Genomic DNA, 57,671 nt, shown 5'->3' on the forward strand with positions numbered 1-57,671 from the left:
AACTCAGAAGTGAAACGTTGTAGCGCCGATGGTAGTGTGGGGCCTCCCCATGTGAGAGTAGGGAACTGCCAGGCATTAAATAAGACGAAAAAGCCAACCCAATGGGTTGGCTTTTTTGCATTTGTAGGTTTAGCTACTCTGAATAAAAAATTATTTTAATTGCTGATAAAGTAATGAACCTGCCACTGCCCCTGCAACATCGTAAGCAAAATCATGCCAACTCCAGCCAGTCCCTCTTGGACGACTATCATAAAGCTCTTTTGCGGCACCTAAACTAATCGAAAATGAGAGCCCTATTAATAATCCTTCCCTATGACCATAATTTTGATGATCTGCATACGCATTTGCACCTGCAGATGTTGCCATTGAAAATAAGAAATGCTGAGCCTTATCTTTGCCTTTCCAATTATCATTGGCAAAATGAAATGACTGGCAACCATTTAAAGTTATTATTGATAATAAAATAATCAGAGAACGACATTTGAGCTTTAGTCTCATAAAAAATAAAAGCCTTTTCACTGATAAGAGTGTTTTTAATATAGAAGATTATTAAAGATAAGGGATAATTTGGGAAGATAATTTTATTAAACAAAAAAGCCTTGCTGTAATTTAGCAAGGCTTATCAAATGAAGTGTTAATTAAAGTATGCGGCTGATTAATCTATCAACACGAATGCGTCGTAAGCGTTTAATTAATTTTTTCACTTTTAGAGGATAAAGCTTAATGCTTTCTAGATCTTGGTAATGTTTCACGACAATAGTATGTTGGCGAATACATTCTAACTCTTTGTGTCGTTGTTCATGTAATTCATGTTTAGGATCATGAATTAATATGGCATTTTCTAAATCTAATCCCCATGCACGTGGATTAAGATTATTACCCGTAATTAATTGCCAGTTATCATCTACCCACATACCTTTTAAGTGATATGTATTATCGCTATCTTTCCAAAGTCTTACTGTTAATTGATTGCTATCAATAAACCGCTGGAAACGTTGGGTAAATTTACGCAAGTTCATTTCATAGAGATAAGGCAAAGCACCAATAATTTTAAATGGCTCTTCTGGTGGAATATAGAAGTCATTTGCTGTTTTATCACCAATAATAATTTCGACTTGCTTGCCATTTCTTAATAAATGACTGATTTGGCGTACAAGGATCGCAGGTAAATTAAAATAAGGTGTACAAATAACAAGTTTTTCTTCAGTAGAAGCCATAAGGTGAGAAATTGTCTTATTTAAGATATTTTTCTTACCTAAACCCATTAAAGGTGTTACTGCCAGCTCGTTGTTAGAAGCATTGGCTTTAATATCATAGCCATCACGAGTGCGTAAATTGAAACGAAATTGACGAATACAATTTTTAATTTCGGCACAACGAACTCTATCTTTGATATCCAGTCGTTGAATCGCTTCTGATTGCAAAAGATCAGACACGATAAATTGCTTCATTGTGGAAGCTAATTCGCTATTTTGGATAATGTGATATCTGTCATAACGATATTTATCGAGTTTATGCAAGTAAACATTATTAATACTTGCGCCACTATAGATAACCGTATCATCAAAGATAAAGCCTTTAAGGTGTAATACACCTAATGCTTCACGAGTGTTTACGGGAATGCCGTAAATAGGGATCTCGATATCAGGGTGTTGCTGTGCAACATGGTAGTACCAATCTGCATTTGTTGCATCAGCAGAGACACCAATACGCCCACGTTGAGCACGGTGCCAATCAACAATAACGGTAATGGATAATTCAGGACGTTGTTGTTTTGCGGTGTAAAGCGCATCAAGGATCTCTTCACCAGCCTCATCGTGCTCTAGGTAAAGAGCTGTAATAAAGATCTCTTTCTTTGCTTGAGCAATGTATTTCAATAAGGTGCTGCGAAACGCGGACGTCTGATAAAGCGTTTCAACATCAGCAACTGACTGAGCTAATTTAGGCAGTTGTGCAAGGTGTTGTTGATGCTTAGCAAGTTTTAGTTTAGACAACATCACAGTGCTTAATTCTCTTGTTTATGATGGCAGATGGAGCCATCGTCCATGTAGATTTTCTTTAACCGATATTCTGATCATAACATTAGTTATATGGGATGTACGCATAAAATCATCTTATATAGCTAATTTATCAAAGGATGCGCGAACAATCACATAAAGAAACTTTCTCTAATGATTATAGCATTGGGCTATCGTTTGAAGATCCAAGCTGTAAATCAAGATTGACTATTCCTTCATCAAATTGTACTTCAACAGAAAATCCCAGTTTTTTCGCTAAACTTATCATGTTGCGATTTTCAGGCATTGTTATCGCGGTTAAACGTTTAATACCATGTTCTCTAGTATAGTTGATAAGTTTAGTCATAAGTTGATGACCTAAAGTGTTTCCTTTTAAATCAGAACGCACAAGAATAGCAAATTCTGCATGCTGATTATCGGGATCTGCCATTGCACGAGCAACACCAATGATTTCAGGCTGATCTTCTGGATTTCTGATCGCGACAAAAGCCATTTCTCGATCGTAGTCAATTTGAGTCATATTCGCGAGATCGTCATGTGTAAATTCACTGATTTCACTAAAATAGCGATAATAAAGATCTTCTTTTGTCACTTGATTTATAAATGTTTTTAGTAATGGTTCATCTTCCGGCAAAATAGGGCGGATAAAGCAAGGATTGTTATCTCTTAGGAAGAATGTTTCTTCTAACTCATTGGGATAAGGGCGAATAGAGAGTCTTTGATGAGGATCGCCTTGTAGTGGCGCTAACTCCATCGCAACATCGAGCAATGTAAAATCATTACCTGAAGCCAGTAGAGGGTGAATATCTAATCTGACAATTTGTGGGCAATCTAAAAGTAAGTGAGAAACCTGCACCAAAAAATGACTTAGGCTTAATATATTTAGAGGCTGTAAAGCGCTTCTAGGCTGTATCTTTCCGCTTTTTATTGCATTAATAACCAGATAGCGGGCAAGTGCCATATTAAGAGGTGGCAAAGCCACTGCGGCTTTAGTTTCTATTTGCCACTCAACCCCCCCTTCACCTAAGACAATTAAGGGGCCAAAAATAGGATCTTGTTCTATTGCGACTCGTAGTTCTTGAGAGCCAGCGCGATTTGCCATACTTTGTACTAATAAACCCTGAATTTGTGCTTGAGGATATAGCTCTGTAACGCGCTCTATAATAGCATGTGCTGCTGATGATACTTCTGTGCTGTCTCGAAGATAAAGCATAACACCTTGTACTTCGGACTTATGAGGGATATCAGGAGAACGTAATTTCAGTGCAACAGGGTAACCAATCTTTTCAGCAATATTGACAGCTTCTTGTGCATTATGAGCAATCCAAGTAGGAAGTGTATTAAAACCGTAAGCTTCCATAATTGGCTGAACTTGGTGTGTGTCTAATCGATATTGCTTATTCTTTAATGCCTCTTCAATGCAACGATGTGCTTGCTGTGTATTCATTTTGATATCTAGAGGCAATGCTGGTGTTTCTTTTAGCTGCTTTTGATTCCGACGATATTCCACCATATGCATAAATGCAGTGACGGCACCTTCAGGTGTTCGATAGGTTGGAATTCCAGCTTCACTAAATAATTTACGCGATTGTTGGGATGAATATTCTCCGCCCCAGTTAGTGAAAACGGTAAGCCATTTACGTCTAGGGTGTTTATTGATGGCTTCTATGACTCGTTGTGCTGTTTCAATGCTAGGGGCTATGGCACTAGGTGTGTGAATAAGGAGTAATGCATCATGATCATGGCTATCTAACAAACAATTCAATGCTAAAATATAACGATCAACGGTTGTATCATCACCTAAGTTTAGTGGATTACGAATGGTATTTTCTTCTTGAATAATATTTTGTAGCTTTTGTTTTGTTTCATCCGTAAGTTGTGCAAGCTTTCCTGAATGTAAAAATAGCTCATCAACGGCCATTGCAGCAGGTGCAGAGCCATTACTCATAATCATCAATCTTTCGCCTTTTAAAGGCGTCATATAGCTAAGTGTTTCAACGGCAGAAAACATCTCATGGGTATCTTGTACTCGCAATAATCCTGCACGTTGAAAAGCCGCATCATAAGCCACATCATAACTTGGTGTATCACCTAATAACAGTTGAGCTTTTTGGGTTCGACCACTCTTTATCACCAGAATAGGCTTATTGCGTGAAGCACTACGAGATGCCGACATAAAACGTCGCGCATCTTTTATATGTTCGAGATGCAATAAAATTGCACTGGTTTTACTGTCTCTTGCTAGAAAATCCAGTAAATCATCAACTTGGATATCTTGGTTGTCACCTAATGCAATAAAATAAGAAAATCCAATATTGCGATAATAAGCCCAATCTAAAATCGTGTTGGCGACAGCAGCTGATTGCGAAATAAAAGCGAGCTTTCCTTTTTTAACTGGAAGAGGCGAAAAGCTGGCATTTAAACCTTGCCATGGTGCTAAAAGCCCCAAACTATTTGGGCCAAGTAAACGGATATGATATTGCTGGCAAAGTAATTTTATTGGCTGAAATTGTTCCGGTTGTGCAGAAAGTACAATTACAGCTTTGCAACCAGACTCACCTAATTGTTTCAGTAACTCAAGGTTGCGACGATGATGTGTACAAATAATCGCGAGATCAGGTACTTGAGGTAATTTATCAATAGAAGGATAAGTGAAAACACCAGAGACAGAGCTGCGAGCAGGATTAATCGGAAACACAGGGCCATTAAATCCACCACTGAGCAAATTTTTCATCATGGTGGTTCCTGCTCGACCTAATTTTTCAGAGGCACCAATCACCGCAATAGATTTAGGACGTAATAGTGCTTCAAGACCTCGTTGGCTCATATCCACTCCAGAGTTTCATTATCAACTGCTATTCAATGTAGCTGATTTGATCTTCTTTTGCCTGACTCCGGTCTGGTTTTCCAAGTAAATATTGTTGACGAAAGTAACTAAAATGAGAAAAAAGCTGTTGTGAGGCTTGCATATCGCCGACATTCTCTAAAATAGAAGCAGCAACTTCTGCTGTACAATGTTGATCTTCTCTTGCTGCTTGGCGAAGTACATACTCGCATTTAATTGCCTCATTTAAAGAAAAAAGAGGCAATGAATCGAGATAAGGGCTTTTGCGAAACATTTTGCGGGCTTCACTCCAAGTACCATCAAGGAGGATAAATAAAGGCGGTTTGCTATTGGCTGGGAGTTGGTTGTATACAACACGTTCACTTGATGCATAGCTTTCAGGGAAGACAACATAAGCTTGCCTATCAGGTGTATTGATTAGATCAAGCAAAGCCTGTTCTGGCTCAGTTCGGGACCATAAAAATGCCTGTGTGTCTGGTAATACATCGGCAATTAATTTCCCCGTATTACTTGGCTTCATCACTTCAGTATCGTACATCAATAAACAAAATTGGCTTTTTGCTGGTTGATTGATAATCGTGTCGCAAAGACACTGTTTTTCAGGTAATAAGCAAAAAGTGCAACGTTTTGTACGAAAACCTCGCGCTTTAAAAGGGCGGGTTGAAATCGAAAGTCGGTATTGACGAAGTCGAGAGACTGCATTGTCATGCATAACAGATTAACCAATACTTATAAAAAAGAATCGAATATTATCATGTTCAAAACAAACAAACTATTCAGTGTATTTTTATCATATAAATCATAATGATATATTAGTTATCTATGAGATGAAGTTAATTATCAATTGATCCTGATTAGTTTATCGATTCCTTGCGTGATTCTCTCGGTGACAGTTGCTAAACTATCATGTAATCTGCGCCCCTATTGCAGTTGGAGAGACAAATGAACGATTCTTATGAAGGTAAAAACGGCAAAGTAAAAGTAATGTATGTCCGTAGTGAGGACAACGCCGATAATAAACCTAAAAAACCATCCCGCCGTCCTGAAAATGGTCGTGGTGATAGCCGTGATAACAAACGCGGTGACAACCGTGACGACAAAAATCGTGATAATAGACGTGGCGATAACCGCGACGATAAAAATCGCGATAACAGACGTGGTGATAATAAATTTTCTCGTCGTGATGACCGCGGTGCAGGTAAGCCTTCAGGGCGTGGCGCATCACGTAATGAATCAAAACCTTCTCGCGACAGTGAAGGCGGAAGTTTTTCTCCGTGGAAAACGGTTTCTCGCCCTGCTGGTGAAGAGGCAATTAAAGAGCACGATGGCATTACTGGTAAGAGCCAAATCGATCCTGAACAGTTGCGTCGCCAGCGTTTAGAAGAGACACGCATTTATGGTGAAAATGCCTGCCAAGCAATGTTTAAAAATCGTCCTGATGCGATTGTTCGTGCTTGGTTTTTACAAGATGTGACACCACGTTTTCGTGATGCATTGAAATGGATGGCAGCAAACCGTAAAGCCTATCACGTTGTTGAAGAAGAAGAGATGGTGAAAGCCGCTCGTACTGATCACCATGGTGGCGTGTGCTTCTTAATTAAAAAACGTGTTGGTCATGATGCAGAAACCTATCTGAAAGATGCACCTGAACATGATTGCGTATTAGCACTTGAAGATGTGGGTAATCCACATAACGTAGGTGCAATTATGCGTAGCTGTGCGCACTTTGGTGTGAAAGGGGTTATCTCTCCTGATTCTGCTGTATTAGAGTCTGGTGCTGCTGTTCGTACCGCAGAAGGTGGTGCAGAATATATCCAAGGTATTGATGCTGATAACTTTGCTCAAACGTTAGATAAATTTAAAAAAGCGGGTTATACGCTGGTGGCAACATCAAGTCACAAAGGCAGTGTGCCATTATCAAAAGCACAATTACCGGCGAAAATGGTTCTTATCTTAGGTCAAGAGAAAGATGGCTTAAGTGAAAGCACTTTAAATCAAGGTGATATGAGCATTTACATCGGCGGTACTGGCCACGTTGAAAGCTTAAACGTCTCTGTAGCTTCTGGTGTGTTATTAGCAGAATGGTGGCGTCAGCACCAAGGCTAATTGCTTTAAAGTTTTTTAAAGAATAGTACAAAAACCCCGCTTAATCATTATGGTTTAAGCGGGGTTTTTATTTATACGGTCTATGTTAATTATATTATTTTCCCGGTGAGAATGGCGGTTTAGCAAACCAAACCACGATCATCATGATAAGGAAAATACCAGCCGCTAACCAAAAAATCTCATTGGCTGAAATAATTAATCCCTGTTCTGTAATCGTCTTGGCTAAATATGCAGATGCTTGTTCATTTGAAAGACCAAGATCATTCATTTGTTGATACGCCATTTGCGAATCAGGATCGAGTGGGTTAATTTTTTCTACAAAGGTTTCATGGTGAAGTGATTCTCTTTGTGTCCAAATCGTTGTGGTTAACGATGCGCCAATTGCCCCTGCCAATGTTCTTAAGAAGTTTGAAAGACTTGATGCTGATGCCATTTTTTCTGGAGGTAGTCCAGATAATGTCATTGTCGTTAATGGCATAAAGAAACACGCAACAGCTAAACCTTGCCAGAATTGAGGCCATGCCACAGTGGCAAAATCCATTCCAGGCTCGAAGGTATAAGCTCGCCAATAAAAACACACAGAAAACATAATAAAGCTAAAGCTGATGATATAGCGTAAATCCACTTTACCACCAAATTTACCTATAATTGGTGTGATTATTAAAGGTAATAACCCTACCGATGCTGATGCTAATCCCGCCCATGTTGCTGTATAACCAAAGACCTCTTGTAAAAGCAGTGGCAGTAAAACAATGGTGCCAAAATAGATCATATAGGCGAGGCTAAGCGTGACACAGCCAATGGTAAAGTTTCGACTCTTAAAGAGGGAAAGATCTATCACTGGATGATCGTCTGTTAACTCCCAAACAATTAAGAAGCTAAGCGCAACCACAGCCACAATAGTGAGGACTATAATTTCTGTCGAATTAAACCAATCAAGCTCTTTACCCTGATCGAGCATGATTTGTAATGCACCAATACCCACGACAAGTAAAACAAGGCCAATGGTATCTATTGGTTTAATTTCAGTTTTTGTTTCGCGTCCAGCTAAGGTGTTTGATATACACATAATAATCAACACACCAAATGGAACGTTAATAAAAAATATCCATCCCCAATGGTAGTTATCGCTGATATAGCCACCTAAAATCGGTCCTAAAATGGGAGCCACAACAATGGTCACTGACCATAGAGCAAGCGCCATATTTCGTTTGGCTGGTGGATAGTTATTCAATAATAAACTTTGTGATAAAGGAATGAGTGGCCCTGCAACTAAACCTTGAAGTACACGAAAGAAAATAAGCATTTCAAGACTTTGTGAAATACCACAAAGCCAAGATGTTAACGCAAAAAGTGCCGTTGACCACATAAAGAGTCGAACTTCACCAATACGTTTTGCTAACCAACCAGTGATAGGGATAGAAATAGCATTTGCTACCCCAAAAGAAGTAATAACCCAAGTCCCCTGAGAGTTAGAGGCACCTAAGTTTCCTGCAATAGTTGGAATGGCTACGTTAGCGATTGTAGAATCGAGAACTTGCATAAAGGTGGCCAACGCAAGGGCGATGGTCATTAAGGCAAGTTTTCCTCCTTGTAATGGCTCTTTGCTCACCTTTACACCTCGCCTTTATTGTCCTGCATTTTGTTCAATGATTTCATTGATCAGTTTATTAATCTCTGACATATCAATTGTTAAAGCATCAGTATGATAAGCAGGTGCTTGGCGTTCGCTGTGTGATAATACTTTTCCATCAAGGTTAATCGTATCGACAGTTACTTCAGAAGAAAGACCAATACGCAGAGGCTTCTCTGCTAATTCTTTTTCATCTAATGAAATACGCACAGGTAAGCGTTGAACGACTTTTATCCAGTTACCACTAGCATTTTGTGCAGGCAGTAATGAGAATGCACTACCCGTTCCCATATCTAAACCTAATACAGTGCCGTGATAAATGACTTTTTTACCGTAAAAGTCAGTTGTTATCTTTGCAGGTTGACCAATTCGCATATTCGCGAGTTGGGTTTCTTTAAAGTTGGCATCAATCCACATACCCGTTACAGGAACAACAGCCATTAAAGGTTTACCAGGTGAGACTTGTGCACCAACTTGAACGCTACGACGTGAAACATAGCCATCTGTTGGGCTTAAAATTTTAGTACGTTCTAAGGCAAGCCATGCATTACGAACATCGGTAGATGCTTGTAAAACAGAAGGTTGTTTTGCAATTGGAGTATTTAAGATAATTGCTTGATTAGCATTATATTGCTCTCTTGCAACTTCTAAAGCCGCTCTTGCGGTAGAAACAGCTTCTCTGGCGTGTTGAAGTTCTTCTTTACCAATGACGTTGCGTTCACCTAAAACTTCACGGCGGCGAAGATCATTTTGTAATTTAGTGAGCTCTGTTTCACGTAAAACGATGTTTGCTTTTAATTGACGACCATTAATAATTTGCTGATGCATTTGACGAACACTATTAGCTAATGCCGTTTTTGCTTTTTCTAATGCCAGTTTTTCATCACTTGAATCTAATAAAACTAAGGGTTCACCCGCTTTTACAAAATCGGTGTTATCCACATAAACAGTGGTAACAGAACCAGAAATCTGTGGCATCACCATGATTTGATTGCCAGTCACATAAGCATTATCTGTTGTTTCATGATGTCTTAACACCATAAACCAATAAGCGGTGTAAGCCACACCAGCAACAATAAATAGGATGGTTAGCAACAGTAGAACATTTCGGCGAGTTCGTTTTTTATTGCGAATGGGAGCCTGAGGGGGGGTAGTTTCCTCATTAACACTCATTTAGAAGATCTCCATAAAACCAGAAAAACATCATTAGATATGTTTCCAGTATTAAAACTGGAAACATAATTATAAAGTCAATCTTAGAATAATTATTAGCGTGAAGGTAAATTATAAATGCTAATGGGTAAGTATGTTTGCCGATTTATGGCTTAAATAGGATTAGATCAATAAAACTATTTATTATGCTACTTATTCACAACCTTTTTCAGCCAAAGTATCTAATTGTAATAATAACTTACGCATTAGCGTTTCAAGCTGTCTTTGTTCAGATTGATCTAATACAGACCAGATTTGTTTTAAGCACTGATGTTGCGGTGGTAATAAGCTATTTAAAAACTCTTCACCTGCATCAGTTAAATGGAGATGTAAACAACGGCGGTCATTATGGCTTTCACGACGTTCAATCCAGCCTTGCTTTTCAAGCTCATCAGCAATGCGTGTTGCATTCGTTCTTGAAGAGCCTAAAGCTGCACTTAATTCTGATGGTTGAATACTACGATTTTCTGTCGTATCTAAAATCATTAGTGCCATAAATAATGTCTCGTTAATACCCTGAGACTTTAACATATTATTACGACTTTCAAGAAGTTTGCTTTGAACATGCATAGAAAGGCGAGTTAACAAAATTTCTTGATAAGGAATATCTTTGTTAAGCGATTTCTGTTGTGTAGCGCGAGTGTTTAGTAATTCTTCTGTTGGCGTAAATGAGCTTTCCATTTTTAGACACCTTGTTAGTTTCGAAAATTAGGATAATGCTGTTATCAACATGTTAAATGGTATATTAAACACACAATTTAGCAATTTTTATTATTTATAGTCACTATGTTTTTTTGATTATGTTACCTGATTCATAAATTTTCTGAATGATAACACAAAAAAAAGAATAGGTACTTATCTCTTTACAATAAGTTAATAAAATCAATTTATCACTTATCTGACAATGAATAGTAGTCTATTTGCGAAAAAAGGGATCATTTTTTACGATAAAACACGTAATAAATTTATTATCACCATCAATGCTTACCATGTGGACAATACCGAATTGAAATTATTTATATAGTGCTTTATTGGTAAGATTGATATAATTTTCTTAATAAAGAATGGGATGATGATATACATCAATAGTAATCACGCTGTTAAAACATTCACATTTTATTCTGATTAGAGTGGGATTGAAGAAATAATATAACCCATCCTTGGGTCTGAATATTATTCGGCGTGGATTATTGGATCATTTTTATAACCTAAAAACCAAACAATAAGACCGATAACGCCGATGACTAATCCAGCGATGGAAACACCGGTCCATCCATATTGATGATAAGCATAGCCTGATAGTAAAGATCCTAATGCACCACCAATAAAATAGCTTGTCATATAAGCGGCAGTTAGGCGGTTTCTAGCATCAGGTAAAATACGGTATATAGTGCTCTGATTGGTGACATGAACACCCTGAACAGCTAAGTCTAGCAGGACAACGCCAATAATAAAGCTGATGAGCCCAATCCAGTGATAATAAGGTGCAATAATGATAAAACCCCAAGAGAGAAAGAGGATGACTAATCCTACGGTGGTGGTTTTTTTACCTTTTCCTTTATCCACTAATACGCCAGCTTTTCCTGCCATTAATGCACCTGCGGCACCCACAAGACCAAATAAACCAATCACGGCATCTGAGTAATTAAAAGGATCAGAAGCCAATAAAAAGGCCATTGAAGTCCACAATAAACCAAAATGAGCAAAAATAAGTGCGCCAACTAATGAACGAGTTCTTAATACAGGGGTTGTTGCAAATAATTTGAAAATGGAACCTAGCAACTGGAAATAATTTAAGTTTGTTTCACTTTTATAAGTGGGCAAGCAACGCCATAAAGTGATAGCTAAAATCGCTAGAAAAATACTTGCTACCCAGAAAATACCCTGCCAATTAGTAAATGACGCCATTAACCCAGATGCAGTTCTCGCCAGTAAGATCCCAAGTAAAAGACCACTCATAATCGTGCCGACCGCTTTTCCTCGTTGATGAGGTGCAGCAAGGGTTGCAGCAAAAGGAACAAGAATTTGAGCCACGACTGAGAACATACCTGAGAGCGCAGTTCCTATTAACATCACCCAAATATTAGATGCCATAGCGGTAATTAATAGGCCACTTGCTGAAATTAATGTCATAGTAATAATAAGTGAGCGACGTTCAAAAATATCGCCAAGAGGCACTAATAACATTAACCCCACGGCATAACTTAATTGCGCGGTGGTAACTATAAAACCAGCCAAAGTTGCAGATATGTGGAAATAGTTTGCGATTGAATCCAGTAGGGGTTGTGCATAGTAGTTACTGGCAACAACCATACCTGTGGCAACCGCCATAAGTAAAATAAGACCTTTGCTTAGCGATGTTTGTGGCGCGGTGTTTTCCATAATACTCATAACAAATCATTTGTAAGGTAAATGATAGTAACATGAGTCATTTTTTTGAGAAAAGAATTACTGTGATAGAGATGTTCAATTAATTTGATACAAAACCTTAGATTTTATTCTTATAACATATTGTTTTATATAATGAATAAACATTAATTTTAGCTTATTAATAACTAAAAAGCGTAAAAAAGAGCATAGCCAAACACCATATCCATTGAACTGAAACACCAATCAAGGCAAAAGAAAATAGACGTTTAGTTCCTAGCCAGCGAGCTTCCATTGTCTGTTTTTTGGGACGTTTAGGAAATAACGTAGAGAGGCTTTCATCAAAGCTAACATCATCTTGATAGCGATAAAGTACCTGAAAAAAATGGCTATCAAGCCATAAACGAAAAAGGTGATATTGCGTAAATAAAAATAAAAGAGAAGCAACAAAGAAGGCCATTTTATTATGAAAATGAAGGCTAAATACAGGCCATGTGCTTATATAAGGTAATAGTGATAAAAGTAGTAAATAGCGCCAACTTTGTGTTAAAGACACAATCACTTTACCGCTGGTTTTTGTTGTCAGCATAGTTATCTCGTTATTTATTTTGTTGGAAACGCGAATACCAAATTTGTAATGCCTCTTGTGTTTCTGGATTTAAAATCACTTGAGGGCGTGTTTGATACACCTGTTTTATCGCTTCTTCCAAAGTATCTACTGTGCCACTGTAAACTAACCATGCAACTACAATAGTTGCACTGCGCGAATAGCCTAATTTGCAATGAATATAAACTGTCCCTGCTTGGCTAAGCTGTTCCACAGATAACATGGCTTTGCTGATATCATCAGGAGATAATGGTAATAAATCGATTTGAGGTTGCGCTAAATAAAGCTGATTTTGGCTAAACTTGTTTCTTGGCCACTCACAGGTTAAATCAAATACGGCGTTCGCTTTTAATTTATAAAGAGGGCGTCCACCTAATAAAATACCTTCAGTCACTAAACTGGGTGTTTGGCAACGAGTTAAATAATAGCGATAAGTACACCAAGCAAAAAAGCGATAAGGTAATAGGATTATCTGTGCAGAAAGGGGAATTTTACCTTGTGCATTTTTTTGAAAAATAGAAGCGCCTGCCCCTAAATAACCTAAAGCCACAAAAGTTAATGTGATTGCAGGCCAGAGAAAAATCCAAAAGAAACCTTGTAAGCCAAAAGATAACAGATAAAACACCATTGCTGATAACGCATAGTTTTTACTAATACGTAAACTGCGTTTACTGCCTGTAAAATGCCATTTCCAACGAGAGTTTATTGGTAATAAATAACAGATAAACACGCCGACACCAAAGCCCGTAATAATATCGATAAAGTGATGTTGCCACGTTGTCAGTACAGAAACAGCAATAAGCAATGACCATAAATTTAAAAACCATTGCCATGATTTTGGAGTATGTGCGCGAAAACGCAACCAAAGTATCCACAATAAGATTATGTGCAAAGAAGGGGCTTGATTATAAGGTAAATCGAAACCTTCTAATTGGGTAAATAACCAACCAGAAAACCCTTCTGTTGTTGGGCGAATAAAACTAAATTTTAAAGGGAATAATAAAAAACCAGCACAAGCAATAAGAGAGGCAACAATTAAACGTAGGCCATGTATAAATTGTTCTCTTAACGTTGTACAAATAATTAGTGAAATACCATAGGCAATATTCACACTCCAATAAGGAATGATTGTCCAAGGTAAAAAAGGGATCGCTTTTTCCCATGAATAAACAAAAGAAGGAACATCAGATAAAGTGGAAGTATAAGTATTAACTTGCATATAAGTTAAATAGAAAAAAGGGGCAAGAAACAACAGCCATACAATACCAGCAAGCCAGATACTTTTTCTCGATGATGTTATTTGAGTGTGTTGGGTTCCACCCATACTAAAATTCCTTTCTTTGTTTATGCTTCTATTTTTACAAAGGCTTAAAACTATCGCTATATGTTGCCATATAGCGATAGTTTGGTTATTGATGATGTATTCTGTTAGCGACGTTTTGCTATCGATACACTGAAAATACCCCAATGATCAATTTGTTGATCTAACTTTTCAAAACCTGCTTCATTGACTAAAGCATCCATTTCACCTTGACTACGGCAACGCATGATCCAAGGTTGTCCATTTTGGTGACTAGGTAATACACGAGCAATCATTTCAAGCTGAGGGTGCCAAGGTTGGCAGGTATAAATCAATAAGCCACCACTAGGGATTGCTTGAGATAATCCTTTTAAAGACTCTTTTAGCAGATGATTTTCAGGGAATAATTCATAGAGTCCACTAACAATACCTAAAGTTGGTGACGGAGAAACCGCACTCAAGCTTTCTGCATCAAAGGCGTTACCTTCTTCAAAACGCACTTTGTCTTCTAAGTGGCGTTCTTTAATCGCAATATTGCCTTGTTCAACGTTAATGGTGCTGTAATCACGCATTAAAATCGAATCGACTTTACCATAATCATTAACAGCATCAAAAAGATAGCGACCTTGTCCTGCAGCGATATCCATAATATGCACAGGCATATTATTTTGTATTAATTGGCGAATTGCATAGCGGATAGTATTTTCAATATTGATTTTGCGTTGGCGAATGCCTTGCCAACCAATACTATTTAAATATTGTCTATCAACAACCCGACCAAATAAGCCTTTCCCTTGAGGCTGATTACGATAGACATAGTCCAGTGTCGATCCAGAATCAAAACCTTTATCGTAACCTAGAGCAACACCTTCAGATGCTTTACCTAAAGTACTCATAGAACGGCTAAGTACTTTGTAATAAAGTCTTTTTGGACAATATTTAGGAAGTGGCGTCTGTAATGCGCGATAAACATCTGCACTATGACTCCAAGTATCTTCATGTTGGTAATCATGTTGATAAAGTGGTTGTGCAAATAAGGTTTCAATAAAACTGCGCATTTTATTGATAGGAATAACTCTGTCTTTCTCACCTAAAGTATCGTGGTAAAAGCCAGGTAAGACATGCTTTTCTTTGATAGATGTGTTTAAACGTTCATAGAAAAGATGTTGAGGCTTAGCGTGGACCACATGATCATTGCCTGAAATAAACAACTGTGTTGGTAAAGTAATTGCACTTGCATCTTCAACAACACGATCAGCCGTTTTATAAAGCTCTAATAAAATATTGACGGCAATAGGACGAGTGATCAGCGAGTCTTGGTTAAAAGAGTCGATGCGACTTTGATCATGGGTTAAGTATTTGGCTTTCACGTATGAATTAACATAAAAGAGCCCACGAGCTTTTTGCATCAAGGCAAGGCCTGTGCGTGCAAAAGGGACATATAATTTCACTTTAAATGCAGGGGAAGCTAACACCATACCGCGGATCTTAGGGGCATAATCGTGTACCCAACCAGTAACTAAAACGGCGCCTACACTTTGACCAACAACCAGAATATTCTCCATTGGAATATTATAGTTGGATGAAACGTAATGAACGAATTCGTCTATATCTTTTATTGAAGTTCCCATTGATGGGCTATAACCGCGAGCACCTTGATTTTTACCATGTCCACGAGCATCCCAAGCAAACATTGAAAAATCAGGAAGATCTAACTCATCCACTAGATGAGAAACACGACCTGAGTGTTCATGGCCTCGGTGAAATAAAATAATTGCTTTTGGTTCAGTGGTAATTTGAGCAGGCCAATGGCGATAATACAAAGGTGTTTTATCGCTGGTGGTAAATTCAGACTCAAACATATTCCTTTGAGTTTGATATTGCGGTTGTTGATTCATAACGATGTATCCTTATCTTTATCTGTCATCGTTGATTCTTTTAGTGCGCGATGAATTCGGTGATAACAAGTCAACAAAAGTAATAAATTAATAATAATAAAAAGATAATGCGTGTTTTCTGATAATGTCAGGGAGGGGAATAATCCGATAAAAAAAGCGATAGCACCGAAAATAAAGGCTCTATCACTTTTTCCCATCGGACCATCATAGCGACGAGACGCATGAATAGTTTGGGCAAGCACGCCTAAAAACTCAGTCATTATCATTAAAAAGAGTGCCAGCATGATCCACCAATAGGCTTGTGGAAAAATAAAAGCAAAAGGTAGATAGAGTGCAATGTCTGAAATAACATCGCTGGCTTCATTTAATATCGCCCCAAGCGCACTTTTTTGATTATGTTCTCGTGCAAGCATGCCATCTATGGCATTAAGCGCCATACGAAAAAAGAGGACAAAAGGGAGCAATAAAAATAAATGGGGATAAGGATAAAGCAACAGTAATCCACCAACAGCAATGGATAACAGTAAGGCAAAAAGTGTGACCTGATTTGCTGTGATCCCTTTTGTGAATAACTGTTCTACATAAGGGCGTAATAGAGCTTGAAATTTGGGTTTTAGGTCATAAATTGTCATGACGCATCCTTGTGTTCAAAAGTGCGTATATTACCTCATAATTATAATTTTATTATTAGCTGATTTTTATCTCATTGAATATCTTTATTTCAATACTTTAATTTATTTACGATTTAAACATAAAACTAAGGCTTAAAATTTACTTGAGTTAATAATTATTTAGCTCTCAAAATAAAGAGAAAATAAGATCCGCAAAATTGTAATTATCAGACTGTTCCGTGTCTGTTTTATTCTCTTTATTTTAAAAATGATTAATTTTTCTTTAGTAATATGTACGTAATTATAATTAGGGAATTAAGTGAGGAAAATGAAAAAAAAGAGATATTAAACACCTTATAATAACTAAAGAAATCAGTTCAATTTATTATAAATATTATTTTAGATGAAATTTAAATCTAACAAGAGTGTATTGATAGTGTAGTTATCTGTATTGAGTGATAAGTGCAAAAAAACTAGATAATGATAATTATTATCATTATCATAATTAGCGCTGTTAGTTACATCTATAATCTTCTATCAAACTCATAACCATACAAAAAGATACTACTATTATGATCCATTTCTTAGCAAAAAATGATGCTTATCGTCAGGGAATTGGGATATTTTCATTTTCGTCATCAGCGATAGCATTATTATTGACTTCACTCACTTCGTTAAATAGCTATGCAACTGAAAGTGTAAAACCAGAAATAACGACATCCACAAAGTCGGAAAATCCAGCACAACCAAAATTGCGTGAAAAGATTATTATTGAACCTATCTATGTATCAGGTGAACTCAACTCGAGTGTTGATGCGGGAAGTACCGTTCTGACATTAAAAGATATCGATAGAATTCAGCCTAATAATATTGCAGAGCTGGTGGATAAATTACCCGGAATCTCATCATCGGGTTCACCAAGACCGGGCGGCCAAACACTAAATATCTGGGGGATGGGTAATCCTGAAGATATTAAAATTAGCCTTGATGGTACGCCTAAAACTTTTGAGAAATATCGCCAAGGTTCAATTTTTATTGATCCTGAATTAATCCGTCGCATAGATGTTGATAAAGGGCCTCATAATATTACTCAAGGAAATGGCGGTTTTGGTGGTTCGGTGAGGATTGAAACCAAAGATCCCGATGACTTATTACTACCCGATCAGAATATTGGGATGTTTTTAAAATATGGCCACCATACTAACGATAGACAAAATCGTTATAGTGGTGCGGTATACGGTAAATTACTGGATGGGCAAGCAGACGGATTATTCTATTTTAACCGTCGTGAAAGTAACGATCTGCGACGCCCTGATGGGACTAAATTTGGCTATTCACAGTCAGATCAGGATTCTTTTTTAATTAAGACCAATATCTATTTAACCGAAGCACAAACATTAACGTTCTCAGCATCACGATCAGAAAGTGATGGTTGGACGCCTTGGGCTGCTAAACGTGATGAATTAGCTAAGCCTAGCCAAGCTGAAGTGGATAAATATGGTTTTGATGCGGCGATGAAACGCAAATTAGTTTATCGTGATCAAAAAGATGACACCTTTAGTATGAAATGGAATATTCAGCCGGTTGATTCCGATTTAATTAATTTAACGCTCACCTACGGTTACTCAAAAACCAAACAAAACGATAGTCGCCCAGAGACTGCGAGCTCTTATTTTAGTGGCAGTATGGGGAATCAAAGTTGGGTAGATTATCGAAATCATCAAATTGAAATTAAAAATGAAAGCACAGTTATGCAAGGTGCTTTAGAGCATAAGGTATTAGTAGGAACACGTTGGCATCGTAATAATCGTGACGTTTTAATGTTTACTCGTGATAAAGCTAAAAATCCAAATTATAACTATGGATATTATGCGCCTCCTTATATGCCAGAAGGTACGCAAACGACAACCAGTTTCTATCTTCAAGATTCGATGAGTTATAGAAATCTGACGATAACACCGGGCATTCGCTACGATATCGTTAAAAATCAAGGCAAGGGAAGCCGAGCGATTACCTACCAAGATCCAGATCCCTATTATGGTCATGATTACTCTGATGTGACTTATAGCGGGGCAACACCACATTTAGGTTTATTATGGAAGATGAATCAGAATTTCAGATTTTTTGGTGATTTAACCTATACATGGCGAGCACCATTGATTGATGAGCAGTATGAAGTTCAAGGAAGTGTTTCTAGATTAACAGGAACGAGTCGTCATCTAGACAAAGAAACAGTAAGAGCTACACGAATTGGTGCAATTGCGGATTTTGAAAGTGTTATTCAGCAAGAAGATCAACTGCAATTAAGAACGACACTATTTGATACTCGTGGTAAAGACGAAATCTTCCGCCGTCGCGGTGTCTATTGTGAAAGTCAAAAGGTGGATGGACATAATGGAAATTGTCCACCTTCGATTGGCAATTACCGTAATTTACCGGGCTACCATATCCAAGGGTTGGAAATCGAAGCCTTTTATAATAGCCCTAATGTATTTGGCCGTTTAGCATATTCAACAATGAAAGGAAAACGTGACCAATCACCGCGTGATCCGTGGTTTGGTCAAAAAACATGGATTGCTGAGATACAACCTGACGCTTTACATGCCACTCTTGGCGTAAAAGTACCAAGTATTAACGTTAATATGGGATGGACGGGTGATTTTATTGGTGCTCAGCGTCGTTCACCAATGGATGCCGATCCTAATGCTGGCTATTGGTCACTACCAAAAAGTAAAGGTTATGCAATCCATGGTCTATTTGCGAATTGGGAACCTTCTTTTATAGATAATACGGAAGTTCGTTTTACGGTCGCGAATTTATTTAACCGAGATTATTACCCTTATTTAGGTGAATCAGTTTCAGGGATAGGACGTGATTATCGATTTACTGTGGTAAAACGTTTCTAATATTACTGAAAATAAAAACAGATAAACCCCATAGATATTATGGGGTTTATTGACATTAAGAATTCAATATTCGATATATTGAATTAATAACCATGTGATGCAGAAGTTGCAATCATTGCCATCATGGTTGTGAAGAAGAAAATAAAGAAAAGAACAGCCATAACAATACTAATAATAAAGTAAACAAAGCCCGCTCTGTTCCATGTTTCTTGCACTTTCATAAAAGTTTCAACAGAATCGTAATCACCACTTTTCCAAGCCCACTCATTCCCTTTAATACCACAGACAAAAATCCAAACAAGATTAAGTAAAGGAACAAGCGCTAATAATGGAAGATAGGATTTATTACCAAAACCCCAAATAATATTAAACATGAAAGCACCCCAGTTCCAACGTTTAATTTCTTCAGGTACTGGTTTGTTAGTGTAAGACACAGTTTATTCCTTATCTAAAATAATAAATATAAAAATGAGAATGCCAAAATGGCTGCTGGAGAAAAGAATAATCATAATTGAAGAAATGAGAGAATGAAAGAAAGGGAGAACATAGCTTTTAATAAAAAGAATAATCTTAATAATAAAGTAGTATTAAGATGATTTTTAATTTTTTATATAAACTCATTTTATCTAATTACATGTAAATTTAGTTTTTTATAAATAAAAACAGGCCACAATAATGTGACCTGTTTTGTGACAATCTTAAATGAAGATTGTTTATTGATTATTTTGCAGCTGCTTGAGCTTGTTCAATCCAACCATCAAAGGTTTTTTGATGTGCTTTGATCCATGCATTAGCATGACGTTCAATATCTGCCTGTGATTTTTGACCATTATGCATACGTAAGTTTTGCGCATTAATATCGGCAACAGACACTTTCATAACTTCAAAGAGTTTTGCCGCGGCGGGATTTTCTTCAGCCCATTTTTTATTTGCTGCAATATGCATGGTACTTGGCGGAAAGCCATAGTTTTTACCATTTGCTAATGTGGTATCGGTTTTATCATCACCCGGTAATGAAGAGAATGGCACTTGTAACCAAACAACATCTTTACCCGGTTTTAATACATCACTTATCCAGTAAGGCGTCCATGTGTAATAAAAAATGGGTTTGCCTTCTTTATAGCGAGTAATGGTATCTGCCATCATTGCTGCGTAGTTACCTTGGTTATGTGTGACAGATTTTTCTAATCCATAGGCTTTTAAATGATTATTGATCGCTTCTTCACAACCCCATCCCGGATTACAACCGGTTAAATCGGCTTTACCATCACCATTGGCATCAAACAATTTAGCAATTTTAGGATCTTTAAGTTGCTCAATATTCGTAATGTTATATTTCTCTGCCGTTTTCTTATCAATCAAGTAACCTTGAGCGGCATTAACGACATAATCCCCTTTACGATAAAAGGTATTATCACCTCCTGCCGCTGCATATTGTGAATTATGAAGAGGAACCCAACTGACAGCCATAAAGGTGGCATCACCATTGGCGATAGAAGAATAAGCAACGTTATAATCGACTTCTTTAATTGGCTGAACGGTGTAACCTAATTGTTCGAGTGCTTTATTAACGATTAAAGTTTGAAAGGTTTCTTCAGAAATCGTACTTTGCACGGGTTGAACCGAAATCCCTTTTCCAGGTAAATCAGCAGCGGATAACTGAGTGCTTATCAGTGTGGCGGACAATACTGTTGCCCAGATAACTGGATTACGCATAGTTTTTCCTTCTGTTGTTATGGTAGAGATAAATAGCGACAGCGAACTGTCGCCTCTATTTCTTATATTGATTGAACGTGGTGTTCTTTAGTGATTTTTAATTAATAGCAAAAATATTTATTACGATGCTTTTTTGCCAAAGAGTCGACAAATTAAGCCGATAGGCCCTGTCATATACCAGCATCTATTGCCTTTATGACGGCTGTTTTGACCTAAAGATTGTGTTAATCGGTCAAGGATTATGGCGAGGATAACAATACCGGCCCCCCCTACGGCAGCCAGTCCCATATCAAGACGACCTATACCGCGTAATACCATTTGACCTAATCCACCAACGGCAATCATTGATGCAATAACAACCATTGAAAGTGCCAACATTAGTGTTTGGTTTACACCTGCCATAATTGTTGGCATGGCGAGTGGTAATTGTACTTTAAACAGCATTTGACGAGGATTTGCACCAAATGATTGTGCTGCTTCGATTAAATCTTCAGGAACTTGTTTGATCCCTAAAATGGTCAATCTGACAATTGGAGGTAAGGCAAAAATAATAGTGACCACAACACCGGGGACGTTACCAATACCAAATAACATGACGATAGGAACTAAGTAGACAAATGCAGGCGTTGTCTGCATCGCATCGAGTAAAGGCCGAACAATTTTGGATGCTCTATCACTATTAGCCAGCCATATTCCTAATGGAAGCCCGATAATAAGACAAAACAGTAACGAGGTGAGTACCAATGCCAGGGTAACCATAGCTTCAGACCAAGCACCAATTGCACCAATTAATATTAATGAGATAAAAGAAGCGATACCCATAGCTTTGCCTGAAAGCTGCCATGCAATCAGAGAAAACAGAATAATGGCGATAGGTGCTGGCATTGAGGTTAAGAAATTTTCAAAACCACTTAAGACCAAATCGACCGGTACACGGATACCTTGGAAAACAGGGCGAAAATGCAACACAATCCAGTCAATCGCATCAGTAACCCATGAATCTAAGGGGATCAGCGTATTATGAAACGGATCCATTAGATTGAATGAATCAGGTGCTACATCCGTTGGTGTTGCATCTAACCAATCACTGCCAGCGGATGAGGTATCAATATTTTCAGTACCACTGCCAGCACCCCATGGATCGGCATCTGTTGATGAACTGTCAGTACTACTCCAAGGATCACTTTCTGTTGTAGTGGTATCAGTTGCTGCCCAAGGATCATCATTTACGTTATTGGTTGTCTCTGGCGTAGTATCGCTTGTCGCGGTTTCTTGGATATTTGTATCCAAAGCCGTATCTTGGTCTGTTGTATTACTCATTTGGCGTCTCCTTATCCAGTGCTTGTAGTAACATTCCTTTAGAAATTAAGCCGATATAACGGTTTTTTTCATCAATAACAGGAATTGCACAGGGAGATTGTGCAACAGTTGAAATCAGCTCGTTTAGCGGTGTATCACCATTAATGGCACAAGGCTCAGGTAAAATAGCTGACTCAATAGGTTGTTTATTTTTCAGCGCCTCTTCAAGAGATGTGACGGAAACAATGCCAACAAATTTTCTTCCTCGCTCAATGAGATAGCCAAAGTTTCTATCTTCATCTTCGAGTACTTTTAAGGCAGATCGAGGACCAAAACCGGGCGCAATATGCAGTAAGGTTTCAGGGCGACGTTTGGCTATATCTTTTGCACTAAATACGTGGCTAATATCAACACCACGGAAAAACGTACGCACATAATCATTTGCTGGATTATTGAGTATTTCATCTGGTGTACCCGTTTGAACGACAACACCACCTTGCATAATGGCAATTCGGTCGCCAATACGCATAGCTTCATCCAGATCATGGGAGATAAACACAATGGTGCGCTGTTTATCACCTTGTAAGCTTAATAACTCATCTTGCATTTCTGTACGAATTAATGGATCGAGTGCTGAAAAGGCTTCATCCATTAATAAAATATCTGGATCATTAGCAAGTGCACGCGCAAGGCCGATACGTTGACGCATCCCACCAGAAAGCTCATCAGGCCAAGAGTTTGCGTAACTGCCCAAGTTGACTTGCTCTAAAGCATCCATCGCTTTTTTATAACGCTCATCTTTGCTTAATCCCGCGAGATCCATTCCAAATGCAGTGTTATCAAGCACGTTCATATGGGGCATTAATGCAAATGACTGAAACACCATGCTGATTTTTTTACGGCGTACTTGTCGTAACTCCTTATCCGACATGGCGGCAATATTTTCACCATCAATAAGCACTTCTCCCTTTGTTGGAGAGATCAGACGATTGAGAAGGCGGACTAGAGTGGATTTACCTGAACCAGATAATCCCATGATGACAAATATTTCGCCTTCTTCAATTGCCAGATTTGCATTTTGAACGCCCACCGTAAGCCCTGTTTTATCAAAAATTTGATCTTTATTCATACCAGATTCTAATAATTCAAACGCGCGTTTAGGGTGTTCGCCAAATACTTTGTAGAGATTTTTTACTTCGAGTTTAATTGCCATGCAATATATAGTTTCCTATTTAAATATTGAAAGGAATAAATTAAATATTAATTAATAAGTGTTATTATTTTCCTAAATAAGATTTTTAGTAAGGGAATTACCCTACCACAATGATTGAGCCTGACAACCCTATGTTAATTATAATTAATTAAATAATTTGGCTGTATTTACGTTATTTTTAATATGATTAATAATTAAATAAAGTGAAATAAATAAAATTTATTAAAAGATATATTTATCTCTAACCGACTGAAATAACTTTATTTTTAGAGATATTACAAATTTGATTAGGATCTCAATAAAAACGAAAACTTAATATCAAAATAGAAGGGAAATAGAGATGAAAATTAAATGAAAAAAAATCACAATGCATTAGATAAATTAATATTTAATGCCTTATGATAAGGGTTACATACTAGAAATACGCTGGGATAATTCGAAAAAAATTGATTTTTTGACAATATTGAACGGCAAAAATCAATCAATTAGGTTGCTTAGTGAACAAATAAAAATACACCAAAAAATAGTCTATATTTTTCAGTGTATTATGTTTTATATGTGATACATAATTAAATTGAATGTATTGTGTTGTTTCTTTTACCTTCAATTAGGTTAATAAACCTTAAAAATCCCAATCATCATCTTCAGTGTTAATAGTTTTACCAATAACATAAGATGAACCTGAACCAGAGAAAAAATCGTGATTTTCATTTGCATCTGGTGATAATGAAGAAAGAATAGCAGGGCTTACATCGGTTATTTCATCAGGAAATAAAGCTTCATACCCTAAATTCATTAATGCTTTATTCGCATTATAATGAAGAAATTTTTTGACATCTTCTGTCCAGCCTACAGTGTCGTAAAGATCTTCGGTGTATTTCACTTCATTGTCATATAAATCTAATAATAATGAGAAAGAAAAATCTTTAATATCTTGTTTCTCTAATTCAGATTTATTTAATAACTGATTTTGAAATTTATAGCCAATATAATAACCATGAACGGCCTCATCTCTAATAATAAGACGAATTAAATCGGCTGTATTAGTTAATTTTCCTCGGCTTGACCAATACATTGGTAAATAGAATCCTGAATAAAACAAAAAGGATTCTAAAAAGACACTGGCGATTTTTTTCTTTAAAGGATCTTCATCTTGATAATAATGTAAAATAATTTCTGCTTTCTTTTGTAAGTAAGGATTTTCCTCACTCCAACGGTATGCTTCATCGACATCGGTTGTTAAGCAGAGTGTGGAAAATATCGAACTGTAAGAGCGAGCATGAACCGCTTCCATAAAACAGATATTAGATAACACGGCTTCTTCATGAGGCGTGAGTGCATCAGGCATCAAAGTCGGTGCACCTACGGTATTTTGGATCGTATCAAGCAAAGTTAGCCCTGTAAAAACACGGATTGTGAGTTGTTTTTCAGCTTGAGTCAGGGTGCTCCATGAAGGAATGTCATTAGAGAGTGGAATTTTTTCAGGTAACCAAAAATTCATGGTTAAACGATTCCAAACTTCTAAATCTTTTTCATCTTCAATGCGATTCCAATTAATCGCATTAACATGGCTTAATAAAGGTGATGACATGCTATGTTCTCCTTATTGTTATTATTAAAGTGCGCACGAAACACAGCCTTTGATTTCAGTACCTGCTAATGCAGATTGTCGGATACGAATGTAATACAAGGTTTTAATACCTTTACGCCATGCATATATTTGCGCTTTGTTAATATCTCGGGTTGTTGCTTCATCAGAAAAGAATAATGTGAGCGATAAACCTTGGTCGATATGTTGAGAAGCCTCAGCATAAGTATCAATAATTTTTTCAGCCCCAATTTCATATGCATCTTGATAATACTGACGGTTTTCATTAGTCATAAAGGGGGCAGGATAATAAACTCGCCCAATTTTACCTTCTTTTCTAATTTCTATTGGTGCAGCAATAGGATGAATGCTCGATGTAGAGTGGTTAATATAGGAAATAGAGCCCGTTGGTGGTATCGCTTGTAAGTTTTGGTTATAGATCCCATGCGCCATAATAGATTGCTTGAGAGTCTGCCAATCTTCTTGTGTTGGAATATCAACATTAGATTGACTAAATAGCTGGTGGATTTTTTGCGTTTTAGGCAACCATTGTTGTGATACATATTTATTAAAGTATTCACCCGTTGCATATTTTGAATTTTCAAAACCTTTAAAGCGCTGTTTTTTCTCAATCGCTAATTGATTTGAAGCTAACAACGCATAGTAAGTGACGGTATAAAAATAGATATTAGTGAAATCTAACGCTTCTTCAGAGCCGTAATAAATCCCTTCACGCGCTAAGTAGCCATGTAAATTCATTTGTCCTAAACCAATGGCATGGGAAGCGAGATTACCTTTTTCAATAGAAGGAACGGACTCAATTTTTGTCATTTCAGAAACATTGCTTAATGCTCTAATTGCCGTGCTGACGGTATGTGCAAAGTTAGGTGAGTCCATTGCCATAGCAATATTCATAGAGCCTAAGTTACAACTGATATCATGACCGATATGGCGATAGCTTAAGTCTGGGTGATACTCACTGGGGCTGTTGACTTGTAAAATTTCAGAGCAAAGATTGCTCATATTAATTCTACCCGCGATAGGATTGGCACGATTTACAGCATCTTCAAACATGATATAAGGATAGCCAGACTCAAATTGAATTTCGGCAAGTGTTTGGAAAAACTCCCTCGCTTTAATTTTCTTCTTACGAATTTGCGCGTTATTCACCATTTCACTGTATTTTTCGCTAACACTGATTTCCGACATAGGTACGCCATAAACACGTTCTACATCATAAGGTGAGAAGAGATACATATCTTCATTGCGTTTGGCTAATTCAAACGTGATATCAGGGATAACAACGCCTAAAGAGAGGGTTTTTATTCGGACTTTCTCATCTGCATTCTCTCTTTTGGTATCAAGAAAATGATAAATATCAGGATGGTGAGCATGAAGATAAACAGCACCTGCACCTTGTCTTGCACCTAATTGGTTTGCATAAGAAAAAGCATCTTCAAGCATTTTCATAACAGGAACCACACCAGAAGATTGATTTTCTATACGTTTAATCGGTGCGCCTGCTTCACGTAAATTGGTGAGCAAAAATGCAACGCCACCGCCTCGTTTAGAAAGCTGTAACGCGGAATTTACCGAGCGACCGATAGACTCCATATTATCTTCTATACGCAATAGAAAGCAGGAAACCAATTCACCACGTTGTTGTTTTCCACAATTTAAAAAAGTCGGCGTAGCGGGTTGAAAACGACCACTAATAATTTCATCTACAAGATGAATAGCAAGATCAGTATTGCCTTGTGCTAGCGTGAGAGCCACCATACAAACTCGATCTTCATAGCGCTCTAGATAGCGCTCTCCATCAAATGTTTTTAAGGTGTAACTGGTGTAGTACTTAAAAGCGCCAAGGAATGATTGAAAGCGAAATTTTTTACTATAAGCATGTTTAAATAGCTGTTTGATAAAGGCAAATTCATACTGTTCTAACACTTGTGCTTCGTAATAGTGTTGTTGTACTAAGAACTCGAGTTTTTCTTTTAGATCATGAAAAAATACAGTGTTTTGATTTACATGTTGACGAAAAAAATGGTGTGTCGCTAGTTTATCTTTATCAAACTGAATATTACCTTGCTCATCATAGAGATTTAGCATGGCATTCAATGCATGGTAATCCAGTAGTTCTGTTGATTGTGTCATGTTAATTATCTCGTAACGCATTGGTCAGTAAGATTTGACCAAAATGTACTTAAACCTGTTTTTACGCGATATACATCTTCTGGCGTACCTAATAATTCAAATCGATACAAAAAAGGGACTTGGCATTTTTGTGCAATAATATCGCCAGCTAACCCGTAAGCTGCACCGAAATTAGCATTTCCAGAAGCGATGACTCCGCGTATTAATTGACGGTTTTCAGGAATATTTAAAAACTGAATAACCGTCTTAGGAACTGCACCTTTAGTACCACCGCCACCATAAGTTGGGCAAAGCAACACAAAGGGTTGCGTTGCAAGCAATGTTTGATCTTCAATAATTCTGGTCGCATTTAAATTGAGTTTTTGTACAAATCGATGGCAGTTTTCAGAGCGACTTGAAAAATAGAGCAAAGGTGCAGTTTGCATGAGGAGCTCCTTTAGAGCGTGATCTGTCTGATTTTATCAGGACAAAAACCCGACCAATGTTGTTCACCATGAACTACAACAGGTACTTGGCGATATCCCATAGAAACGATATGGGCGAGAGCTTGTGTATCTTTGGTAAGATCGACTGCAACAAACGGAATGTTTTTCTGTTTTAAAGCGCGTTCTGTGGCACTGCATTGAACGCAATTCGGTTTGGTATAGAGGATAACAGACATAAAAATAACCCTTATAAAAATATGGATGCGTCTGTTTTCACATCCATAATGAGAAGTACTTAAATACTATATATAGAGTTATTTGTTTTCAACCATACAATATATGGTGGTTTTCATTTTTGATAATGATTATCATTAAAATTAAACAGTTAGTGCACTAATTTTATTTTTAGATCGCTCGATTGATCAATTTTTATTAGATATACGAGTAATTAGATGATTGCTTTATCAATCAAGCATGATTTAATCTGGTTGCTAAAGACAAATCAGCAGAGAAAACATTATGTACCAAGACTATCTCGATGCACCTAAAGGCTTTCCAAAACCCTATATCTCTATCACTGCAAACGAAAAAGGGATCACAAGTCTCTATTTTGTGAATGACAAAGAGGTTGCTGTAAATTCAAGCCCTGTTATTAATCAATGTATAAAACAATTAAAAGAGTATTTTGCAGGTAAACGCACGACATTTTCGGTGCCATTAGCGCCAGAAGGAACGGAATTTCAAAGCCGTGTTTGGAATACATTACAAACCATCCCTTATGGTGAAATTTGGAGTTATAAAAAATTGGCGCTTACATTAGGTTCGGTCAATTATTGCCGAGCGGTAGGAATGGCAAACTCACGCAACCCAATTTCTTTAATTATTCCTTGTCATCGAGTTATTGGTCATAACGGTAAGCTAGTCGGCTATACTGGTGGATTAGATATTAAGCGTTGGCTACTTCAATATGAAAAAGTAGAAGTCGATGAATAGTTCAGATTGTAAGTATTAAGTATTGTTTCTTAAGTGAACTATGCGTTAAGGCATGGGATTTGTCTGAATATTAATCATTTGGCAGAAAAAAAATGTGAGTTTCGTGATCTAGACTGTGGACAGGGAATCATCATTTTTGTTTTACTATAGCTAACGCAAAACGCTTGCGTTTATTTTCTATTTTAAAGGTAAACTTGATGTCTAAATTAAAAGGTAACGTTAAGTGGTTTAACGAAACTAAAGGTTTTGGTTTTATCACTCCAGAAGATGGCAGCAAAGATGTATTTGTACACTTTTCCGCTATTACATCAGAAGGCTTTAAAACCCTTGCTGAAGGTCAAAAAGTAGAGTTTGAAGTTACTGACGGCGCGAAAGGGCCATCTGCTGCAAACGTTGTCGCTATCTAATTAACGACTTCTTTGAGACAAGTAAAAACCCGTTATTTAACGGGTTTTTATGTATCTAGAGCAAAGCCCGTTATTTAACGGGTTTTTATATTCCAAGCATTACATCTCTCGTAGTAACCAAAATGCAAATGCGGTCATTAAAAATGAGCCAGCCAAGTTAGCGCCCATCGTACTTAATGCCCATCCTATCTTCCCCTCAGTTAAGAGTGCGACAACTTCGACAGAAAAGGTTGAAAACGTTGTCAGGCCACCACAAAAGCCTGTAGTTAGCATAATTTTCCAAATAGGATCAATATGTGGTGCTTTGCTAAACCAAGCGATACCAAAGGCAATAATAAAAGCACCAATACAGTTAGCAATAAAGGTACCAGTGGCAAAATGAGGAAAAATAGAATTTAGGCGGTAGCTAATCAGCCAGCGTAATACGCTACCTAAACCACCACCTATAAATACAGCAATTGCAATATTAAACATGAGAGATAAATTGTTATTTAACCTCAATCCCCTGAGCTTGAAGATCAGCATGATAAGACGAGCGAACAAACGGCCCACAAGCTGCATGGGTAAAGCCCATCGCAAGTGCTTGCTCTTTCATATATTCAAACTCGCCAGGACTGACGTAGCGTTGAACAGGAAGATGATGACGGCTTGGCTGTAAATATTGCCCTAATGTCAGCATCGTTACCCCATGTTTACGCAGATCACGCATAACGTCAATAATTTCTTCGTTGGTTTCTCCAAGACCGACCATCAAACCTGATTTTGTTGGAATATCAGGGTGAGCTTGCTTAAAACGCTCTAACAATGTCAGCGACCATTGATAGTTAGCACCTGGACGTACTTGGCGATAAACGCGAGGTACATTCTCTAAGTTATGGTTAAAGACATCTGGTGGAGTGTCAGTGAGGATCTCAAGTGCTTTATCCATACGACCACGGAAATCAGGCACTAATGTTTCAATACGGATTGTTGGGTTTTTTGCACGAATTGCAGCGATACAATCAGCAAAATGTTGAGCTCCACCATCACGTAAATCATCACGGTCTACGGACGTAATTACGACGTAGCGTAATCCCATATCTTTAATGGTTTGAGCGAGTTTTTCTGGCTCTTGAGGGTCGGGAGCATTAGGGCGGCCATGAGCGACATCGCAGAATGGGCAACGGCGTGTACAAATTGCACCCAAGATCATAAAGGTTGCCGTTCCGTGGTTAAAACACTCAGCAAGGTTAGGACAAGAGGCTTCTTCACAGACGGAATGAAGGCCATTTTTACGCATTGCTGCTTTGATACCCTGAATTTTACTTGAGTCAGCGGGTAGCTTTATTTTCATCCAATCAGGTTTGCGTAGCAGTTGTTCACGTTCTGTAGCGACTGTTTTAACAGGAATAAGTGCCATTTTATCGGCGTCGCGATATTTAACTCCGCGTTCCATCTGAATAGGTTTACTCATAATTGTGCCAGTTCCAGTTATCTAGAGTGATTAACACGATGTGACTGAGGTAATCAGGGTTTTAAAAAAATATGACAAATGTTAAAAAAATTATAGCATTTTTATTGCTGTGGTTGAAATCCTAGTTGTGTACAAAAATGCTTAACTAATAACGGTGCTACCTGTGTCGTTGTCGTATTCGGTGCAAAATCAATTAATTGCGTCATTTTTAGATCAGAATAACCACAAGGATTTATTCGAGCAAAAGGAGATAAATCCATATCGATATTGAGTGCAAGTCCATGAAAGGAACAACCTTTACGGATACGCAATCCTAAAGAGCAAATTTTATCCCCCTCCACATAAACGCCGGGTGCATCAGCGCGAGCATAAGCTTCTACATTAAACTCTGCTAGCGTGTCTATAACGGTGTTTTCAAGAGCGGTGACTAATTGACGAACACCGACATGATTGCGTTTTAAATCAATTAAAACATACATTACTTGTTGACCGGGGCCATGATAAGTCACTTGACCGCCACGATCAGATTGAATAACAGGGATAGTCCCCGTATTTAATAAGTGTTCAGCTTTACCAGCTTGGCCTTGGGTAAAAACCTGTTCATGTTGAACGAGCCATATTTCATCAGGTGTGTGACTTTCCCGTTTTTCCGTAAACTGATGCATAGAATCAGAAACCGGTAAATAGGGTTTCACACCTAATTGGCGAATAATGATTGTCTTGTCTTGCACCGTGAAAATCTTCATTTGTAGCGTAATTGTGAAGAGCAGTATAACGCTCCGGTAAATGAACTACCAGATTGAGATGTTTTTTTTCCGAGGTAGAGTGAAAAATGAGGAAATGCAGAATAAGAAAAAGCGCCTTAATGAAAGGCGCTTTTAAAAAGTCATTCGCTAAAAGAAGAGATCACAGAACCATACGTACCAGTTCAAGTTCACCTAATTCTTTATATAATGTTTCTACTTGATCAATATGAGTTGCGTTGATGGTAATAGAAACAGAGTGGTAATTACCTTTACTACTTGGTTTCACTGAAGGTGTGTAATCACCAGGTGCATGGCGTTGAATGACTTCAACGACTTGATCTACTAATTCTGGTTTTGCATGGCCCATCACTTTATAAGTGAAAGAACATGGGAACTCTAACAGTTCATTTAATTTTGTTTTCATCATAATGTAATTCCTTAAGACAACAGGCGCTGTTGTTTTAATATTTATTTCTACACCTAATCTTAGCAAATAAAAAGCGCATTCCTTACATAATAAGGAATGCGATACTGGTAATTAGGGTAAATATGGGAATGGTAAATGTGTTTCTGCCAATATCTGTATGAAAGTTATATGTGGTCACATTTACCTTTTTCAAGCCTTAGCCAAACCAGCGTGAGAATAATAATTTGATATAGTCGATAATACGGCTAAAGAAACCACCTTCTTTTACTTCATTCATTACAACTAGCGGACGCTGTTCAATAACTTGACCATCAAGTTGGAAATTAATGGTTCCCACAACTTGGTTTTTAGTCACAGGTGCATGTAATTCTACATTATCAAGAACATAGCTTGCTTTTAAATCTTTTAAACGACCGCGAGGAATAGTTAAATAAACATCTTTATCTACCCCTAATTGTACTTTATCTGTTTCTCCATACCAGATAGGCTCTGCTGCGAACTCTTTACCTACTTGCAATGGTTTTACGGTTTCAAAGAAACGAAAACCCCAAGTAAGTAATTTTTTACTTTCAGCATCACGACCTTTAGATGAATGACCACCCATGACCGCAGAAATTAAACGCATATCACCTTCAGTTGCAGACGCGACAAGGTTATAACCTGCTGATGCAGTATGACCTGTTTTAATACCATCAACATTTAAACTGGTATCCCACAACAAACCATTTCTGTTAGTTTGGCGGATATTGTTGTAGGTGTACTCTTTTTCTTTATAGATAGCGTATTCGTCAGGTACATCGCGAATTAATGCAGCACCAATTAGTGCCATATCGCGAGCCGAGCTATATTGTCCTGGAGCATCAAGACCATGAACGGTTTGGAATTGTGTATTTTGTAAACCGAGGCGTTTAACGTAATCGTTCATCATGGTGACAAATGTATCTTGGCTACCTGCGACATAAGAGGCCATTGCCACACAAGCATCATTACCTGATTGCAAATTAATGCCACGAGTTAATTGTGCGACAGTAACTTGGTCGCCAGGTTTTAAGAACATTAAAGAGGAGCCACGAAAAACAGGGTTGCCCGTTGCCCATGCTTCTTCACCAATTGGCACGATATCGTTATTAGTAATTTTGCCTGCGCGAATAGACTGTCCAATAACATAGCTGGTCATCATTTTGGTTAAACTTGCAGGATCGCGACGAACATCAGCATTCATTTCAGCCAGCACTTTCCCAGAATTATAATCAATAAGAATATAAGATTCGGCCTCGATATTAGGAACTGCGGGTATCATTGTTTTTAGTGAATCATCAGCCAAGCTTTGATGCGTTACTGTCAATAAAGCAAAAGTGGCACTTAATAGGCTCGTTCTTAGTAATTTAGCTGGGAGTGTCTGTTTCATTCTGTTTGTTTAATCCGAAAATTCAGGGAAAAATAGGGACTGATAAATAAAATATCAGCAAATCCAGACGATTCTACGCTTGAATTTGCTGATATAAAAAGGATTTTACGTAAAATTATCCTTTATTGGGTAATAATAAACCCAGTGATATCTTTAGCTTGTTTTAGCTTGTTTTTTATCGTTTCAGCTTGATCTTTAGATGAGTAAGGGCCGAGTTGCACTTTATATAATCCATCTATTTTGTTGATCACACCTTGGGTGTTAAATAATGACGATAAATCATTGAGCCAAAACTGTGCATTATTTTCGTTACTGAGAGCACCAACTTGGACATAAAAGCCTTGTGCTATGGAATTTGAGGATAATACAGGTTTTTGTGCTTCCGCCTTTGCAGGAGCTGGCGTTGGAACTGGTGCCGGAATTGGAGTAGGCGCTTTTACTTGCACTGGAGCCGATGGCTCAACAGGCGTAGTGTTATTGATATTGCTTGGCGTTGACGTTGTTAATGGTGCCGGTGTTACTGTTGCTGGCTGAGCATTAAAGTTAGGACGCTCAGGCAATGCGGTTGTTTTCTTCTCTATCTGCGCACCATGTGTACCAATACCGCTCATATGGCCATTTTGGTCAACAACAATTCCTTCAATAAGCAATGGGGTTGTCGGCATTAAACGTAAGCTATCAGAAACCGCTGGAGTGACTTGGATCTGTTTTCCATTAACGTAAGGGCCACGGTCGTTAATACGTACAACCATTGTGCGTCCATTAAGCAAGTTTGTGATTTTCGCATAGCTTGGGATCGGTAATGTAGGATGAGCGACTGCAAACTCATAGGGGTTAACGCGTTCACCAATGGTAGTTAAACGACTCATCGCTAAACTATCATAGACAACTGCTTCTCCTCGCTCACTAAAGTTTGCAGGATCAGCCACAATACGGTAAACCACCCCATTTTTTCGGTAATCTTGATTCGCCGTAGGGTGATAAGGCTCGTAACGTGGCTCTGCACCGAGAACACGTTGAGCTGGCACATTGGGTAATGGCGCTGGCTGTTTATTGGTATTCGTTTTATCAATAACACACCCTGACAGTAGCAATGCACTGATACCAATCAAAACCCATTGCAGACGCATAAAAACCTCATTATAAACTTTTTGATAGTAATTTTCGGTGTGTATGAATCGACATCACGATACCAAACCCGGCCATTAATACAATAAGAGCCGAGCCTCCATAACTCATCAGCGGCAATGGAACACCTACAACAGGAAGAATACCACTCACCATTCCTATGTTGACAAAGACATAGACAAAGAAAATTAGCATTAACCCGCCAATCATTACTCTACCAAATGTATTTTGTGCTTTTGTTGCAAGGTAAAGGCCTCGCGCGATTAAGAGTATATAAAGAGTCAATAGTATCAAAACACCAATTAATCCGAGTTCTTCCGCCAATACAGCAAAAATAAAGTCTGTATGGCGCTCTGGTAAGAATTCTAATTGAGATTGAGTGCCTTGTAACCATCCTTTTCCATGTAATCCACCAGAACCAATGGCAATTTTAGATTGGATTATATGATATCCTGCCCCAAGCGGGTCTGATTCAGGGTCGAGAAGCATCATTACCCGTGCTTGCTGGTAATCATGCATGAGGAAAAACCAGAGTATGGGGATAAAGGCAGCAACAAGAATAATAGCCACGGTAATAAGGCGCCAACTCATTCCCGCAAGAAAAAGAACAAATAAACCCGATGCAGCAACAAGAATGGATGTTCCTAAATCGGGCTGTGCGGCGACTAATAAAGTTGGTACAAAAATGAGTACCAGAGCAATAGCCGTATTACGTAATGTAGGGGGGCACACATCGCGATTCATAAATCGAGCGACCATTAAAGGCACTGCTATTTTAGCGATTTCTGAAGGCTGAAAACGAACAATACCTAAATCTAGCCAACGTTGTGCTCCTTTACTGATTTGCCCAAAGACATCAACGAGAATAAGTAAAATAACACAAAAGAAATAGAGATGAGGAGCCCAGCTTTCATAGACTCTTGGTGGGATTTGCGCCATGACTATCATGATCATGAAACCCATAGCAATCTGTCCTAACTTACGTTGCATCATTTCTGGATCTTGCCCGCTGGCACTCCACATAATAAATGCGCTGTATCCTAATAACGCAATAATACAAAGTAAGAATAACGGGTCGATATGGATCCGTGTCCAGAAGGATTTTTTCTTATTATTTTCAGTCATGAGTATTATTCCTCTGAACCACGTGGTGCTGGTGGAGAAGCTGGCAATACAGTGTTGTTATCACCAAGGAGAATGTGGTCAAGAATTTGTCTTGTAATATCACCGACAGAAGGGCCTGCACCACCATTTTCTAAGATAATAGAGATAGCTACAGTTGGCTTATCATAAGGCGCAAAGGCAATCATCAATTTGTGGTCACGAAGATGTTCTGCCAATTGGCTAGCATTATAGGTTTCGTAACTAAATACTTGTGCAGTTCCCGATTTTGCAGCTGCTTTATAAGGTGCATCAGCAAAACTTCGACGACCTGTACCATTCGGGAAGTTAGCCACACCATACATACCGTATTTTGCCAGTTCCCAATAACCTGAGTTGATATCGCCAATTTGGCGGGTTTCAGTATCAACATAAGGCAACATTTCATTGCCTAGTTTGGTACCGTAAAGTAGGTGAGGGGTTTTAACTTGACCGTCATTAATCAATGTCATTAAAGCTTTCGCCATTTGAATTGGCGTCGCTGTCCAATAACCTTGCCCAATACCTACTGGGATCGTGTCACCTTGATACCAAGGCTTTTTATAACGTTGCTGTTTCCACTCACGCGTTGGCATGATGCCATTGCGTTCTTCAGAGAGATCAATACCTGTATATTCGCCATAGCCAAAGCGACCCATCCAAGTTGATATACGATCAATTCCCATATCATAAGCAACTTGATAGAAGAAGGTATCCGCAGATTCTACGATAGATTTTGTGACATTAAGTTTTCCATGTCCCCAACGTTTCCAATCTCGATAACGTTTTTCTGAGCCAGGGAGTTGCCACCAGCCTGGATCATGAATTGTAGTATTGGCTGTGATTACACCTTCACTCAATGCTGCAACAGACATAAAGGGTTTCACAGTTGATGCAGGTGGATAAAGACCCTGAGTTGTTCGGTTGATCAGTGGTCTATCAGGGTTGTTTAGTAACCCTTGATATTCAGTATTTGAAATCCCACCAACAAATAAGTTTGGATCGTAGCTAGGGTTTGATACCAGTGCTAAAATTTCACCATTGCGAGGATCGGTTACTACAACCGCAGCTCGGCTTGTAGTGAGTAATGTTTCAATATAGGTTTGCAGTTCAAGGTCGATGGTAAGATAAATATCTTTACCTGCTTGTGGCGGTTGTTCGTGCAATTGGCGAATAACTCGACCACGGCTATTAACTTCAACCTCTTCATAGCCTGTTGTGCCGTGCAAAGTAGACTCATAATAACGCTCGATGCCTAACTTACCGATATCATGAGTTGCAGCATAGTTAGGTGATAAACCTTCTTTATCAAGACGTTCAACATCTTTATCATTAATTTTTGCGACGTAACCAATCACATGCGTTAATGCTGAACCATAAGGGTAATAACGACGTTGATAGCCTTTGATTTCTAAACCGGGATAGCGATATTGGTTGATAGCGAAACGTGCGACTTGTACTTGGCTTAATGTTGTTTTTAAGGCGATAGAGCTAAATCGACGTGAGCGCTTGCGCTCTTTTTCAAATGCAGCAATATCTTCGTCAGTTAAGTCAACAACATCCCTTAAACTTTCCAGAGTTTCTTGTAAGTTTGCTACCTTTTCAGGCACAATTTCTAATTGGTAGATAGTACGATTGAGCGCAAGAGGGATACCTTTGCGATCATAAATAATGCCTCTGCTGGGAGCAATCGGTACTAATTTAATTCGGTTATCATTTGAACGTGTCTGATAATCATCATGGCGAGCGATCTGTAAGTGATTGAGGTTAAAAACCAAAACACCACTTAATATAATAATTACTGAAAATGCGACAATTACACGTCGGATAAATAGCTTTGATTCCGCAGTATAATCTCGAAACGGGGTACGTTTTTTTCTTTTCATCCCATTTGACTTCACTTACTGACCCGCCAATTTATTGATTATTCACGATGATAAGGATGGTTTGTGGTAATGCTCCATGCTCGATAAAGGCTTTCTGCAACCACAACACGAACAAGGGGATGTGGCATTGTTAAAGGAGATAAAGACCAGCTTTGTTCAGCCGCAGCTTTACAAGCGGGTGCTAATCCTTCCGGGCCACCAATGAGTAAACTGACATTTCTACCATCAAGCTTCCATCGATCAAGTTGTTCTGCAAGTTTTGGCGTATCCCAGCGAGCGCCAGGAATATCGAGAGTGACGATACGATTTCCTTTACCTACTGCAGCTAACATTTGTTCACCTTCTTTTTCGAGAATACGTTTAATATCCGCATTCTTTCCTCGCTTACCTGCGGGGATCTCGATAAGTTCTAAAGGCATATCTTTGGGGAATCGATTAAGATAATCAATAAAGCCGGTCTGTATCCAGTCCGGCATTTTTGTACCAACGGCAATGAGCTGTAATTTCAAACTCAGCTCCAGAGTTTTTCAAGTTCGTACATACGGCGACTATCTTCTTGCATAACGTGTACCATGGCTTCACCAAGGTCAACGACAATCCAGTCAGAAACTCCTTGTCCTTCAACACCTAAAGGTTGTAATCCCGCTTCGCGGCAATCATCAACGAGATTATCTGCAACTGACATGAGGTGTCTGCTTGATGTACCAGTACAAATAATCATGTAATCAGTTACACTTGATTTTCCGCGGACATCTAATGCAATAATGTCTTGAGCTTTAGAATCTTCAAGTTTATCAATAATAAATTGCTGTAATTCAGAACCTTGCAAAAGGATCACCTATAATCTAATGGGTTGATTTAGTCGAAAAAATAATAAGCGCTATTTTAAAGGAATTTATACCAATAAATCTATTTTACTGGATGATTAATTCTAGTTAGCAATAACAAGAACATAAACCTCATTTTCTTGTTTTTCGACGTTTGATTTAGAAAAATTCATATATGCCCATTAACTGCGTCATAATAAATAACAAAAAGAAGGCAGATAAGAACTTTTCCGTTTAGACGACAGTTTTACCTTACAGTTCCCTTAAGGGAACAGAGGGTGAGAATAACAGCTAAACCTCATCTGTCAATGCTCATGAAACACCTAATTAGGTGTGTTTTTACTTTGTTAGCTTCAGATTATACCGTGTAATGCTCAGACTTTTTAATTGGAGAGAAAAAAATGGAAAGAAAAGTGAATTATCTTGGGATATCTTCAGAAATTATGGGTAATACTAATCACCAATTGCAAGAAAAGTTAGCATTGCTTTGTGATACTGTTCAGGCGGAAAAGATAGGCATTATGCAGGTAGAGGCTCAAAATAGAGATAACCTATTGCCACTTTATGGTTATGTTGGAAAAAAAGGAGACTGCCTTTCCTCTCCCCCGAATTTTACTTTACCTCAATTAAATATTGATCAATTTTTACAGCCTATTGTTCTTGACCATTTTCTTACCCGATTTTTCACACTGTTTGATTACCAACAACAGGTTAATCAATCATTAACTAAAGGGGCTTTGGTTAAATTCCATAGCCGATATAAATATTTAATTATGGCTTATTCACAAGTGGCTTATCGAGAGTTGGGGCGTGATATTGCTAATTTTTCTGATGCTATTCCTCTTGAAGAAGTTGCATCAAAATATCAGGGAAAGCTAATGAAGGCATTCAGTGTTGCAGCAAATAGAGAAGGGCAAACTAATGCGTTAATGCATATGGCAGGGTATTTTAAGCGGGATCTAAGCTCACAACAAAAACAAGAAATGGCACAGACAATTTTACAATATCGTCAAGGTATCGTGCCTTTATCTAAACCTTATGATTTACTCAAATATTGGTTAACTGTTTATCCTGATGAGTATTTGAGCCATCAACGCTATTTTTCGCCTTACCCGTTCGCTTTCAATTATTTAAGAGAGCAACTTTAGTCTTAAGTAATTATTTATAGAGTTGTTGTTGGCGAATATAGTCTTCAACAGAGTTAGGTAGTAAATCGTGACAATCTAACCCGGCTTTGTGACGAGCACGAATATCTGTTGCTGATATATTATAAAGAGGCGTATCAGCTAGAAATATTTTACCCGCAGGTAAACAGTGAATATCTTCTTGCTGATGAGTTTGATGTTTGGTTAGCCATGTTTGCATTTGCACTGAGTCAAAATGTGTTTGATAACCAGGGCGGGCGCAAACTAGTAAATGGCATACTTCCAGCAGATCTTCCCATTGGTGCCATGTATTAATTGAAAGTAATGAATCTTGACCAATAATAAAAGCCAAGGGTTGTTTATCGCCGATTTCTTTTCTGAAGTCTCTTAATGTCTCAATAGTATAAGAAGGTGTTGGCTTCTCAAGTTCACGAGTATCGACTGTAAATGAAGAATATGGCTCAAGAGCCAGACGTACCATCTTAAGACGTTGTTGAGAAGAGGCCTCTGGTTGAGGGCGATGAGGAGGAATATTGTTAGGTAGCCAAATCACTTCTTTTAAACCAATTAATCCGGAAAGAGCTTCAACAGGACGCAAATGCCCATAATGAATAGGATCAAATGTACCACCATATAAAGCAATGGCTTGGTTAATTAATGATGTTGAGTTATTGATTTTAGACATGACTTACAAATCCTTCCGGCAATGCTTTTCCACAAAGTAATAAACCCAGAGCACTAAGAGAGGGCCAAACTGTCTGTCCATAATCTTGTTTAATAGTAATTTCAATTGTTGCAAGTAACCGTATTGCTGTCAGCAATTGATGTTCAGATAAACGTTGTAGTGCTGCGGTGAATATTGGGCGTCGATTTTGCCAAATTCGATGTTTATCGAAAATCGTTTTTAACGAAGTCGTTTTAGATTCTCGATGTAGCGTAATCAACTGCATTAACTCACGTTGTACAGTTCTGAGTAAAATAACAGGTTCAGAGTCTTCTCTTTTGAGTTGTTGCAAGATATGCCATGCACGTTGTGTTTTCCCGGCCAGTAATGCATCAACCCAGTGATAAGGGGTAAAATGTGACGCATCATTGACCGCCGCTTCTACTCTTGGGAGCGTCAGCTTACCGTCAGGGTATAACAGAGAAAGGCGCTCAATGGCTTGTGCTAGCGCCAATAAATTCCCTTCATAACAGTAGCAAAGTAATTGATTACCTTGTTCATCCAGCGCTAACCCTTTTTGTTTTGCTCGCCGTGCAACCCAATTAGGTAATTTATCAAGCTCAGGTGTCAGACAAGAAACATAGGTTCCATGTTGGCTTAATGTTTTAAACCATTCACTGTTTTCTTGTGCTTTTGTGAGTTTATTGCCACGTAAAATCAACAATAAGTCTTGATGTAATTCTTGAGATAGGCGAGTAAGTTTCTCTGACATCGCTGCATTGGGGCCATTTTCAGGCAAATGTAGTAAAAGAGATTGTCTTTGAGAAAAAAGGCTTAGCGATTGACAAAGCGAGTAAATTTCATTCCAGTCTGTATTATTATCAAGGGTAAATTGATAATGTTCGACAAACCCTTGGGATTTAGCAGCGGATTGAATAGCATCTTGAGACTCTTGGAGTAATAGAGGTTCATTACCCCAGAGTAGGTAACTTTGGCGCAGCCCCTCTTGGAGCTGCGCATTCAGTTGTTCTGGATATAAGCGGATCATTTGGCGGGTGAGATTATCTGTTTTGCCTGCTCAGCTTGTGCGCTCTTTTGGCGTTCTGCATTGTGAACAACCAATAATTTACGCACTAATATTGCTGTCGCTTGTTCACGCATCTCTTGCTTGATAATGTCATTTTCAGCATCTTTCGCTAATGCTTCTAATGGGTTATCGAAGAATGGACGTGAAACCTGTGATGAAATTGGGTAAATCGTACCATCAGGCATAATCACTTGTGCATCAAGCACAAATGTTAATTGACGTTCTGCTGATTTACCGTCTTGATACACAGAAACGGTCTCTTTACTTTCTGATGAACCGACAATTTTTAGAATAGGGATATTTGCCGTTGGATTTTCAACAAGCTGAACACCACTCAGTCTAAGTTGTTGACGCATTACACGAGATAATGGGCCATAAGGGTCACCAGAGCTAAGATAAAGCGTTTTTAATTCTGCTGGAACCTGCGTTTTACCTTGAAGGTGAAAACCACAGCCAGCGGTGATTAACACCGCTAAACCGAAAAATAGCGAAAGTAGATATCGCACTAGGCCTCCTTATCAGCCAACAACGATGTTCAGTAATTTTCCAGGAACATAGATGACTTTACGAATAGTCACATCTTCCAAGTATTTAGCAACACTGTACTCTTTTGTCGCCATTTCCTGAACATATTCTTTTTCTGAATTAGCCGGAACAGTGACTCGACCGCGTACTTTACCATTCACTTGAACGATGATCAGTTTGGTGTCATCAACCATTGCTTCTTCATCAGCAACAGGCCATGGTGCAACATCAACGTCCTCTTTTCCACCTAATGCCTGCCACATAACAAAACAAGCATGAGGGATGATTGGAGAAAGCATACGAACAATGGCTTCTAATGCTTCTTGCATTAAAGCACGATCTTGTTCTGTTTCTTGTGTTGCACGAGTTAATTTATTCATTAACTCCATAATGGCAGCAATTGCGGTATTAAAGGCTAAACGGCGACCTACGTCATCAGATACTTTCGCAATCGTTTTATGTAAGTCACGACGCAAATCTTTTTGTTCTTCTGTTAGTGCAGAAAGATCAAGAGACTGTGTCGCTCCTTTTTGAGTGTGCTCGTGAACTAAACGCCATAAACGACGTAAGAAACGGTTTGCGCCTTCAACGCTAGATTCCTGCCATTCCAGAGTTAATTCTGGTGGTGCTGCAAACATCATAAATAAACGAACGGTATCTGCGCCATAACGTTCAACCATCGTTTGTGGGTCGATACCGTTGTTTTTAGATTTAGACATTTTGCTCATGCCAGCATAAGTCAGTTCATGACCTTCACTGTCAGTTGCTTTAATGATGCGGTTTTTCTCATCGCGTTCAACGATAGCTTCAGCTGGAGATACCCAATGACGAGCACCATCTTCACCAGTGTGGTAGAACGCATCAGCTAATACCATGCCTTGGCACAGTAAGCGTTTTGCTGGTTCATCAGAGTTCACTAAACCTGCATCACGCATCAGTTTATGGAAGAAGCGGAAATACATTAAGTGCATGATGGCGTGTTCAATACCACCAATATACCAGTCAACAGGCAACCAATAATTAGCTGCTTTCGGATCTAACATGCCTTTATCGTAATCTGGGCAGGTATAACGAGCGTAATACCAAGAAGATTCCATAAAGGTGTCGAAAGTATCAGTTTCACGTAGCGCTGGCTGACCATTGATTGTGGTTTTTGCCCACTCTGGATCTGCTTTGATTGGGCTGGTGATCCCGTCCATTTTTACATCTTCTGGCAGGATCACAGGCAGTTGATCTTCAGGGACAGGAACAACAGTACCGTCTTCTAAAGTTGCCATTGGAATTGGCGCACCCCAGTAACGTTGGCGAGAAACACCCCAATCACGTAAACGGTAGTTAACTTTACGCTCACCAACACCCATTTGTGCCAGTTTATCTGCAATTGCGTTAAAGCCAGCTTGGTTGTCTAAACCAGAGAATTCACCAGAGTTAATCAGGCTATTTTTCTCGGTTAATGCACCTTCAGATAAGTCAGGTTGATTACCTTCAGCATCTGCAATAACGGCTTTAATTGGTAAGTTGTATTTAGTTGCAAATTCCCAGTCACGTTCATCATGACCAGGAACCGCCATTACAGCACCCGTGCCGTATTCCATTAATACAAAGTTAGCAACCCAAATGGCGACTTTCTCTTTAGTTAATGGATGAATAGCATAAAGGCCTGTTGCAATCCCTTTTTTCTCCATTGTTGCCATATCGGCTTCTGCCATTTTCATGTTACGGCATTCATCAATGAAATGTTGAACTTCAGGGTTATTTTGAGCAGCTTTTTGCGCTAATGGGTGACCTGCTGCAACTGCAACATAAGTGACACCCATAAATGTGTCTGGACGCGTTGTATAAACGGTCATTGTGTCATCGCTATCAGCAACATCAAATTTAATTTCGACACCTTCTGAGCGACCAATCCAGTTACGTTGCATGGTCTTAACTTGTTCAGGCCACTCATCTAACGTATCTAAATCATTTAACAGCTCTTCAGCATACTCGGTAATTTTGATAAACCACTGTGGAATTTCTTTACGTTCAACAGGGGTATCACAACGCCAGCAACAGCCATCAATAACTTGTTCGTTGGCTAAAACAGTTAAGTCGTGTGGGCACCAGTTAACAGCAGAGGTCTTTTTATAAACTAAGCCTTTTTCATATAACTTAGTAAAGAACCACTGTTCCCAGCGATAATATTCTGGAGTACAAGTAGTAACTTCGCGATCCCAATCGTAACCAAAACCCAGTTTTTTTAACTGGCTTTTCATGTAATTGATATTTTCGTAAGTCCATGGTGCTGGAGCTGTTTTATTTTTTACTGCGGCACCTTCTGCAGGTAAACCGAACGCATCCCAACCAATAGGTTGTAAGACGTTTTTACCTAGCATACGTTGATAACGGGAAATCACGTCACCAATGGTGTAGTTACGGACGTGTCCCATGTGTAGTCGGCCAGAAGGATAAGGTAGCATTGACAGGCAGTAATATTTTTCTTTGTTATTATCTTCTGTCACTTTAAATGTATTGTTCTTTTCCCAGTGTTCCTGGATAGTTTGCTCTATATCTTCGGGACGATATTGTTCTTGCATGGCACCGATAATCCTATGGTGAATTAATGGCTACCGGAGGGTAACCGCTATTATGAAATTAAGACTCGCATAGCATAGCTGATTTTGTCTAATAGCCACAACTATTGATCTCAATGAAAGCCACCGTTTGCATAACTTTTTCAAGACAATTGCGAGATATCTTGAAAAGAACTAAAGCAAAAAGACAATAAATGCGTATTTTGTGAAAAAATAATAGTGATATTGCGAGAAAAGAGGATTGCTTGATATTTAATTGCGAGGTTAATCTAAATTATTATTTTGGGCTGACGTGCTAAAAAAGCACGTCAGCAGAGGGGATGTGGAGATTAGTGCAGAATTTTAGCGAGGAAATCTTTTGCTCGCGCTGATTTTGGATTATCAAAAAAGTCATTTTTAGGTCTATCTTCTACAATTCGACCTTCATCCATAAAAATAATACGGTCAGCGACTTTTTTAGCAAAACCCATTTCATGAGTGACTACCATCATCGTCATACCTTCATTTGCCAGCTCTACCATTACATCAAGTACTTCATTAATCATTTCAGGATCAAGTGCTGATGTCGGTTCATCAAACAACATTGCAATAGGATCCATGCATAATGCGCGAGCAATGGCGACACGTTGTTGCTGACCACCTGAAAGTTGAGCCGGGTATTTGTTAGCATGGCTTGTTAATCCCACTCGTTCTAATAGTTTTAACCCTTTCTCTTTTGCGGCAGTTTTCTCTCTATTAAGCACTTTAACTTGTGCCAGTGTAAGATTTTCAATAATAGATAGATGAGGGAAGAGTTCAAAATGTTGGAATACCATACCCACCTTTGCTCGTAATTTAGCAAGATCAGTATGTTTATCATTTACTTTGATTTCATTAACAAGGATCTCGCCTTGTTGTATAGGCTCTAAGCCATTCACTGTTTTGATCAGTGTTGATTTACCTGATCCAGAAGGCCCACAGACAACAACAACTTCCCCCTTTTTAACTTCAGTGGAACATTCAGTCAGTACTTGAAACTGACCATACCATTTGGATACGTCTTTTAGGGAAATCATCTAGGTAGTCCTTTTTTTAAGAAAGTTCACTAACATCGAAGCGGCGAAGCTAATGACAAAATAAACAAAACCAGCAAAGAGGATCATTTCAACTTGTGTTCCATCTCGTTCTCCAATATTTGCCGCTGTTCTGAAAAAGTCAGTAAGACTTAAAACGTAAACTAAGGATGTATCTTGGAATAATACAATTCCTTGAGTCAGTAAAAGCGGGATCATGGCTCGAAAGGCTTGAGGTAAGATCACTAAACGCATTGTTTGTGACTTGGTCATACCTAAAGCAAGTGAGGCTGAAAATTGCCCTTTGCTAACACTTTGAATACCTGCTCTTATAATTTCAGAGTAATAAGCCGCTTCAAATAAAGAGAACGCTATCATTGCTGAAATTAAACGGATATCACTTTTCGGTGAAAGACCTAGAACATTTTGTAATATGTTAGGCACAATTAAATAAAACCACAGTAATACCATGACTAATGGAATAGAACGGAAGGTATTAACATAAGCGGCGGCAAACCAGCTAATAGGCTTAAAGGTAGATAAGCGCATAACAGCAAGCACCGTTCCCCATAGAATACCGACCACAATAGCAGTGACAGTGATTTTTAGAGTAATAGCCATTCCATCAACTAAAAATGGTAGGCTTGGAACAACAGAACTCCAGTCAAATTCGTACATTATTGACCTCCTGTTGTGCCAGGTAAACGCACACGTTTTTCAAGCCAATTCATGATTAACATAATGATGACGTTGATAAAAACATAGGCGAGAGTAATTGCTGTGAATGACTCATACGCTTTTGCTGAATAATCGAGTAGTTTGTTTGCTTGTGCAGCCATATCAATTAACCCGATAGTGGAAGCAATCGCTGAGTTTTTTACGAGATTAAGCATTTCGGAGGTCATTGGTGGAATAATGACGCGGTATGCATTGGGTAATAAAACATAACGATAGGTTTGGGGTAAAGTTAAGCCCAATGCTAAGCCTGCAGCTTTTTGACCACGAGGTAATGAGTTTATTGCGGCTCTAACTTGTTCACACATACGCGCTGCGGTAAATAAACCTAAGCAGAGTGCTGATGAGACAAAAAATTGCACATTTGGCGCTAAGTCCATTTTAAACCAGTCGCCAATAGATTGAGGCAATAATTCAGGAATGACGAGATACCACGTAAAGAATTGAACAATAAGTGGTACGTTACGGAATAACTCAACATAAACAGTACCTAAGCTTGAAAGCCAACGATTAGGTACAGTGCGTAAAATTCCAAATAAAGAACCGACAAGAAAGGCGATAACCCAAGCGCATAGAGATAAGGCAATAGTGACTTGAAAGCCAGAAATCAGCCATCCTAAGTATGTGGTGTTTCCGAATGGGGCTTCTTGGAAGAATATCCCCCAATCCCAATCAATCGACATGATTTCACCTCCGGTGAAAAAGAGGGGCAGGGAACGGCTGCCCCAAACTTCACTGATCTGTCTGTCCAACAGATACTTTATAATTATTTATTTTGCATCAACTGCTTATGTGTTTTTAGTTCAATGCTTTATCATTTGGTGATGCAAACAATGTTTTCATTTCATCCGAGATGGTGAATTCTAAGTTAAGATTTTTAGGTGGGATCGGTGCATTAAACCAGCGATTAAATGATTTTTCTGCTTCACCTGATTTTTGTGCTTTAGAGATAGTTTCATCAATTAACGCTTTGAATTGAGCGTCATCTTTACGGAACATACAACCATAAGCTTCTTCAGATTGTGGGGTTCCTACAATTTCCCACTCACCCGGTTTTTTCGCTTTAGCACGTTCACCAGCCAGTAATGCATCATCCATCATAAAGGCAACGGCACGACCTGATTCAAGTGTACGGAATGAGTCTCCATGATCTTTTGCGCTGATAATGCGCATATTCATCTTTTTCTCATCATTTAATTTGTTGAGTAACATTTCAGACGTTGTTCCTGATGTTACAACAACGTTTTTACCTGATAGATCAGCGAAATCTTTAATTCCACTGTCTTTTTTCGCCAGTAAACGTGTACCTACGATGAAAATAGTATTAGAGAAGCTAGCTTGTTGTTGACGAGCTTCATTGTTGGTTGTTGAACCACACTCAAAATCAAATGTGCCATTTTGTAATAATGGAATACGATTCTGAGAAGTAATAGGAATGAGGCGAACTTGTAAGTTTGGTTTGCCTATTTTGTCTTTCACAGCCTGTACAATGAGGTTGGAATAGTCTTGAGAATAACCAACTACTTTTTGTTGATTATCATAGTAAGAGAAAGGAACAGAGGATTCTCTGTGCCCAACGATGATAATATCGTTGTCATTGATTTTCTTTAAGGTTCCAGTGAGTTCTTCTGCTTGCACAGCTACTGCAGCCCCTAAAATCATTAATGATAATGCTAGTTTACGCATGCGCATAATAACTCCTGTCATGGTGATAAGTGATATTTGTGTTTTGCTTCGTGTTGCTTTTTTGTTTTAATTTGTTTTGATAATGTTAATAGATAGAACAAATAACATACTGTTGGGAAGTGTAATTTGTGAAATACGAGAGGTATCTCCCAATAAAAGAATGAAATCAAATGTAGTTGATTATTTTTTTGGAAGTTGTTTTCAATATTTAAAATTATTGTAGTAGAAACCTTATAGAAATAAAGGTTAAAGATGAAAAATTGAGATGATGAGAAAAATAAGCTAAGTAGGGATTTGTAAAGTTTGTCTTAAGGAGTTGTTTGTCTGTGGATTACCGTTAAGATAGCGGGTCATATTGATGAGGAACATCTATGAGTAATTGGCGGTCAGGTCGCTGGCTAGTGGTGATAACAGTTTTGCTGATCTTGTGTTGTATTGTTCAGCGTTCATTAGGTGCCCACATCATTAGTGAGCGCTTAGCAACGGCTGTATCTCAAACACAATACCCACTATCAACACCGATTGCCGATGAGAATAGCGTAACAGAGCATACCTATTCGTTGTCTACCTGTGAATTAAGCGCCAAATCATTGCTATCTGTTCCCCCATTAACAATCGAGCCATTTTTCCATTCATGGGCTGTGTTACTATTGCTAAGCATGGCTGCCATTTATGTGTCGCGCCAGCGTAATCAGAAAAAACATCATCATCCACCACCTCCAATCAGACTTCACCTTCATTATTGTATTTTGAGGGATTAGAAATTTCCTTTTAGCTAAAAGATTGCGCGTCTAATTTGGGCGTGGCTCTATGTGTAGCGTTGTAGGAATTTTTAGGGAGTTGTTATGTTTCGTTCTTTTGTTATGGCGTTGATACTAACGCTATTTACTTTATCTACCTCTCAAGCAGCAGATACAGGCTGGCTAACCATGCCTGATAATTCTCATGCACAAGTTAGGGCGACAGCACAAAAGTCCCCAGCAGGTGACGTGAAACTTTTACTTGAGGTACAGCTTGAGTCTGGATGGAAAACGTATTGGCGTTCTCCAGGAGAAGGTGGCGTTGCCCCTGAAATTAATTGGTCGCAAGATGTAAGCGCAATAACTTGGCATTGGCCATCACCTTCAGCTTTTGATGTGGCGGGTATTTATACTCAAGGCTATGACAAACAAGTTGTTTTTCCTATTGAGCTATCCTCTGTTCAGACTGATCGTTTAACAGGAGTTTTAACTCTATCAACATGCAGTAATGTCTGTATTTTGACTGATTACACTTTAGACTTGGATCTTACTGAACCTGTGCCCGCTGATTTTGAATGGCAATATAATCAGGCAATGGCAAAAGTTCCTGTTGGAATAGGATTAGTATCATCAGTTTCTTCTGGTTATAACAATAGTCAACTCACTATCTCTTTACAAAGAGAGCAAGGTGCTTGGGTTAAGCCTAATATTTATCTCGATCCCCCTGAAGGTATGCTTTATGGCATTCCAAAATTAAATCATCAAGATAAAAACCTATTTGTCACCGTTGATGTGACTGATGATTGGGGCGATGCTGCCGGTGATATTTCAGGTAAGGTGCTTTCTTTTGTTATTACTGACCAAGGTTTTTCTCGCCAAGTTAATGACACCATAGGGCATGGAGGAGCGGAGATTGCTCCCGCCGCCAATTCAGGTGTTGGGCTTTGGAGTATTCTCGCTTTTGCTCTATTGGGTGGCTTAATTCTGAATTTGATGCCTTGTGTATTACCTGTACTTGCGATGAAAATGGGGTCAATTCTTCATCTTGAAAATCGTGATAAAGGCGTTATTCGCAAGCAATTTTCTGTTTCTGTTCTAGGCATCTTAGTTTCATTTTGGGCGCTAGCTCTGTTTATGACAGGCTTACGTTATAGCCAAGAAGCCTTAGGTTGGGGAATTCAATTCCAAAGTCCTTGGTTTATTGGTTTTATGGTATTAGTTACTGCTATTTTTACTGCAAATCTATTTGGATTATTTGAACTGCGTTTAAGTAGCAATATAAATACTAAAATGGCAACAGCAGGTGGACAAGGATATAGCCGACACTTTTGGGAAGGTGCATTTGCAACTTTACTCGCAACACCTTGTTCAGCACCATTTTTAGGAACCGCTGTCGCTTATGCACTTATTGCGCCTCTAAATGAACTATGGCTTATTTTTACCGCTCTAGGGATTGGAATGAGTTTGCCTTGGATCTTAGTGGCTATATTTCCATCTATCGCTAAAGCGCTACCAAAACCGGGTAAATGGATGAATCGCCTAAGAGTGGTATTAGGCTTTATGATGTTATTGTCCAGTATTTGGTTAATTACATTACTTATTCCACATCTAGGATTGCCAATCGTAATGGCTATTTTTATTGCCATTACTCTGCTTTTATTGTTTGCGATAGCACGGCATTATGGCAAAAAAACGGTATTTATTTCGGCTGTTATTGCCCTATTTTTAGGAGGGAGCACCTATCTATTTGTGGAGCAACCAGCAAGCCAAACACTCGCAGGTCAAGATACGATAAATTGGCAACCTTTATCAGAAGAAGCGATACACCAAGCATTAGCAGATAATAAACGTGTATTTGTCGATGTAACAGCAGATTGGTGTGTTACCTGCAAAGCAAACAAATACAATGTATTATTGCGAGAAGAGATTCAGGCTGCACTTTCAGCGCCAGATGTTGTCGCATTAAGAGGGGATTGGACTAAACCCTCTGATAAAATCACTCAGTTTTTAAAACAACGTGGTCAAGTTGCAGTACCATTTAACCAAGTTTATGGGCCTTGCCATAAAGATGGCGTGGTTTTACCCCCTATTTTAAATAAAGATTCAACATTGACAGTTCTTTCAGAGGCTAAAGGAGCCCAATAATGAAAAAAACACTTTCTGCACTGGTTATCTCTTCGTTACTTTTTGGTGCAAATGTGCAAGCTGCGGCATTAAGTGCTGATCAGGAAAAAGAAGTTCGTGCACTGGTTCGTGACACGTTAATTAAAAACCCAGAAATTCTGGAAGAGGCCATCACAGCATTACAGGCACAGAAAGCAGATGAGCAACAAGCTCAGTTCCGTACTGCATTAAAAGCAGAGCATGACGCGTTATATAATGATGCTGCAAGTCCTCGTATTGGTGCAAAGGACGCTAAATTAGTGTTGGTTTCTTTTACTGATTATAACTGCCCTTACTGCAAACGCTTCGATCCATTATTAGAACAAATTACAAAAGATTATCCTGAAGTTGCCGTGGTGATTAAACCATTGCCGTTTAAAGGTGAAAGTTCTGCAAAAGCTTCTCAAGCTGTACTTTCAGTTTGGAAAGAAGATCCAAAAGCATTCTTAGCATTACACCAACGTTTAATGCAGAAGAAAACAATGCTAGATAATGCAAGTATTGATGATGCAATGAAAACAACCAATACTAGCAAAGTGAAATTGACGGATGAAAGCTTAAAAGCGTTACAAAACAACTTGGATCTTTCTCGCAAATTAGGTATTCAAGGTACACCTGCAACTGTCGTTGGCGATATGGTTATTCCGAGTGCCGTTGATTACGCTCAGCTAGAAGTGATTGTAAAAGAGCAACTGGCTAAAGTGAAAAAATAATGCGTAGTCGCTTACGAAAGTGGAGTAAAGAACTGATTGTTCTGGTTGTCATTTTCGTTGTAGCTTCTTTTGCAATGGATTGGTGGCGACAACCTACGCCACCATCCTTAACGAATTTACCTGAGCTTTATACAGTTGATAATAAAGTTATTTCTTTAGCTGAGCTGAGTGCTGAAAAACCTTTATTAATCTATTTTTGGGCAACTTGGTGTGGGGTTTGTAAATTAACAACACCATCAGTAAATTCGTTAGCACAAGATGGTTATAATGTGATGTCAGTTGCGATCCGTTCTGGTGATAACGCAAAGTTAGAGCGTGGCATTCAGTCGAAAGGGCTGGTTTTTCCTATCATAAATGATACTCGAGGGGATATTTCTCAACAGTGGGAAATTAGTGCAACACCTTCATTTGTTATTGTTTATAAAGGAGAAATGGTAGGCTTTACAAGTGGTTGGTCATCTTCGTGGGGATTAAAACTACGTTTATGGTGGGCGTCTATCTAAATTAGCTATCAGAATTTTAGTAAAGAAAAAATGGTACCAGGTAAGCTGACAATAAAATAGATTATTTCATAAATAATATTTTTACGTCTGCGTTCAATTTTTGCTTCTTGGGTATTTTGGGCAATTAATGTCTTTTCATCGGCAATGCGTTTTGCTGTATTAATATGTATTGGCACAATATTAATAGGAATAACGGGATCATTATTTTTATTAGCAGGGGTTAATTGAGCTAATGTCCAGCCATATTGATGCTGTTTATCTCTAAACGCATTTTGCTGAATAACATAACCGTAATAATCTTTACGGAAACCCTTTTCTTCGTTATCGCTGGAAATTTTATGGGCATATTGCCAATAAGATTGAATATCTGCGGATGACTGAATTAATTGGGATAGTGCAGATTGGTCAAGTTGAGTGACATTAACGCGTTTAGACTCAGCTTCTTGTTTTTGTTGATCGATAATCGCTGTTTTCCAATGCACAGGTACAATGGTTTTGTCTTCAATAAGTTGGCTAATTGACTCTGGTTTTTTTGACAATACCCAGCCAAATTCATGTTCTTGTTGATTGAACATCTGGCGTTGGATCCATTTATTTTCTTTATCTGTACGAAAGCCCTTTGTTTCATTATCTGTTGATATTTCTTTAGCTCTTTGCCAAATGGCATCGAGAATATGTTCAGGATAATGATCCATGAAAAAGCTCTCTTATTAGAAAAAGCCCAACCTAATTAATATTAACTTAATAGGGTTGGGCTTTATTCATTTTAATTACGGCGTTTAATAAAGGCGATGACAAAAAATAATCCAACCAATATCCACAATGGTGTATTACCCCATTTGTAATAAGGAGTTAGTCCTGTTGTTGGTGTCATTTTTTCCGCTAAAGCACCTTCTTCAAATTGAGGAAGTTGAGAAATTACATCACCGTTGGCTGCAATAAAGGCTGTAATACCGTTATTTGTCGAACGTAATAATGGTCTTCCTAACTCAAGAGAGCGCATTCTCGCCATTTGAAAATGCTGCCAAGGGCCGATTGAATTGCCAAACCACGCATCATTAGAAATCGTTAATAAGAACCGTGTATCAGGTTGGAAATTAGCACGAACTTGTTCACCTAAAATAATTTCGTAGCAAATAGCAGCGGTTATTTTGGCGTCATTGACTGTCAGCTGAGGCTGTACATATTCACCTTGGCTTAATGATGACATAGGTAAATTAAAGAAAGGGGCGAGTGGGCGTAAGAGTGATTCTAATGGCACATATTCGCCAAAAGGAACAAGGTGATGTTTGTTATAGCGATCTGTTGCCGGGTATTGATAAGCATAGTGTTCACCTAATGTGATGACACTATTGTAAAAACGATAGCCTTCTAATGTCGGCCGAGCATCAATAATTCCCGTCATTAAATGGGTATCTTGCTCTCTTAATTGCTTATCTAATTCTGCTAAAAAGTTTTGTTGTTGAATTTCAACATCAGGGATAGCGGATTCAGGCCAAATAATGAGATTTGCATTACCAATAAAAGGGCGACTTAAGGTGAGATAGGTCTTTAATGTGCTCTCTAATGTACCTGGTTCCCATTTTAAAGATTGTGCGATATTACCTTGGACTAATGCAATTTCTTGCGTTTCATCAGGCAAAGGTTGATACCATTGATAGGATTTAAAGCTGATAGGTAATACTAATAAAAGCAGTGCAATCACAAGGCTGTAAATTGATTTACGATAGATTGTAAATGCAATTAATCCACTAATAACGGTTAAAAGCAGCGTTATCATGGTGACACCAAAAATAGGTGCAATACCTTTTAATGGGCCATCAATCTGGCTATAACCAAACTGCAACCAAGGAAAGCCTGATAATACCCAACCTCTTAAAAATTCGGTGATTTGCCATAGCGCAGGAGCAGCAAATACAAATCGCCAGAGTGTTGGTTTGGGGAAAAACTTATTCAGTGATCCTGCAAATAATAGCGTGTAGAGTGATAAATAGAGAGCTAATAAAATCACTAAAAAGATATTTATTGCAAACGGCATACCACCAAAATCAGCGATACTGACGTAAACCCAATTTACACCGCTACCAAATAACCCAAATCCCCAAGCAAAACCAAGGAATGCACCTTGACGAGCTGTGCGGTGAGTGATTATCAGTAATAAGCCAAGTAGTGAAATTAACGCCGCAGGCCAAAAATCAAATGGCGAAAATGCTAATGTGCCAATGGCACCGAAAAAAACCGCCAGAAGGGCACGAACCCACTGGCGGTTTAAGAAAGAGATCTTATTCATTGATATCCTATGCATCATTACCTAGTTCAGGGATTGGTGCATCATCGGGGATATGCACATAAACCTGAATGATCTTACGGCTATCTGCCATAACAACTTTAAATTGGTAATTATCAATGGTAATAGTTTCACCACGAGCAGGAAGGTGACCAAAGGCTTGCATAACTAAACCGCCAATTGTATCAACTTCTTCATCGCTGAAATGTGTACCGAACGCTTCATTGAAATCTTCTATCTGGGTTAAAGCTCGAACTGAGTAAGCGTGGCGACTCAACGGACGAATATCAATATCATCCTCATCATCATACTCATCTTCAATTTCGCCTACGATAAGTTCAAGAATATCCTCAATTGTGACGAGCCCAGATACGCCTCCGAATTCATCGATCACAATCGCCATATGATAGCGTTGAGAGCGGAACTCTTTTAATAGGCGATCAACCCGTTTGCTTTCAGGCACAACAACAGCAGAGCGTAAGACTTTATCCATACTAAATGGCTCTGCGTCAGTACGCATAAATGGCAGTAAATCTTTTGCCATTAATAAGCCTTCAATATGATCTTTGTCTTCGCTAATGACAGGGAAACGGGAATGTGCTGAATCAATAATCACATCTAAACATTCATCAAGGGTTTGATTGCGTTTTAGTGTGACGATTTGAGAACGAGGGATCATTATGTCCCGAACGCGTTGTTCAGCAATATCCATTACCCCTTCAAGCATGTCGCGGGTGTCAGGATCAATTAATTCTTTCTGTTCAGAATCGCGGATAAGCTCCATCAGATCATCACGGTTTTTAGGTTCACCGTGGAACCACTGATTAAGCAGTGTGAGAAACCCTTTCTTAGGACCTGGGTTATCGTTACTCGAAGATTGGTCGTCGCTCATGGCGTTTTAACTACTTTTCCTCATTGAATGGTTAATTAGATATAGTATTTATCATAAAAATAAGAGAACTGTTACTCTTTTTCAATTAAATAGGGATCTGCATAACCTAAATTTTGTAAGATTTCTGTCTCTAAACCTTCCATTTCTTCGGCTTCATCATCTTCAATATGATCATAGCCCAAAAGATGCAGACATCCATGAATAACCATGTGTGCCCAATGCTCTTCAACAGTCTTACTCTGTTCAACCGCCTCTTTTTCTACTACTTGACGGCAAATAATCAAATCACCTAATAGAGGCAATTCTATTTCAGGTGGTGCCTCAAAAGGAAAAGAAAGCACGTTAGTCGGTCTGTCTTTTCCGCGATAAGTGAGGTTCAGTTCGTGACTTTCTGCTTCATCAACAATGCGAATAGTCACTTCACTTACAGGTTGAAACTGCGGTAACACCGCTTCCAACCATGTCATAAATTGGGCTTCAGTAGGAAGCCCTTGCGTATTTTCACTTGCTACTTGTAAATCAAGGATAACTTCATTCATGATTTTCTCTCTGAAGCTTCTCTTTTTCTGCTTTGATTGCTTGGCGGCGTTTTTGATCTTCCGTTTCCCAAGCTTCATAGGCGATAACAATTTTGGCAACCACAGGATGGCGAACAACGTCTTCACTGTGGAAAAAGTTAAAACTTAAATCATTGACATCAGATAAAACTTCAATGGCATGACGTAAGCCTGATTTATTACCTCTTGGCAGGTCAATTTGGGTAATATCCCCAGTGACAACCGCTTTAGAGTTAAAGCCAATACGCGTTAAGAACATTTTCATCTGTTCGATGGTGGTGTTTTGGCTTTCATCAAGAATGATAAAGGCGTCATTTAATGTGCGTCCACGCATATAGGCGAGGGGCGCGACTTCAATGACATTACGCTCTATTAGTTTCTCAACTTTTTCAAAACCTAACATCTCAAATAACGCATCATAAAGTGGTCGTAAATAGGGATCGACTTTTTGACTTAAATCGCCTGGTAAAAAGCCCAGTTTTTCACCAGCTTCAACCGCAGGACGCGTTAATAAAATACGACGCACTTCTTGACGTTCTAGAGCATCAACAGCAGCAGCAACAGCCAGATAAGTTTTCCCTGTCCCCGCAGGCCCAATACCAAAAGTAATATCATGGGTCTGGATATTGGCAATATATTGTGCCTGATTTGGTGTACGAGGTTTTATCACACCCCGCTTAGTTCGAATATTGGTCGATTTTCCAAATTCAGGAACATGCTCATCACTTTGCTCAAGCACACGGCTTTCTTTGATTGCTAGGTGAATTTGTTCAGGGGCGATATCGGGGATCACGCCTTTAATAGGCGAGGTTTCCACATACAGGCGACGTAAAATACCTGCGGCTGCATTGACACACAATGATTTTCCCGTGAGTTTAAAACGGTTATCACGATGATTAATCTCGATACCTAAACGGCGCTCAAGTTGCTTAATATTATCGTCAAATGGGCCACATAGGCTCATTAAACGGGCATTGTCAGCTGGCTCTAAGAAGATTTCTTGGGTCGCTACCTGTGCATGTGCTATTACTGTCACTGATTATCCTTTTGTTAAATCTGATCAATTAAGGTTGGTAAACACCTACCCCTAATTCATCTTCTTTACGTGTACGTGCAATAACGGATTCTGGAGATTCGTGAATACGTAAATCCATTTGATCTTCCGTTCTAACGACTTTACCACGTAGTGAGTTGGCATAAACGTCAACAATCTCAACATCAACGAATTTACCAATCATATCCGGTGTACCTTCAAAGTTAACCACACGGTTGTTCTCAGTACGGCCAGAAAGCTCCATCACATTTTTACGTGAAGGCCCTTCTACCAGAATACGCTGTACAGTATTTAACATTGCACGGCTAAAATTCATCGCTTGCTGATTGATGCGCTGTTGTAGCAGATATAAACGCTGTTTCTTCTCATCTTCACTGACATCATCAGGTAAATCTGCAGCTGGTGTGCCTGGACGTGCTGAATAGATGAAACTAAAGCTCATATCGAAATTAACATCCGCAATTAATTGCATGGTTTTTTCAAAGTCGTCTTGAGTTTCACCCGGGAAACCAATGATAAAGTCTGAACTTATCAGAATATCAGGACGTGCTTTGCGTAGTTTGCGAATAATGCTCTTATATTCAAGTGCAGTATGGTTACGCTTCATTAATGTTAGAATGCGGTCAGAACCACTTTGCACTGGTAAGTGTAAATAGCTGACTAATTCAGGTGTATCTTCATAAACGGCAACAATATCGTCAGTAAATTCGATAGGGTGGCTGGTAGTAAAGCGAACGCGGTCAATACCATCAATTGCGGCAACTAAGCGAATTAATTCAGCAAAACTACAGATTTGACCATCAAAAGTGGCACCACGATAGGCGTTAACGTTTTGACCTAACAAGTTTACTTCGCGCACACCTTGTGCCGCTAATTGAGCAATTTCAAATAACACATCATCACAAGGACGGCTAACTTCTTCACCACGAGTGTAAGGAACTACGCAGAAAGAGCAGTATTTGTTACAGCCTTCCATGATGGA

Annotated in this window: 53 protein-coding genes and 1 rRNA gene (1 of these 54 running past the window's edge); 10 read left to right on the forward strand and 44 right to left on the reverse strand. The window is 38.6% G+C overall.

All coding sequences use genetic code 11. The features are described 5' to 3' along the window. A 5S ribosomal RNA gene (rrf, locus tag DK857_RS19650) occupies positions 1-74 on the forward strand; the annotation flags it as partial. Between the two features lie 76 nt (positions 75-150). Here the strand turns inward: rrf and DK857_RS10995 are convergent. The 4 genes from DK857_RS10995 to DK857_RS11010 all read right to left on the reverse strand — a co-directional run bounded on the left by DK857_RS10995 (position 151) and on the right by DK857_RS11010 (position 5,575). After that, positions 151-498, reverse strand: coding sequence for a YfiM family lipoprotein (locus tag DK857_RS10995; protein ID WP_109402197.1), 348 nt, complete (start codon positions 496-498; stop codon positions 151-153). 140 nt (positions 499-638) lie between these two features. Further along, on the reverse strand, positions 639-1,997 hold the full coding sequence (gene pssA / locus DK857_RS11000) for a CDP-diacylglycerol--serine O-phosphatidyltransferase (RefSeq protein ID WP_109393390.1): 1,359 nt from the start codon (positions 1,995-1,997) through the stop codon (positions 639-641). A gap of 178 nt (positions 1,998-2,175) precedes the next feature. Continuing rightward, positions 2,176-4,845, reverse strand: a complete 2,670-nt coding sequence (locus tag DK857_RS11005; protein ID WP_109402198.1) for a bifunctional acetate--CoA ligase family protein/GNAT family N-acetyltransferase — start codon at positions 4,843-4,845, stop codon at positions 2,176-2,178. A gap of 28 nt (positions 4,846-4,873) precedes the next feature. Continuing rightward, entirely contained in the window at positions 4,874-5,575 is a 702-nt protein-coding gene (locus tag DK857_RS11010) for a tRNA-uridine aminocarboxypropyltransferase (RefSeq protein WP_109393392.1), read from the reverse strand. Positions 5,576-5,805: 230 nt separating this feature from the next. Between DK857_RS11010 and DK857_RS11015 the strand changes: the two genes are divergently transcribed. Beyond that, positions 5,806-6,969, forward strand: coding sequence for a tRNA/rRNA methyltransferase (locus tag DK857_RS11015; RefSeq protein WP_100159391.1), 1,164 nt, complete (start codon positions 5,806-5,808; stop codon positions 6,967-6,969). 94 nt (positions 6,970-7,063) lie between these two features. On the opposite strand, the gene emrB is transcribed toward DK857_RS11015, so the two are convergent. The 8 genes from emrB to DK857_RS11055 form a co-directional block, all read right to left on the reverse strand. Further along, positions 7,064-8,581: a multidrug efflux MFS transporter permease subunit EmrB gene (emrB, locus tag DK857_RS11020; RefSeq protein ID WP_109402199.1), complete on the reverse strand. Its 1,518-nt coding sequence runs from the start codon at positions 8,579-8,581 to the stop codon at positions 7,064-7,066. A 15-nt stretch (positions 8,582-8,596) separates the two neighbouring features. Beyond that, entirely contained in the window at positions 8,597-9,775 is a 1,179-nt protein-coding gene (gene emrA / locus DK857_RS11025) for a multidrug efflux MFS transporter periplasmic adaptor subunit EmrA (RefSeq protein ID WP_109393394.1), read from the reverse strand. Between the two features lie 192 nt (positions 9,776-9,967). Beyond that, the gene (gene mprA, locus DK857_RS11030; protein ID WP_023581117.1) at positions 9,968-10,495 is read right to left on the reverse strand and encodes a transcriptional repressor MprA; all 528 of its coding nucleotides are present in this window, start codon (positions 10,493-10,495) and stop codon (positions 9,968-9,970) included. Between the two features lie 492 nt (positions 10,496-10,987). After that, positions 10,988-12,196 (reverse strand): MFS transporter, encoded by a 1,209-nt coding sequence (locus DK857_RS11035; RefSeq protein WP_109402200.1) that lies wholly within the window; start codon positions 12,194-12,196, stop codon positions 10,988-10,990. A 166-nt stretch (positions 12,197-12,362) separates the two neighbouring features. Further along, complete coding sequence (locus DK857_RS11040; protein ID WP_109402201.1) at positions 12,363-12,770, reverse strand: hypothetical protein; 408 nt, start codon at positions 12,768-12,770, stop codon at positions 12,363-12,365. Between the two features lie 10 nt (positions 12,771-12,780). Beyond that, entirely contained in the window at positions 12,781-14,112 is a 1,332-nt protein-coding gene (locus DK857_RS11045; RefSeq protein ID WP_109402202.1) for a phosphatase PAP2/dual specificity phosphatase family protein, read from the reverse strand. A gap of 104 nt (positions 14,113-14,216) precedes the next feature. Next, entirely contained in the window at positions 14,217-15,986 is a 1,770-nt protein-coding gene (locus DK857_RS11050) for a bifunctional alpha/beta hydrolase/class I SAM-dependent methyltransferase (RefSeq protein WP_109393398.1), read from the reverse strand. Beyond that, positions 15,983-16,618 (reverse strand): CDP-alcohol phosphatidyltransferase family protein, encoded by a 636-nt coding sequence (locus DK857_RS11055; RefSeq protein WP_109393399.1) that lies wholly within the window; start codon positions 16,616-16,618, stop codon positions 15,983-15,985. Before DK857_RS11055 ends, DK857_RS11050 begins: the two co-directional genes overlap by 4 nt. A 551-nt stretch (positions 16,619-17,169) precedes the next feature. On the opposite strand from DK857_RS11055, the gene DK857_RS11060 reads away from it, so the two are divergent. Continuing rightward, a complete protein-coding gene (locus DK857_RS11060) occupies positions 17,170-19,503 on the forward strand; it encodes a TonB-dependent hemoglobin/transferrin/lactoferrin family receptor (RefSeq protein WP_227003160.1) in 2,334 nt (777 codons plus the stop codon). A gap of 83 nt (positions 19,504-19,586) precedes the next feature. Here the strand turns inward: DK857_RS11060 and DK857_RS11065 are convergent, their stop codons facing one another. From DK857_RS11065 to nrdH, 8 genes are all read right to left on the reverse strand, one after another. After that, on the reverse strand, positions 19,587-19,937 hold the full coding sequence (locus DK857_RS11065) for a ribonuclease G (RefSeq protein ID WP_088493467.1): 351 nt from the start codon (positions 19,935-19,937) through the stop codon (positions 19,587-19,589). Positions 19,938-20,223: 286 nt separating this feature from the next. Beyond that, positions 20,224-21,219: a glycine betaine/L-proline ABC transporter substrate-binding protein ProX gene (gene proX, locus DK857_RS11070; protein ID WP_075671542.1), complete on the reverse strand. Its 996-nt coding sequence runs from the start codon at positions 21,217-21,219 to the stop codon at positions 20,224-20,226. Positions 21,220-21,339: 120 nt separating this feature from the next. Further along, positions 21,340-22,539: a glycine betaine/L-proline ABC transporter permease ProW gene (gene proW / locus DK857_RS11075; RefSeq protein ID WP_109402203.1), complete on the reverse strand. Its 1,200-nt coding sequence runs from the start codon at positions 22,537-22,539 to the stop codon at positions 21,340-21,342. Beyond that, positions 22,532-23,731: a glycine betaine/L-proline ABC transporter ATP-binding protein ProV gene (gene proV / locus DK857_RS11080; RefSeq protein ID WP_109402204.1), complete on the reverse strand. Its 1,200-nt coding sequence runs from the start codon at positions 23,729-23,731 to the stop codon at positions 22,532-22,534. The genes proW and proV overlap by 8 nt, the downstream gene beginning before the upstream one ends. A 622-nt stretch (positions 23,732-24,353) precedes the next feature. After that, positions 24,354-25,322: a class 1b ribonucleoside-diphosphate reductase subunit beta gene (nrdF, locus tag DK857_RS11085; protein ID WP_109393402.1), complete on the reverse strand. Its 969-nt coding sequence runs from the start codon at positions 25,320-25,322 to the stop codon at positions 24,354-24,356. Between the two features lie 24 nt (positions 25,323-25,346). After that, positions 25,347-27,473: a class 1b ribonucleoside-diphosphate reductase subunit alpha gene (gene nrdE, locus DK857_RS11090; protein WP_109402205.1), complete on the reverse strand. Its 2,127-nt coding sequence runs from the start codon at positions 27,471-27,473 to the stop codon at positions 25,347-25,349. A gap of 5 nt (positions 27,474-27,478) precedes the next feature. Beyond that, complete coding sequence (nrdI, locus tag DK857_RS11095) at positions 27,479-27,898, reverse strand: class Ib ribonucleoside-diphosphate reductase assembly flavoprotein NrdI (protein WP_109393404.1); 420 nt, start codon at positions 27,896-27,898, stop codon at positions 27,479-27,481. Positions 27,899-27,909: 11 nt separating this feature from the next. Then, complete coding sequence (nrdH, locus tag DK857_RS11100) at positions 27,910-28,134, reverse strand: glutaredoxin-like protein NrdH (protein ID WP_023581131.1); 225 nt, start codon at positions 28,132-28,134, stop codon at positions 27,910-27,912. A 283-nt stretch (positions 28,135-28,417) separates the two neighbouring features. Here nrdH and DK857_RS11105 point away from each other — a divergent pair, with 283 nt between their 5' ends. Both DK857_RS11105 and cspE read left to right on the forward strand, forming a co-directional pair. Continuing rightward, a complete protein-coding gene (locus DK857_RS11105) occupies positions 28,418-28,891 on the forward strand; it encodes a methylated-DNA--[protein]-cysteine S-methyltransferase (protein ID WP_109393405.1) in 474 nt (157 codons plus the stop codon). A 197-nt stretch (positions 28,892-29,088) separates the two neighbouring features. Next, on the forward strand, positions 29,089-29,298 hold the full coding sequence (cspE, locus tag DK857_RS11110) for a transcription antiterminator/RNA stability regulator CspE (RefSeq protein WP_023581133.1): 210 nt from the start codon (positions 29,089-29,091) through the stop codon (positions 29,296-29,298). A gap of 99 nt (positions 29,299-29,397) precedes the next feature. On the opposite strand, the gene crcB is transcribed toward cspE, so the two are convergent. The 10 genes from crcB to rsfS all read right to left on the reverse strand — a co-directional run bounded on the left by crcB (position 29,398) and on the right by rsfS (position 38,324). Further along, on the reverse strand, positions 29,398-29,772 hold the full coding sequence (gene crcB, locus DK857_RS11115; RefSeq protein ID WP_109393406.1) for a fluoride efflux transporter CrcB: 375 nt from the start codon (positions 29,770-29,772) through the stop codon (positions 29,398-29,400). Between the two features lie 13 nt (positions 29,773-29,785). Next, positions 29,786-30,751, reverse strand: coding sequence for a lipoyl synthase (gene lipA / locus DK857_RS11120; protein ID WP_109402206.1), 966 nt, complete (start codon positions 30,749-30,751; stop codon positions 29,786-29,788). A 101-nt stretch (positions 30,752-30,852) separates the two neighbouring features. Further along, positions 30,853-31,497, reverse strand: coding sequence for a lipoyl(octanoyl) transferase LipB (gene lipB, locus DK857_RS11125; RefSeq protein WP_109393407.1), 645 nt, complete (start codon positions 31,495-31,497; stop codon positions 30,853-30,855). Positions 31,498-31,657: 160 nt separating this feature from the next. Beyond that, on the reverse strand, positions 31,658-31,921 hold the full coding sequence (gene ybeD, locus DK857_RS11130; RefSeq protein ID WP_036912266.1) for a DUF493 family protein YbeD: 264 nt from the start codon (positions 31,919-31,921) through the stop codon (positions 31,658-31,660). 199 nt (positions 31,922-32,120) lie between these two features. After that, positions 32,121-33,332, reverse strand: coding sequence for a D-alanyl-D-alanine carboxypeptidase DacA (gene dacA / locus DK857_RS11135; RefSeq protein WP_109393408.1), 1,212 nt, complete (start codon positions 33,330-33,332; stop codon positions 32,121-32,123). Positions 33,333-33,454: 122 nt separating this feature from the next. Beyond that, complete coding sequence (rlpA, locus tag DK857_RS11140) at positions 33,455-34,462, reverse strand: endolytic peptidoglycan transglycosylase RlpA (RefSeq protein WP_109402207.1); 1,008 nt, start codon at positions 34,460-34,462, stop codon at positions 33,455-33,457. A gap of 10 nt (positions 34,463-34,472) precedes the next feature. Beyond that, the gene (mrdB, locus tag DK857_RS11145; RefSeq protein ID WP_099075876.1) at positions 34,473-35,585 is read right to left on the reverse strand and encodes a peptidoglycan glycosyltransferase MrdB; all 1,113 of its coding nucleotides are present in this window, start codon (positions 35,583-35,585) and stop codon (positions 34,473-34,475) included. Positions 35,586-35,590: 5 nt separating this feature from the next. Beyond that, complete coding sequence (gene mrdA, locus DK857_RS11150) at positions 35,591-37,486, reverse strand: peptidoglycan DD-transpeptidase MrdA (RefSeq protein ID WP_109393410.1); 1,896 nt, start codon at positions 37,484-37,486, stop codon at positions 35,591-35,593. A gap of 38 nt (positions 37,487-37,524) precedes the next feature. Then, positions 37,525-37,995, reverse strand: coding sequence for a 23S rRNA (pseudouridine(1915)-N(3))-methyltransferase RlmH (rlmH, locus tag DK857_RS11155; protein WP_109393411.1), 471 nt, complete (start codon positions 37,993-37,995; stop codon positions 37,525-37,527). Between the two features lie 2 nt (positions 37,996-37,997). Beyond that, complete coding sequence (rsfS, locus tag DK857_RS11160) at positions 37,998-38,324, reverse strand: ribosome silencing factor (RefSeq protein WP_006537732.1); 327 nt, start codon at positions 38,322-38,324, stop codon at positions 37,998-38,000. Between the two features lie 390 nt (positions 38,325-38,714). Here rsfS and DK857_RS11165 point away from each other — a divergent pair, with 390 nt between their 5' ends. After that, entirely contained in the window at positions 38,715-39,461 is a 747-nt protein-coding gene (locus tag DK857_RS11165) for a YbgA family protein (RefSeq protein ID WP_109393412.1), read from the forward strand. A 10-nt stretch (positions 39,462-39,471) separates the two neighbouring features. On the opposite strand, the gene nadD is transcribed toward DK857_RS11165, so the two are convergent. The 8 genes from nadD to DK857_RS11205 all read right to left on the reverse strand — a co-directional run bounded on the left by nadD (position 39,472) and on the right by DK857_RS11205 (position 47,786). Further along, complete coding sequence (gene nadD, locus DK857_RS11170) at positions 39,472-40,143, reverse strand: nicotinate-nucleotide adenylyltransferase (RefSeq protein ID WP_109393413.1); 672 nt, start codon at positions 40,141-40,143, stop codon at positions 39,472-39,474. Further along, complete coding sequence (gene holA, locus DK857_RS11175) at positions 40,136-41,170, reverse strand: DNA polymerase III subunit delta (RefSeq protein WP_109393414.1); 1,035 nt, start codon at positions 41,168-41,170, stop codon at positions 40,136-40,138. The genes nadD and holA overlap by 8 nt, the downstream gene beginning before the upstream one ends. Beyond that, on the reverse strand, positions 41,167-41,715 hold the full coding sequence (lptE, locus tag DK857_RS11180; protein WP_075671576.1) for an LPS assembly lipoprotein LptE: 549 nt from the start codon (positions 41,713-41,715) through the stop codon (positions 41,167-41,169). The genes holA and lptE overlap by 4 nt, the downstream gene beginning before the upstream one ends. A gap of 12 nt (positions 41,716-41,727) precedes the next feature. After that, positions 41,728-44,310 carry a leucine--tRNA ligase gene (gene leuS / locus DK857_RS11185; RefSeq protein WP_109393416.1) on the reverse strand — a complete coding sequence of 861 codons (2,583 nt, stop codon included), beginning with the start codon at positions 44,308-44,310 and terminating at the stop codon, positions 41,728-41,730. 326 nt (positions 44,311-44,636) lie between these two features. Beyond that, on the reverse strand, positions 44,637-45,362 hold the full coding sequence (locus DK857_RS11190) for an amino acid ABC transporter ATP-binding protein (protein ID WP_109393417.1): 726 nt from the start codon (positions 45,360-45,362) through the stop codon (positions 44,637-44,639). After that, the gene (gene gltK, locus DK857_RS11195; RefSeq protein ID WP_109393418.1) at positions 45,363-46,037 is read right to left on the reverse strand and encodes a glutamate/aspartate ABC transporter permease GltK; all 675 of its coding nucleotides are present in this window, start codon (positions 46,035-46,037) and stop codon (positions 45,363-45,365) included. It lies immediately after the preceding gene. After that, the gene (locus DK857_RS11200; protein WP_109393419.1) at positions 46,037-46,777 is read right to left on the reverse strand and encodes an amino acid ABC transporter permease; all 741 of its coding nucleotides are present in this window, start codon (positions 46,775-46,777) and stop codon (positions 46,037-46,039) included. The genes gltK and DK857_RS11200 overlap by 1 nt, the downstream gene beginning before the upstream one ends. Before the next feature lie 115 nt (positions 46,778-46,892). Further along, a complete protein-coding gene (locus tag DK857_RS11205; protein WP_109402208.1) occupies positions 46,893-47,786 on the reverse strand; it encodes a glutamate/aspartate ABC transporter substrate-binding protein in 894 nt (297 codons plus the stop codon). Between the two features lie 365 nt (positions 47,787-48,151). Between DK857_RS11205 and DK857_RS11210 the strand changes: the two genes are divergently transcribed. The 4 genes from DK857_RS11210 (at position 48,152) to DK857_RS11225 (ending at position 51,899) form a co-directional block, all read left to right on the forward strand. Further along, positions 48,152-48,541: a metal resistance protein gene (locus DK857_RS11210; protein ID WP_109393421.1), complete on the forward strand. Its 390-nt coding sequence runs from the start codon at positions 48,152-48,154 to the stop codon at positions 48,539-48,541. Positions 48,542-48,625: 84 nt separating this feature from the next. Then, entirely contained in the window at positions 48,626-50,665 is a 2,040-nt protein-coding gene (locus DK857_RS11215; protein WP_109402209.1) for a protein-disulfide reductase DsbD family protein, read from the forward strand. Further along, a complete protein-coding gene (locus tag DK857_RS11220; protein ID WP_109402210.1) occupies positions 50,665-51,396 on the forward strand; it encodes a DsbA family protein in 732 nt (243 codons plus the stop codon). Before DK857_RS11215 ends, DK857_RS11220 begins: the two co-directional genes overlap by 1 nt. Beyond that, the gene (locus DK857_RS11225; RefSeq protein WP_109393423.1) at positions 51,396-51,899 is read left to right on the forward strand and encodes a protein disulfide oxidoreductase; all 504 of its coding nucleotides are present in this window, start codon (positions 51,396-51,398) and stop codon (positions 51,897-51,899) included. The genes DK857_RS11220 and DK857_RS11225 overlap by 1 nt, the downstream gene beginning before the upstream one ends. 8 nt (positions 51,900-51,907) lie before the next feature. Here DK857_RS11225 and DK857_RS11230 read toward each other — a convergent pair whose 3' ends face one another. The 6 genes from DK857_RS11230 to miaB all read right to left on the reverse strand — a co-directional run. Continuing rightward, a complete protein-coding gene (locus tag DK857_RS11230; protein ID WP_109402211.1) occupies positions 51,908-52,594 on the reverse strand; it encodes a hypothetical protein in 687 nt (228 codons plus the stop codon). 71 nt (positions 52,595-52,665) lie between these two features. Continuing rightward, positions 52,666-54,189: an apolipoprotein N-acyltransferase gene (gene lnt, locus DK857_RS11235; RefSeq protein ID WP_109402212.1), complete on the reverse strand. Its 1,524-nt coding sequence runs from the start codon at positions 54,187-54,189 to the stop codon at positions 52,666-52,668. A gap of 7 nt (positions 54,190-54,196) precedes the next feature. Then, positions 54,197-55,078 (reverse strand): CNNM family magnesium/cobalt transport protein CorC, encoded by an 882-nt coding sequence (corC, locus tag DK857_RS11240; protein WP_023581153.1) that lies wholly within the window; start codon positions 55,076-55,078, stop codon positions 54,197-54,199. 71 nt (positions 55,079-55,149) lie between these two features. Continuing rightward, positions 55,150-55,617, reverse strand: coding sequence for an rRNA maturation RNase YbeY (gene ybeY, locus DK857_RS11245; RefSeq protein WP_109393425.1), 468 nt, complete (start codon positions 55,615-55,617; stop codon positions 55,150-55,152). Beyond that, positions 55,610-56,671, reverse strand: coding sequence for a PhoH family protein (locus DK857_RS11250; RefSeq protein ID WP_109402213.1), 1,062 nt, complete (start codon positions 56,669-56,671; stop codon positions 55,610-55,612). Before DK857_RS11250 ends, ybeY begins: the two co-directional genes overlap by 8 nt. A gap of 28 nt (positions 56,672-56,699) precedes the next feature. Further along, positions 56,700-57,671: the 3' portion of a tRNA (N6-isopentenyl adenosine(37)-C2)-methylthiotransferase MiaB gene (gene miaB / locus DK857_RS11255; RefSeq protein WP_109393427.1), read on the reverse strand. Its footprint extends 459 nt past the window's final position; 972 of the gene's 1,431 nt are visible here — the last part of the coding sequence; its start codon lies off the right edge, out of view; its stop codon occupies positions 56,700-56,702.

This window comes from Proteus terrae (genome assembly GCF_003144325.1).
Classification (GTDB): Bacteria; Pseudomonadota; Gammaproteobacteria; order Enterobacterales; family Enterobacteriaceae; genus Proteus; species Proteus terrae.

Excerpts from the sequence above, each read along its gene's own strand:
- gltK (WP_109393418.1), bottom strand. The coding sequence starts at position 46,037 with ATGTACGAATTTGACTGGAGTTCTGTTGTTCCAAGCCTACCATTTTTA.
- DK857_RS11005 (WP_109402198.1), bottom strand. The coding sequence starts at position 4,845 with ATGAGCCAACGAGGTCTTGAAGCACTATTACGTCCTAAATCTATTGCG.
- proX (WP_075671542.1), bottom strand. The coding sequence starts at position 21,219 with ATGCGTAATCCAGTTATCTGGGCAACAGTATTGTCCGCCACACTGATA.
- DK857_RS11200 (WP_109393419.1), bottom strand. The coding sequence starts at position 46,777 with ATGTCGATTGATTGGGATTGGGGGATATTCTTCCAAGAAGCCCCATTC.
- DK857_RS11105 (WP_109393405.1), top strand. The coding sequence starts at position 28,418 with ATGTACCAAGACTATCTCGATGCACCTAAAGGCTTTCCAAAACCCTAT.
- mrdB (WP_099075876.1), bottom strand. The coding sequence starts at position 35,585 with ATGACTGAAAATAATAAGAAAAAATCCTTCTGGACACGGATCCATATC.
- DK857_RS11060 (WP_227003160.1), top strand. The coding sequence starts at position 17,170 with ATGATCCATTTCTTAGCAAAAAATGATGCTTATCGTCAGGGAATTGGG.
- mprA (WP_023581117.1), bottom strand. The coding sequence starts at position 10,495 with ATGGAAAGCTCATTTACGCCAACAGAAGAATTACTAAACACTCGCGCT.
- nrdI (WP_109393404.1), bottom strand. The coding sequence starts at position 27,898 with ATGCAAACTGCACCTTTGCTCTATTTTTCAAGTCGCTCTGAAAACTGC.
- DK857_RS11015 (WP_100159391.1), top strand. The coding sequence starts at position 5,806 with ATGAACGATTCTTATGAAGGTAAAAACGGCAAAGTAAAAGTAATGTAT.
- DK857_RS11190 (WP_109393417.1), bottom strand. The coding sequence starts at position 45,362 with ATGATTTCCCTAAAAGACGTATCCAAATGGTATGGTCAGTTTCAAGTA.
- nadD (WP_109393413.1), bottom strand. The coding sequence starts at position 40,143 with ATGTCTAAAATCAATAACTCAACATCATTAATTAACCAAGCCATTGCT.
- DK857_RS11040 (WP_109402201.1), bottom strand. The coding sequence starts at position 12,770 with ATGCTGACAACAAAAACCAGCGGTAAAGTGATTGTGTCTTTAACACAA.
- proV (WP_109402204.1), bottom strand. The coding sequence starts at position 23,731 with ATGGCAATTAAACTCGAAGTAAAAAATCTCTACAAAGTATTTGGCGAA.
- holA (WP_109393414.1), bottom strand. The coding sequence starts at position 41,170 with ATGATCCGCTTATATCCAGAACAACTGAATGCGCAGCTCCAAGAGGGG.
- DK857_RS11010 (WP_109393392.1), bottom strand. The coding sequence starts at position 5,575 with ATGCATGACAATGCAGTCTCTCGACTTCGTCAATACCGACTTTCGATT.
- leuS (WP_109393416.1), bottom strand. The coding sequence starts at position 44,310 with ATGCAAGAACAATATCGTCCCGAAGATATAGAGCAAACTATCCAGGAA.
- DK857_RS11215 (WP_109402209.1), top strand. The coding sequence starts at position 48,626 with ATGTTTCGTTCTTTTGTTATGGCGTTGATACTAACGCTATTTACTTTA.
- lnt (WP_109402212.1), bottom strand. The coding sequence starts at position 54,189 with ATGAATAAGATCTCTTTCTTAAACCGCCAGTGGGTTCGTGCCCTTCTG.
- DK857_RS11205 (WP_109402208.1), bottom strand. The coding sequence starts at position 47,786 with ATGCGCATGCGTAAACTAGCATTATCATTAATGATTTTAGGGGCTGCA.
- corC (WP_023581153.1), bottom strand. The coding sequence starts at position 55,078 with ATGAGCGACGACCAATCTTCGAGTAACGATAACCCAGGTCCTAAGAAA.
- DK857_RS11045 (WP_109402202.1), bottom strand. The coding sequence starts at position 14,112 with ATGGGTGGAACCCAACACACTCAAATAACATCATCGAGAAAAAGTATC.
- pssA (WP_109393390.1), bottom strand. The coding sequence starts at position 1,997 with ATGTTGTCTAAACTAAAACTTGCTAAGCATCAACAACACCTTGCACAA.
- nrdH (WP_023581131.1), bottom strand. The coding sequence starts at position 28,134 with ATGTCTGTTATCCTCTATACCAAACCGAATTGCGTTCAATGCAGTGCC.
- DK857_RS11165 (WP_109393412.1), top strand. The coding sequence starts at position 38,715 with ATGGAAAGAAAAGTGAATTATCTTGGGATATCTTCAGAAATTATGGGT.
- DK857_RS10995 (WP_109402197.1), bottom strand. The coding sequence starts at position 498 with ATGAGACTAAAGCTCAAATGTCGTTCTCTGATTATTTTATTATCAATA.
- rlpA (WP_109402207.1), bottom strand. The coding sequence starts at position 34,462 with ATGCGTCTGCAATGGGTTTTGATTGGTATCAGTGCATTGCTACTGTCA.
- nrdE (WP_109402205.1), bottom strand. The coding sequence starts at position 27,473 with ATGACACAATCAACAGAACTACTGGATTACCATGCATTGAATGCCATG.
- DK857_RS11210 (WP_109393421.1), top strand. The coding sequence starts at position 48,152 with ATGAGTAATTGGCGGTCAGGTCGCTGGCTAGTGGTGATAACAGTTTTG.
- ybeY (WP_109393425.1), bottom strand. The coding sequence starts at position 55,617 with ATGAATGAAGTTATCCTTGATTTACAAGTAGCAAGTGAAAATACGCAA.
- DK857_RS11055 (WP_109393399.1), bottom strand. The coding sequence starts at position 16,618 with ATGACAATTTATGACCTAAAACCCAAATTTCAAGCTCTATTACGCCCT.
- DK857_RS11050 (WP_109393398.1), bottom strand. The coding sequence starts at position 15,986 with ATGAATCAACAACCGCAATATCAAACTCAAAGGAATATGTTTGAGTCT.
- DK857_RS11225 (WP_109393423.1), top strand. The coding sequence starts at position 51,396 with ATGCGTAGTCGCTTACGAAAGTGGAGTAAAGAACTGATTGTTCTGGTT.
- cspE (WP_023581133.1), top strand. The coding sequence starts at position 29,089 with ATGTCTAAATTAAAAGGTAACGTTAAGTGGTTTAACGAAACTAAAGGT.
- ybeD (WP_036912266.1), bottom strand. The coding sequence starts at position 31,921 with ATGAAAACAAAATTAAATGAACTGTTAGAGTTCCCATGTTCTTTCACT.
- lipB (WP_109393407.1), bottom strand. The coding sequence starts at position 31,497 with ATGAAGATTTTCACGGTGCAAGACAAGACAATCATTATTCGCCAATTA.
- proW (WP_109402203.1), bottom strand. The coding sequence starts at position 22,539 with ATGAGTAATACAACAGACCAAGATACGGCTTTGGATACAAATATCCAA.
- emrA (WP_109393394.1), bottom strand. The coding sequence starts at position 9,775 with ATGAGTGTTAATGAGGAAACTACCCCCCCTCAGGCTCCCATTCGCAAT.
- nrdF (WP_109393402.1), bottom strand. The coding sequence starts at position 25,322 with ATGTCATCACCTTTATTAAGCCATGTTAATGCGATTAATTGGAATCGC.
- lipA (WP_109402206.1), bottom strand. The coding sequence starts at position 30,751 with ATGAGTAAACCTATTCAGATGGAACGCGGAGTTAAATATCGCGACGCC.
- DK857_RS11035 (WP_109402200.1), bottom strand. The coding sequence starts at position 12,196 with ATGGAAAACACCGCGCCACAAACATCGCTAAGCAAAGGTCTTATTTTA.
- mrdA (WP_109393410.1), bottom strand. The coding sequence starts at position 37,486 with ATGAAAAGAAAAAAACGTACCCCGTTTCGAGATTATACTGCGGAATCA.
- crcB (WP_109393406.1), bottom strand. The coding sequence starts at position 29,772 with ATGTTTAATATTGCAATTGCTGTATTTATAGGTGGTGGTTTAGGTAGC.
- DK857_RS11220 (WP_109402210.1), top strand. The coding sequence starts at position 50,665 with ATGAAAAAAACACTTTCTGCACTGGTTATCTCTTCGTTACTTTTTGGT.
- DK857_RS11230 (WP_109402211.1), bottom strand. The coding sequence starts at position 52,594 with ATGGATCATTATCCTGAACATATTCTCGATGCCATTTGGCAAAGAGCT.
- dacA (WP_109393408.1), bottom strand. The coding sequence starts at position 33,332 with ATGAAACAGACACTCCCAGCTAAATTACTAAGAACGAGCCTATTAAGT.